Source organism: Streptomyces yangpuensis (assembly GCF_024666385.1).
In the GTDB taxonomy this organism is placed as follows: domain Bacteria; phylum Actinomycetota; class Actinomycetes; order Streptomycetales; family Streptomycetaceae; genus Streptomyces; species Streptomyces yangpuensis.
The window spans coordinates 958064-1013764 of sequence record NZ_CP102514.1 but is presented as its reverse complement, the minus strand read 5'-3'; the positions used below and the strand labels follow the sequence as shown (position 1 = coordinate 1013764).

Here is a 55701-nt window from a genome sequence, read left to right as displayed (position 1 = left end):
CGAACTGGCCCTGGATCGGACAACGGTCACCGCACTCCGGGCCGCGCTGAGGACCACCGCCGACGAGATCGTCCAGGCGATCCTCGACGAGGTCCCGCCCTACGCCAACGCCCTTTCGGGCCGCATGGGCGTCACCATCCGGCGAGCCGTCCGCACCGCCCTGGGGCACTACCTGGACCGCGCGAGCGGAAATGCCACGGGCGGCGACGCCAGTGACGCGGCCTACGAGCTGGGCCGCGGCGAGGTGCGCGACGGCCGTTCGATGGACGCCCTGCTCAGCGCCTACCGCGTCGGCGCCCGCGTGGCCTGGCGATGCCTGGCAGCGGGTGCCGTACCCGCCGGCCTGCCCGCCGCCGAGGTCGCCAAGTTCGCCGAGCTGACCTTCGCCTACATCGACGAGCTCTCCGCCGCGAGCGCCGCCGGCCACGCCGACGAACTGGCCGCCCGGGGCCGGGACCACGAGCGCCACCTGGAACACCTGGCCCGTGACCTCCTGGCCGGCGAGAGCCCGGACGTGCTGCTGGCCTCCGCGCAACGGGCCGGGTGGCAGCCTCCCGTTTCGCTGACCGCGGTCCTGCTGCCCGCCGCCCAGGCCCGGCCCGCCTATCGCGCGCTCGACCCGGGCACCCTCGTCCTCGACGATCTGCCGGACGCCCTCGGCGTGCTGCTCGTCCCCGATGCCGACCGGTCACATCTCCTGCGGCAGCTGACCGACCGCACCGCCGTGGCCGGTCCCGCCAGGCCATGGACCCGTGCGTCCGCCTCGTACGCACGAGCCGCACGCGCGCGCTCCCTCTCCTCCGACATCCGCGACACCGAGGAGCACCTGCCCGAGCTGGTGCTGAGCGCCGACGTGGACGCGTTCGCGGACCTGCGCGCCCGAGCCCTCGCACCTTTGCGGACCCTGCCCGTCGCGACCGCACGGCGGCTGGAGGAGACGTTGCGGGAGTGGCTGCTGCACCAGGGCAGGCGGGACGAGGTGGCGGCGGCGTTGTTCGTCCATCCCCAGACCGTCCGGTACCGGATGTCGCAGCTGCGGGAGCTGTTTCCGGATCTCGCATCGCCGCACCGGGTCCTCGAGCTGACGCTGGCGGTCGGTCTTCGCGCCGGCTGACGCGTACCAGCGGGTCGCACCGACCGCGCCTGACAAGAAGTCGCGTACGTCGTCGGCCGGGGTCGTCCGGGGGTGCCTCAGGCCTTCGACTTGGCGTCGATCTCGGCGATCAGGCCCTCGATGAGGCCCTTGATCTCGTCGCGGATGGGGCGGACGGCCTCGACGCCCTGGCCGGCCGGGTCCTCGAGCTGCCAGTCGAGGTAGGTCTTGCCGGGAAAGTACGGGCAGGCGTCGCCGCAGCCCATGGTGATGATGTAGTCGGAGGCCTGAGCGGCCTCGGGGGTGAGGACCTTCGGCTTCTGGTCGGAGATGTCGATGCCCAGCTCGGCCATGGCGGCGACCGCGGAGGGGTTGATCTGCTCGCCGGGCATGGAGCCGGCGGAGCGGACCTCGACGCGGTCGCCGGCGAGGTGGCGCAGGAACCCGGCCGCCATCTGGGAACGGCCCGCGTTGTGGATGCAGACGAACAGGACGGAGGCGGCAGGAGCGGAGGGCATGTTCTTCCTTGGGGTGAGGCGACTGCGGTGGGGATGTGTGGGGCTTCAGGGGGCGAGCTGGGTGCGGAGCTCGGTGATGCGGGCGTCGATGGCGTCGCGGATGTCGCGGACGACGGCGATCGGCGTTCCGTCGCCACCTCGTCGGCGGGCTCGGTGCCCGCGGAGGAGATCGTCACCCTCTCGCCTGCCCGGCGGGCCAGGAGGGCGGCGGCCGTCTGGGATCGGTGGCGAGACGGGCGGCCCCGGCGGCCAGGCGTTCGTCCGGCGGGAGGGGCGAGGAAGGCGATGGCATGGCGTTCCCGTTCAGAGGAGCCAATGGGATCAGCTCAGGCTGGTGTCAGCTCCAACTGATGTGACAGTATCAGCCCATGATGACGTCAGTCGACACTGATCTGATCCGGGTTCTGGCCGACCCGCTCAGGCTCCAGATCGTGACCCTCCTCGCCCGCGAGACGCTTTGCACCACCCACCTCGTGGAGGAGACGGGTGCCAAGCAGACGAACCTCTCCAACCACCTGAAGGTGCTGCGCGAGGCCGGGGTCGTGGATACGGAGCCATGCGGGAGGTACATCTACTACCGCCTGCGCCCGGAAGTCGTCGAAGCCCTCGCCGGTCAGTTCGCCGACCTCGCCCAGACCGCGCGAGCCACCGCCGAAGCGAACCTCAAGCGGTCCTGCCCATAGGCCCTCCCGGCCTTGTCCGCCTGCCTCACCTGCCCGAGGAGAACCTGCCGTGACCGCCACCGAGCCCGCCGCGAGCGACGCCATAGTTGCCGACATGGTGCCGCAGCCCGCGCCCGGCGCGACCCCGCCCCGTACCCCGCTGATCGCCCGCGCGGCCGCCGAGCTGGTCGGCACCGCCGCCCTGGTCGCGGTCGTGGTCGGCTCCGGCATCCAGGCCACCGAGCTCACCGACGACGTCGCCCTCCAACTGCTGGCCAACTCCACCGCCACCGTCTTCGGCCTCGGCGTCCTGATCACCCTCCTCGGCCCGGTCTCCGGCGCCCACTTCAACCCCGCCGTCACCCTGGCCGAGTGGTGGACCGCCCGCCGCGGCGGCGCCGGCGTCACCGCCCGCGAACTCGCCGTCTACGTACCCGCGCAGATCGCCGGCGCCATCGCAGGCGCGATCCTGGCGGACGCGATGTTCGGCGAGCCGCTGGTGAAGTGGTCCACCCACGACCGCTCCGCCGGCAACCTCCTGCTCGGCGAGGTCGTCGCCACCGCGGGCCTGATCCTGCTGATCTTCGGCCTGGCGAAGTCGGACCGGCTGCGCTTCGCGCCGGTGGCCGTTGCCTCGTACATCGGCGCCGCGTACTGGTTCACCTCCTCCACCTCCTTCGCCAACCCCGCCGTCACGATCGGCCGTGCCTTCACGGACACCTTCGCGGGCATCGCCCCGGCTTCGGTCGCCGGCTTCATCGCCATGCAGCTGATCGGCGCGGTCGTGGGCCTGGCCCTGGTGGCGGTCATCTTCATGCGCGGCAAGACCGAACTGGACCAGCCCGCCGCATGACGCAGCGCACGGATGTGGTGGTGATCGGCGGCGGCCAGTCCGGGCTCGCCGCCGGCTACCACCTGCGCCGCCTGGGCATCGAGCACGTCATCCTCGACGCCCGGACGGCGCCCGGCGGAGCCTGGCAGCACGCCTGGGACTCCCTGCGCCTGTTCTCCCCGGCGCAGTACTCGTCCCTGCCCGGGCGGCTCATGCCGGTCCAGCCCGGCCAGACCTACCCCGACGCGCAACATGTCGTCGACTACCTCGCCGACTACGAGAAGCGGTACGACCTGCCCGTGCAGCGCGGGGTGCGGGTGGAAGCGGTCCACCGCGACGGCGCCTTCCTGCGCGTCGCGACGGCCAGCGGCGACTGGCGGGCCCGCGCGGTCGTCAGCGCCACCGGCACCTGGACCCGCCCCTTCCTCCCGGCAGTCCCCGGCCGCCGCGAGTACACCGGCCGCCGGCTCCACACCGTCCAGTACCAGAGCCCCGCACAGTTCGTAGGACAGCGGGTAGTCGTCGTAGGAGGCGGTAACTCCGGCGCCCAGATCGCTGCCGACCTCGCCCACGCCGGAATCGGCCTGACCTGGGTCACCCGGCGGCCGCCCCGCTACCTGGCCGACGCCATCGACGGCCGCGCCCTCTTCGACCACGCCACCGCCCGGCGCCGCGCCCTCGACGAGGGCCGCACCGACACCGGCGGCGTCGCCTCCCTCGGCGACATCGTCGCCGTGCCGCCCGTCCGCGCTGCCCGCGACGCCGGACTCCTGACCGCGAAGCCGATGTTCAGCCGACTCACCACCACCGGCGTGGAGGGGTTTGACGGTACTGCCGCGGAAGTCGACGCGATCATCTGGTGCACCGGCTTCCGCCCCGCACTCGCCCACCTCGCGGCCCTGCGCCTGCGCGGCACCCGTGGGCATATCGCCACCACCGGCACCCGGGCCGTGGACGAACCGCGCCTGCACCTCCTCGGCTACGGCGACTGGACCGGCCCGGCCTCCGCCACCCTCATCGGGGTGGGCCGCCCGGCGCGCGACGCCGCCCGCGAAATCGCCGAACTCCTCCGCGCCTGAGCTGGTTTCGGCCCGGACGAGCGTGTGGCGGGGCCCCCTTAGGGTGAGCGCATGGAGACCTACACCATCGGCCAGGCGGCCGACCTGCTCGGCGTGAGCACCGACACTGCGCGCCGATGGGCGGACGCCGACCGGTTCCCCACCCGGCGCGAAGGCAGGGGACGCATGGCCGACGGGCCCGGCGTACGGGTCACCGCGCGGGTGAGGTCCACCAGCCCCATCGACCGAGGCTGACGCACGTGGACTGGGGGGCGGGGCTGGCGGGTTTTGCCGCGGGCCTGTGGATAGCCGTCGTCACCGCGCCGGTGGGCGTCTCGGGCGCGGTGTTCCTGCTGCCGGTGCAGCTGAGCGTGTTCGCCGTGCCCAGCCCGGCGGTCACCCCGACCAATCTCCTCTACAACGTCGTCGCCGGCCCCGGCGCGCTCCTGCGCTACCGCCGAAGCGGCGCGCTGCACGGCCCGCTCGTACGCCGCCTGGTGCTCGGCACTCTGCCCGGGGTCGTCATCGGCGCGGTCATCCGCGTGTTCGCCATCCCCGGCCCGGCCGTCTTCAAGGCCTTGGTGGCCGTCTTCCTGCTGCCTCTGGGCCTGTGGCTGATCACCCGCACGCTCCTGCCGCCGCGGCGGCCGAGGAGGTCCGGCGAGGCCGGGCCGCCGCCGCGCGCGGTGACCGGCCTCGCCGTGATCGTGGGCATCGTGGGCGGGATCTACGGCATCGGCGGCGGCTCGCTCCTCGGGCCGGTACTCGTCGGCCGCGGCATGCCGGTGGCGAAGGTCGCGCCCGCGGCCCTGGCCGCGACCTTCGCCACCTCCGTGGTCGGCGCCGCCACGTACGCGCTGCTCGCGCTGGGCGGATCCGGCAGCATCGCGCCCCACTGGTTCCTCGGTCTGGCCTGCGGCCTGGGCGGCCTCATCGGCGGTTACCTCGGCGCCCGCCTCCAGCCCTACCTCCCGGACAAGGCGCTGCGCCTGCTCCTGGGCATGCTGGCCGTCGGCGTCGGGGCCCTCTACGCGGCCGAGACGGTCAGCTGATCTGCGGGCTGCGGCGCTCCAGCAGCACTACATCACGCCACACCCCGAGGTGTCGGCCGATGCGCTCACGGGTGCCGATCACCCGGAATCCCGCCCGCGCGTGGACAGCGAGGCTGGCGGTGTTCTCGGGGAAGATCCCGGACTGGATCGTCCAGATCCCCGCCGCCTCGGTCGACTCCACCAGGGCCGCCAGGAGGCGCCCGGCGACACCACGGCCGCGGGCGTCGGGGTGGACGTAGACGGAGTGCTCGACCACGCCCGCGTACGCACACCGGTCGGAGACCGCGCTCGCCGCGACCCAGCCCAGCACCCGGCCGCCGTCGTCGTCGAGGGCGACGAAGCGGTGGCCGGGGAGCCTGGCCTTGTCGAACGCGGCCCACTCCGGGGCCTGCGTCTCGAAGGTCGCGTTGCCCTCGTCGATCCCCGCCTGGTAGATGGCCAGCACCTGCTCGGCGTGCTGGGGCAGCAGCGTCTTGACCCGCACGCCGGTCACGCGGCCTTCGCGGCGCCGGCCAGCAGCGCGCCCATGGCGGCGAGCACGGACGGCTCGACCCGGTAGTACACCCACGTGCCGCGCCGCTCGGAGGACAGCAGTCCGGCTTCCTTGAGCTTCTTGAGGTGGTGGGAGACGGTGGGCTGGGAGACGCCGACGTCGGAGATGTCGCACACGCAGGCCTCGCCGCCCTCGTGGGAGGCGACGGCGGAGAACAGGCGCAGGCGGACGGGGTCGCCGAGGGCCTTGAACATCTTCGCCGCGACCTCTGCCTCGTCCGCTGACATGGGGCGCTCGTTCAGCGGGGGGCAGCAGGGCGCGACGGCCTCGGGCTCCAGGAGCGGCAGTACCTTCGCATTCGACATACGTCTATGTTGACACACGTCGAACTAGAGTGGCAGGGGTCTCACGCGCGGGCCAGGTGGCCGGCCAGGCGGCGGGCCGCCCGCTCGGCGTCCCGGCCGACGCCTCGCAGGGAGTTCGAGGACAGGCTGCGCTGCCACTCCAGACCGACGAAGGCCAGGCCCGGGTGTGCGGAGGAGGCGCCGTCCCGGTGCCGGGGCCGGCCGGAGGCGTCGAGGGCGCCGCCGAGACCGGCCAGGTAGGGCAGGTCCGGGCGATAGCCGGTGGCCAGGATCAGCGCATCCACCCTCTCGGTGGCGCCGTTCGCCCAGATGACCCTGTCTCCGTCCAGGCGCTGGAACATCGGACGCCGGTCGGGGCTGCCGGCCGCCAGGGCGGCGCGGTAGCGGCCGTCGTCCAGAACCGGCTGGCCGGGCGGCATCCGCAGCAGGCGCCCCAGCGGTGCGGTGTCGAGCCCGGTGCGGGTCAGCCAGAAGTGCAGATTCCTCCCCAGCAGGCGCTGGCGGGCGAACTTCACAGGCGCCCGCGTGGCCAGCGTGGTCCGGCTTTCGCGGGCGAGTTCGGCGGCTATCTGCACCGCGGAGTTTCCCGCCCCGACCACCACGACCCGCTGACCGGCGAACGCGGCCGGGCTGCGGTAGCCGGCCGCGTGCAGGACCTGCCCGCCGAAGGTCTCCAGGCCCGGCAGGCCGGGGTGGTGGGGGCGGCCGAAGCTGCCCGAGGCCGCGACCACCGCCCGCGCCGCCAGTCGCCCGCCACCCTCCAGCTCGACGGTGAACCCGCCGCCGTCGGCCCGGACCGCGGTCACGCGCTGCCCGGTGCCGATGTCGGTCTGCAGGCGGTCGGCGTAGGTGTCAGGTAGGCGACGACTTCGTCCCGGCGCGGGTAGCGGTCGGGATCCCCACCGAACGGCACGCCGGGCAGTGCGCTGAACCGGGCCGGGGAGAAGAGGGTCAGGCTGTCGTAGTAGTGCGGCCACGAGCCTGCGGCCTGATGCGACGCCTCCAGTACCAATGGCTTCAGCCCTGCCCTGACCAGTGCATGTGCGGCTGCCAGCCCCGACTGCCCGCCCCCGATGACGGCGACTTCCACGTGCTCCACGGCGACCTCCAAGAAATAGATGAACGTCTATGTTGACGTCTATCGATACAGGTGCCATGCTGATCGCGCAAGCCATCGACAAACTTCGAAACACCAAGGAGTCGTCATGAACGAGTCGGTCAACCCCAGCCCGAACCACGCCGGGACTGCGGCTTCCTGCTGTAGCGCGGCCCCGGCCGCACCCGCTGCGGAGGTGGCTCCCGCCGCTTCCTCAACGTGCTGCGGCACCAGCGAGGGCGCGGAAGCCGCCGGAGCCTGCTGCGACCCCCAGTCCAAGCGCGAGGCCGTCGCTACCGGTGCCGGCTGCTGCTGACCACCTGAAGTCCCCGCCCACCCCGCCTGCCTGTACGAAGAACCGGAGACCTGTCATGAGCGAGAACACCACCGAGCTGCCCGTCGTCGTCATCGGGGCCGGCCCCGCCGGACTCGCGGCCGCCGCCCACCTCGTCGGCCGCGGCCTGGAACCCCTCGTCCTGGAAGCCGGACCCGTCGCCGGATCCGCCGTCCGCGAATGGGCCCACGTGCGGCTGTTCTCCCGATGGGGCGAGGTCGTCGACCCGGCCGCCGAGAAGCTCCTCGCCCCCACCGGCTGGGTCAAGCCCGCCGAGGACACCTACCCCTCCGGCGGGGACTGGGCCGACCTCTACCTCCAGCCGCTGGCCGACGTGCTCGGGGAGCAGGTCCGCTACGGAGCGCGCGTCACCGGCGTCTCCCGCACCGGCCGCGACCGCATCGTCGACGCCGACCGCGAGGCCCAGCCCTTCGTCGTCCACTACGAGAGCGCCGACGGTCGCGAGCAGCGGGTCCTGGCCCGCGCCGTCATCGACGCCTCCGGTACCTGGTCCACCCCCAGCCCCGCCGGCGGCAGCGGCCTCGCCGCGCTCGGGGAGAAGGCCGCCGCCGACCGGATCAGCTACCGCGTCCCGGACCTGAAGGACCCCGCCGTCCGAGGCCGGTACGCGGGCAAGCGCACCGCGGTCATCGGCTCGGGCGCCTCCGCCTTCACCGCCCTCGCCTACCTCGCCGACCTCGCCAAGTCCGAGGACGGCACCGGCACCCACGCCACCTGGATCCTGCGCCGGGGTATCTCGGGCTCGACCTTCGGCGGCGGCGAGGCCGACCAGCTGCCCGCCCGCGGCGCCCTGGGCCTGGCGGCGAAGGCGGCGGTCGACGGCGGGTACGCGGACGCGGTCACCGGCTTCCGTACCGACGCCTTCGAGCGTGACGGTGACGGCCGCGCGGTCCTCGTCGGGGAGGACGGCCGTCGGCTGGACGCGGTGGACGAGATCATCGTCCTGACCGGCTTCCGCCCCGACCTGTCCTTCCTGGACGAGCTGCGCCTCGGCCTCGACGAGCGCCTCCAGGCGCCGGTCGAGCTGGCGCCGCTGATCGACCCGAACCAGCACTCGTGCGGCACCGTCTACCCGCACGGCGTGAACGAGCTGTCCCACCCGGAGAGGGACGTCTACCTCGTCGGCATGAAGTCCTACGGCCGCGCCCCGACCTTCCTCGCCATGACCGGCTACGAGCAGGTCCGCTCCATCGCCGCCCACCTCGCCGGCGACCGGGACGCCGCCGAGCGCGTCGAACTCACCCTCCCCGAGACCGGCGTGTGCGGCGGCGCGGGCCTCTTCGACGAGCCCGCAGCCGCGGAGGAGACCGGTGGCGGCTGCTGCGCGGCCCCCGCCACCCTCACCGTCGGCGCCGCTCCCGCACCCTCCGGCGGCTGCTGAGGTGAGCGGCCTGCAAAGCGGCGTGGCCGCGGCCGGGACGGGGGTCCGGTCGCGGCCACGCGCCGTCCTGCCCGCCTTCTGCCTCACCCAGATCACCAGCTGGGGCATCGTCTACTACGCCTTCCCGGTCCTCAATCCCTCCATCACCGCGGACACAGGCTGGAGTGCGGGCGCGACCACCGCGGCGTTCTCCGCCGCCCTCGTCGTCTCCGCCGTCGCCGGGATCTACGTCGGCCGTGTCCTGGACCACCGCGGCCCCCGCCTGGTCATGACCGCAGGCTCCCTCCTCGGCTCCCTGAGCCTGCTGGTCATCGCAGCGGCCCCCAACCTGGCCGTCTTCCATGCCGGATGGCTGCTCGCCGGAGCGGCCATGGCGGCCATCTTCTACCAGCCCGCCTTCGCCGCCCTCACCCGCTGGTGGGCCCCCGACCACGTCCGCGCCCTCACCGTCGTCACCCTCGCAGGCGGCCTCGCCTCCACCGTCTTCGCACCCCTGACCGCGATACTCGCCGACCACATGTCCTGGCGCGCCACCTACATGGTCCTCGCCGGGATCCTCGCGGTGCTGACCGTCCCGGCGCACGCCTTCGCCCTGCGGGCCCCCTGGCCGCCGGCTCCTCCGAGCCCGCCGCACGTCAGCGGCGGACACGAGCAGGTCGTGCGCAGCAGGGCGTTCTGGATGCTGGCCGTCACCTTCACCTTGTCCGCGTTCGCGATGTACGCGGTCGTCATCAGCCTTGTCCCGCTCCTGCTCGAACGCGGCTACACCACCACCCAAGCGGCATGGGCCCTCGGCCTCGGCGGCGCGGGCCAAACGCTCGGACGGACCCTGTACGCGACGCTCGCCCGCTGCCTGGATGTCACCGCCCGCACCGTCGTCCTGATCGCGCTCGGCGCCCTCACCACCGCTGCCCTCGCCGCCGTTGCGGGCCCCTACGCCCTCCTGGTCGCCGTGTCCGTCCTGGCCGGGGTGATCCGAGGAAACCTCACCCTCCTCCAGGCCACAGCCGTCACCGACCGCTGGGGCACCACCCACTACGGCCGCCTCTCCGGACTCCTCGCCGCACCCGCCCACGCCGCGGCAGCCCTCGCTCCCTTCGCCGGCGCCCTCCTGGCCGGACCCCTCGGCGGATACCCCGCGCTCTTCGCCCTGCTCGCCGCGCTGGCGGTCACCGCTGCTGTCACGGCCCTCGGAGCCCGCGCGCATCACCCGCTGCGATCGCTCAGAACAGACCGAGCTTCTTCGGGGAGTAGCTGACCAGCAGGTTCTTGGTCTGCTGGTGGTACAGCACCTGCACCCGCCCTGACCAGTGAAAACGATGGTACGGACGACTCTTTGGAGGGCGCTGGTCCGGAAATGGTCCGGATCTTGGCGCGCGTGGAGCTCAGGAGGGCAGGCTTCGCGCGCAGAGCTGGGAGGCCCCCTCAGGGCTCGCCGCCACCGTTCAACGCCACAGCCCTGAACAACCACAACATCACGGCCTGAGGCCTGGGGCGGTGTAGACGTCGCCGCCCGGGACGCCGAGGCGTGGACAGGGCTGCACCCGACAGGCATTGTCCTGTGGTCAGTCGCTGGGGGTGGGGCACGTCGTCGTCCTGGCCGTGCGTGAGGATCGGCATCTGCGCCTCGGCGGCGTCGCACACGGTGCAGGCCGTGGCCGTCGTGCTGGGCCGCGCGAGCACGTCGAGTGCCTGCATGGTGCCCAGCGGATGCGCGCGGTCGGTGGCGCTGGGGCAGCCCTCGGCCTGGACGGTGGTCGGCTGTCCGTGGGTGCGGTCGTCGAGCAGCCACGCCCCACCGGGTCGGCGCCGCGGTACGGGCACGGGGGTGTGCCGGGACGCGGCCGAGTACGTCGTCGCGACACCGCCGATGAGCGGCCCGACCGCGATCGCCACGGCCCCCGCCGCCGCGACCAGCCCGTAGGCGGCGGGGCGGCGTTCCGCGATGAGTTGCCGGCCTTGCCGCCGGGAATCATGAACATCGCCATCACGAGGGTATAGGCGGTGATCGCACCCTGGATACCCGACACGGTCGTGCCCACGTCCTCGGCCACCGTCGCGATCGAGACGTTCATGACCGAGCTCGGCCGAGAGCGTCAGCAGGACGATCCGCGCTGTTGTAGAACTTTCGGCAGTACCTGTCCTTGACGGCATGGCGGGGGCGTCCCAGCCCACCCGGAGCGCGGATCCGCGACCCGTCACGCAGATCAACCGATTAGGACTTGTCCGGTCGATCATGTGCGGAGCCAGATGGCGAGGGCTGCGGCGGTCGCGGTTCCGAGGAAGACGTAGCCGCGCTTGTCGTAGCGGGTGGCCACGGCTCTGGCGTGTTTGAGCCGGTTGATCGCCCGTTCGACGGTGTTGCGTTTCTTGTAGCGCTCTTCGTCGAAGCCGGGTGGCCGTCCGCCGCGTGAGCCTTTGCGTAGGCGGGCGGCCTGGCTGTCGGTCTTCTCCGGGATCGTGTGCCGGATGCCCCGGCGCCGCAGATATTCGCGGCACGGGCCGTTGCTGTAGGCCTTGTCCGCCGCGAGGCTGTCCGGCTTCTTCCGGGGCCTGCCCGGACCGGTCCGCGGGACGCGGATCTTCTCCAGCACGGGCGTGAACTGTGTGCAGTCCGCCCGCTGTCCGGGTGTGACGATCAGGGACAGCGGGCGGCAGCGGCCGTCCGCGCTCAGGTGGAGCTTGGTGGTGAACCCGCCGCGCGAGCGGCCCAGGCCCTCACCTCCTGCACCACCTCCACCAGGCGGGCGACGAGGCTCTGCCACGGCGTTTCGCCCTGGTGTTCTGCCGCTGCTTCCCCCTTTGAGGCGGGCGCCGGCGGTGGTTCGGTGCGGGCCCCGGCGGCGTGCTGATGTGCCCGCACGATGGTGGAGTCGACCGAGATGTCCCAGTCGATCTCCCCGGCCGCGTCGGCCTCGGCCTGGACCTGCTGGAGCAGGCGTTCCCAGGTTCCGTCGGCCGACCACAGGCGGTGGCGTTCGTAGACCGTCTTCCACGGGCCGAACCGTTCGGGCAGGTCACGCCACTGAACCCCGGTCCGCACCCGGTGCAGGATCCCGTCGATCACCTGCCGGTGATCCCGCCACCTGCCGCAACGCCTGTTACTGACCGGCAGGAACGGCCGCAGCCGTTCCCACTCGGCATCACTCAGATCTCCCCGCCCCATGTCCACATCAACGACACGACGGCGAAGTAGTCACATGATCGACCGGACACCCCCTAGCGGACTGCGCTACTCCATGCGGAACGAGTCCGATGCCCAGGCTTCCCGGAAGGCCGGGCCACAACGTGCCGGCAGGCGGTAATCAGCGGCCATTCGCGCAGGTCAGAAACCACACACGGGCCCAGGTGCCGAGTAGTTCCCAGGCTTGTAGCGTGGGTTAGATTTTCGTCATCCGTTTCCATGACAAAGCCCCAGGCCACAGGCCTGGGCCCTTCGTTGTCCAGAACTTTCTGGGCTCTCATGCCATGCGCGTGCCACAAGTTTTCTCGCGGGGAGTCGGGTTGAGCCCCGGGGCTACTCGATGTCGGGTGACTGCCGTCAGTCGCCCTTCCTGGTGGGGCCGACGGGCGGGCTGGGGCGTCATCCGTGTGCGTCGCTGCGCGGTCGACATGATGCAGGCCGTCGCGGTGCGTGTCAGCGTGATCGGAGAGCAATCCGTACCCCACGCATCGAGAGGAGTCGCCGTCATGGACGGTAGGCAGGAGAAGCGTCAGGAGCCGGGCAAGGGGAGCGAGGCGCAGGAACACCGTCGCCCCGGAGATCCCGCGCAGCCCCAGCCCGGCCGGTCGTCCCGCGAGAAGGGCGAGAAGGGACACAAGCCCGTTCAGAAGGAGGCCTCGCGCCGCCGCGAGGACGATCTTCTGCGCGAGGAGGACCTGCACGACGAGGGGCTCTGATCGGCGCACCACTAGACCACTCGGCCGCTGAGGGTTCGGGGTCAGCCCGCCGCGTCGGCGGCGCCGTTCTCAGGTACGGGTGTGGTGGCGATGAGGATCTGAGTGGCCTGCGTGATGTTGTCGGCGCGGACGGCGCGGGCCATCGCCTCGTGGGCGGCGTCGGCGGTGGTGTCCGGGGGGACCACCAGCAGGGCGAAGTGGTCGTTGTGGCCGCGAGTGACGAGGACGGTGTCGTCGCCGACGGGGTCGGCGTCGAGGTGCACGACCTGGCCGTCGATGACCAGACGGGTCGGGATGTCCCGCCAGGCGGAGGTGTCCAGGCCGACCCGCGTGATGGGCCCGAGGTGCGCGGTCAGTGCCGTGATCAGTGCGGGCAGCTCGATCGTGACGTCCCTGGAGCGCGGCCACCAGGCGCCGTCCAAGAGCCCTTGGCGGGACCGCGTGGTCTCCAGCCGCAGCAGGGCGGCGCCCGGCTCGACCGCTTGGTGGATCGCGTCCGGGAGGAGCTTCAAAGGGGCGGGCTTGTCGGATTCGGCCATGGTGATTCCGCCTGTCTCGCGGTGCGACGGCACCCCGTTCGACGGCCCGCAGTGGCGTCGAAAAGGCTGTTGAGCTGGGAACGCTCCTTCGTTTCACGGTACTCCGGCCACCCTCGCGGTGCGGTGAGGGCAACCGACTGCGCCGCTCTCGCCGTCTGCGCCGGAAAATACCTGGTCAGAAGCGGCTTTCTGGATCGCGAACCGGAGTACGGTGAAGAGACCGGGAGTATTACGCACACCCGCTCCCACGCGGACGTCGTTTCCGGCGATCACTGCACCGGGCCGTTCACGAACGGCCCGGGGACGGGTCCGCGACATGACCACGACCCTCGACCGCGCTACACAACCGACTGTTGTCCTGCGCCCGGCCCGCCTGTCCCTTACGCCGAAGACCGCTCTGGCAGGCCGGCTGGACGGTGCCTGGTGGCCCCACTCACGTGACCTCGAAGCCGAGCTCCCCGCTCTCGCCGCCGCTCTGGACGAGACCTGGGGGCGCATCACGCGCGTCAGCGTGACCCCCAGCCGCTGGCCGGTCGTCCCGCGCACGGTTGCCGTGGCCGGGCATCTGTTGCACGTGGGCTGGTTCACCGAACAGGACCCCGACAAGCTGATCCTGCTCTCCTACACCGTCGGCCGCTGGGACCTCCTGGTGATCCCGCCCGAGACGGAGCCCGCGGCCGCGGCCCGCCTGATGGCCGCCGCCGCGATCCCGGGCAGCGTCCTGGCCGCAGGCGTCCTGATGGCCAACGAAGCCGCCATCGGGCGCGGCATCCGCGACGCCAGCCGCCGGGAAGCCACCTGGGAGGGCGAAGGCGGGGCCTGCATCTCCCCCTTCGGGAACCCGATGGGACGAACTGCCCTGCCGCTGTCCGGAAACGGGTGGAGGTGAGCTCCGTGGAGACCGTCGTCCTCATCGCGGTGATCATCATCGTGATCGGCATCGGAATGCGCTGGATCTACGTGATGAACGCCCAGCACGATGCGCGGATCGAGGCCTGCCGCTTCAGTGACCCCCTGCCGAGGCCTCCCGGCCTGCCGGACGACACCGGTCGTCGAGCCCACCACACGGGTGCCGACCGGTGAGGAACAGACCTTCTTCCGACCGGGGGCAGCGGGCGGGACGCCTCGGCGCCCCGCATCCGCCGGCCTCCTCACCCACTCAGAAAGGGAACACGCCTACGTGAAGTACATCGAGACCCAGACACTGCCCTCACTCGGGCACCCCGAGGTCCGGATCATCGCGCACACGCCCGAAGCCGCCCGAGCGGTCGCGGAGGCGCTCCGCCGATGTTTCGCAGGCGCGGAACAGCGCAGCTACCCCGCCCTCGACGGCAACACCCGCCTCCACCTCACCGTGGACACGGCGACACCCGCGGGCCTCGACCGCTCCCGGCCTGCCGCCATCAGGCCCTCCGCCGGCACCGGCGCACACTCCGACGAGATCTGAGAAGCCCCGACCGGCCCCGGATCCCACCCCACCCACACACGAAAGGACGCGGTCATGGCCACACTGCGCGAACGCAAGACCTACCGCGACCAGGTGCTCCGGGTCCTGTACGAAGCCGTCGAAGGCAACCGCCTCCTCGGCATCACCGGAGCACAGCTGCGGCGCGACCTCCACGTACCGGAACAGGACCTGGCCGCCGCCTGCACCTACCTGGCGGGCGAAGGTCTGATCACCGTCGACTGGGAACCCGGCAATACCCCGGCGATGGTCACCCTCACCCACGAGGGAATCCGGCACATGGAGGCCGAGGAGGAAGGGACGGCCACGGGGCCGGCCTGATCCGGGCAGCACACCTAGATGCGGGCGAACTTCTCGGTCTGCTGGGCGAACTCCTGGGCCATGGCCGCGCTGACCGTGGGCCTGGTTTCGCCGATCGTGCGCAGGTAGTCCTCGGTGGTGGGGCGGGCCCGGGTCCCGGTGTCGAAGGTGTGCTCGAACTGGACTTGGGAGACGGTGCGCGCCACATGGGCGATGTCGGCGGGGGTGAACCCCTCGCTGGCGTCCGCCAGCGCCGCGCTGTCGGCCTCCGCGCCCGCCCGGGCCAGGTAGCTCTCCCACAGCGCGGTCCTCGCGCGGTGGTCCGGGGGGCCGATCGGCAGCACGTAGTCGAACCGGCCGTGCCGCAGGAACGCGGAGTCGAGGGTGGTCACGTCGTTCGTGGCGCAGACGAGCAGCCGCCCGTCCTGGCCCCGGAACCGGACGATCGCCTTGAGTAGTTCGTTGACGACGCCGACCGCGGTCGCGTCCGCGCCGCTCCGGGTCCCGGCGATCTCCTCGACCTCGTCGATGAAGACCAGGACGTGGTCGAGCCCGGCGATCTCGTCGAAGCGCCGGTTCAGCCCGCTCGCCAGCCCGTACTCGGCGGCCAGCCGGGCGGGGAACAGTTCGAGGAACGGCCACTGCAGGCGGCCGGCGATCGCGTGCGCGAACGTGCTCTTCCCCGTCCCGGGCGGACCGAACAGCATCACCGCCCGTGGCAGCTCCACGCCGTGCTGGGCGGCCATTTCGGGATGGGCCAGTGGCAGGACCAGGCGCCGCTCGATGAGCTCCTTCTCCTTCTGCATGCCGGCGACCTTCTGCCACAGATTCCCGGGCGGCAGCTCCGCTCCCAGCGACGCGAGCATGCTGACCGCCTGAGGGGTCACTCGCCCGCGCTTCTCGAAGAAGACCAGGCCCTGACGGGCTCCGAAGCCGCAGTTGTACAGGGCGGCGGCACCGGTCTCGCCGTCGGGCAAGGCCGCGTGCACCGTTCGGACGCCACCGGCGAAAAGCCGGTGCTCCAGGGCCGTGATCAGGTCGCTGCCCAGACCCTGGTGCCGCCAGGCGGGCGCCATGCTGATGCGCAGGATCCACGCCCGGTCACCGTCCACCCTGCTCACCGCGGCACCGACCACCACGTCGTCCGCGGTGGCCACCACCGCCGGGTGGAGGGCCTGGAGGGCCGCCACGGCGTCCGAGAGCGGAAAGAGCGGTGGCTCTTCGGCCGTGCCGCTCTCGGCGTCGACTCGGAGCACCGATTCGAGATCGTCCTGGGCGTAGTCCCTGACACGCCAACCCGTCATGATCAGCTCCGCGTGTTCGGCCGTACTCCCATCATCAGCCGATGTGCGCGGGACGCGCCCATCGGCCTTCAGGCCGGCGGCACTGGACGGCACAGCGGCACCTCACGGGGGGCGGAGCCCCGCCTCGGCTGCCGTCCTCCGCTCCCTGAGGAAGCCCCAGGTCAGCGACGGGGTGGTTTGTCGCCAGGCGGCTCGCTTCTCACCACCGCGGGCCGGAAATGCCTGGTTGCAATCGGTCAGGCTCCGCCGACGTGCGACGAAACCCGGCCGTGCAAGCCCTGCGTGAACCGGCCCGCCGGGGAATCCAGGTCGTGAAGGCCGCCGGGCACGGAAGCCGTGTGGCGTGCCCGGTCGCCGGGGAGCATCCTGGAAGCCACGCCGCCCGTGCAGCCCGGACGCCGGCCCGCCGCCCGGTTGGAGGCAACAGGATGACCGTCGGAGGCCGCGCGGACCCGGATCGCTCGGAGAGCTTCGGGGAGGAACTGCTCGGGCTGCTCCTGGACGGGGCGCACGAGCTGCCGCCCCATCTGGTCGGCCCGCTCGTCGCCGAGACGGTGGCCCGGATGGGGGGCCGCGGAACGCAGATCCTGCTCCAGGACTATGGACAGCAACAGCTGGTCTCCCTGCCCGCCGGCGGCGTGGCCGCCGGTGAACCGCAGCCCATCGACGGGTCCGAAGCCGGCCGGTGTTTCCTGGAGTCACGCCCCGTCGAAGTCCTGACGCCCGACGGCATACGGGTCCACCTGCCCCTGCTGGACGGCGGCGACCAGGTGGGGGTCCTCGCGGTCACCCTGGACGGGATCGACGACGACACCCGCCGCCTCCTGCGCAGGATCGCGGGCCTGGTTGCCGACCTGCTGCAGACCAAGAACGGTTACACGGACCTCTTCTTCCGGACCCGCCGCAGAGAACCGATGAGCGTGGCCGCGGAGATCCAGTGGTCCCTGCTGCCCCCGCTGTCGATGGTGATGCCGCACGTCGCGGTCGCCGGAGTCCTGGAGCCCGCCTACGCCGTGGCGGGAGACAGCTTCGACTACGCCCTGAACGGTGACGTCCTCCATCTCGCCATGGTCGACGCCATGGGGCACGGCCTGGACGCGGCCACGATGGCCACGGTAGCCATCGGCGCCTACCGCCACGCCCGCCGGATCAGCATCGAGCTGTCCGAGATCTACCTCTTCATGGACCGGGCGGTCGCGGAGCAGTTCGACCCGGACCACTTCGTGACCGCCCAGATGATGCGGCTGGACACGGACACGGGGCGCCTCCAGTGGGTCAACGCGGGGCATCCCGCGCCCATGCTGATCCGCGCGCACCGCGTCGTACGCCGTTTGGACAGCCCCACGACCCTCCCTGTCGGCTTCGGAGGGGCTCAGCCACAGGTCAGCGCGGTGGCGCTGGAGCCCGGCGACCGCGTCCTCTGCTTCACCGACGGCCTGATCGAAGAACATAAAAGCGGGCAGGAGCAGTTCGGCGAAGAGCAGCTGATCGACTGGGTGAACCAACTGGAGCAGGCCGACCACGGGATCCGCACGGTGGCACGGGACCTGTCTCACACGCTCAAGCGGGCACGAGGCGAAGTCACCTCGGACGACGCCACCCTCGTCCTGGTCGAGTGGCGCGGATGACGGAGCGCGTGGGCACTTCGTCCCCAGGCGTCGCCGTCCAAGCCGACTCTCGAAACCTCCCGTCCGACCCCGCCGCGGAGTAGGCTGGGGTTACCGGGAGTAACTCGTGCACCCGCGCCCACGCGGACGTCGTTTCCGGCGATCAAGACAATGCGCCGCCCGGCAGGGCGGTCCGGGAACGAGTCCGCGATCATGACCACTACCGCTTCCCTGTTCTCTGCACGTTTGACCCTGACACCGAAGACCGCCCTCGCCGGCCTGTTGGACGGCGCGTGGTGGCCCAGGTCCCGCGATCTCGCAGCTGAGCTTCCGTCGCTGGTCGAGGCGCTGGAGGGCCGCTTCGGACGCATCACACGCGTCGTGGTGAACCCCACCTGCTGGCCCGTCGTCCCGCACAAGGTTTTCGTCGCGGGGCACATCGTGCACGTGGGCTGGTTCACGGAACAGGATTCCGACAAGCTGATCCTGCTCTCCTACGCCGTCGGCCGCTGCGACCTGCTGGTGATCCCGCCCGAGACCGAGCCGACCGCAGCAGACCGGCTCATGACCGCCGCCGCCCTCCCCGGCAACGTCCGGGCCGTCGGCACCCTGATGACCGACGAAGCCGCGAACGGCCTCCGCATCCGAAATGCGCGAAGGGGCGAGGATGCCCGGGAGACCGATGGCGGAACCCCCGCGACGCCCCGTCGGCACCCCGTCGTCGGAGCACGGATGATCCCGCTGCCGTGGAACATGCGGAGGTGACCGCGCAGACCGTGGACCCTTCCAGCACGGGCCGCGGGGTCTTGTGCGACGTTCAGACACGCATCAGGTGCTCCTGCCGATCAGGGATGCGGTCAGAGCGCCGGCGAGGGGCAGGGGCCAAGCGTCGTCCCACGCCCGCGGCACGTCGTGAGCGAGCCCGGGCGTGGCGCCCGTGGTCAGGATGTGATCGGGTGCTGCTCCAGGAACCGGGCCAGGGCCTCGGCGATGGGCCGGGGCCGTTCGATGTGGAGCAGGTGGCCGACGTCGTCGATGACGCACTCCTCGATGTCGGGCAGTGTCGAGCGGAGGAACTCGGCGACCTCGACCCACAGTTGTAGGGTGCCGCTTCCCAGCAGGGACAGCACCGGTTGGTGGATCGCCGCAGCGTTTTCCGGGCTGAACCGCCACTCGGCCAGGGCGGGGAGCTCGATCCCGAAGAACGTGTCGGCATCCTTGACCGCCTGCTCGACGCTGCCCGGCATACGGTCCTCCAGCAGGGCCCGGCAGCGTTCCCCGTCCATGCCGCTGACGTGGGACAGGAACAGCTCGATGGCGCGTTCGGCGTCTCCGTCCGCGTACGCCCCGAATGCCGGCGCCGCCTGTGTGAAGAACGCCTCGCCCGCCGGCACGGACAGCAGGGAGAGCTCCAGCAGGGCGACCGTCACGATCCGGTCGGGGCGGTCCTGGGCCATCTGGGCGGCGACCGCCGCGCCGCTCGAGTGCCCGGCCACGTGGGTGCGGTCGATGCCGAGATGGTCGAGCAGCGCGAAGGCATCGGCGGCGTGGTCGGCGACGGCGACCGGCCCGGGGCTGTGGGTGCTGCCGCCCCAGCCGCGCTTGTGGTAGCGGACGAGCCGGTAGCGGTCGGTGAGTGCCGGTTCGGCGAGGAGCGGGGCGAACCCGTCGGCGAGGACCGGGCTGATCAGCAGGACCGGCTCCCCGGTCCCGCGGATCTCGTGTTCCAGCCGGATGCCGTTCACTGTGGCGGTGTCCATGATGTCCTCCGATGCGGTTGTGGCTCACCATGGAGGCGTAAGCAGGACGCTTACCGCGGTAACCGACCGGACCCGGGATCGAGGGGAATGCCCGTGACCCACGCCGCTGGGGAGGGAACCGGCCTGGAGCGGGCGCGGAACGCAGCGGCCCGCGGAGCGTGGTCGGACGCCTACGCCGGGTTCCTGGCGGCCAGGGAAGCGGGCGACCTCGACCCGAACGCGCTCGCCGAATTCGCCGACGTCGCGTATGCCGCCGGACACCTCGACGTCACGATCGAGACCTGGGAGCGGCTCCACGGCGAACTGTCCCGGCTCGGCGAGGACAACGCCGCGGCCGGAGCCGCCGTAAGGGTGGCCATGCACCTGCTGTTCGACACAGCGCTCATGGCACCCGTACGAGGATGGCTACGCCGAGCGGACCATCTGCTCGACGGCCCACCACCTCTGACCGGCGCGCACGCGTGGTTCGCGGCGGTGTGCACCTTCGAGCGCCTCCTAAGCGGCGACTTGGAAGCCGCGCGGGGCTGGGCCGAGCGGGCGATCGAGACGGGCTCGCACACCGATCCGGCGGCGGCGGCGATCGGGCGAGTGGCCCAGGCGAGACTGGTGATCCTCGACGGTGACGTCGCACGGGGCCTGGAACTCCTCGACGACGCCGGTACGGCGGCGATGGCCGGGGACCTCGATGCGCTGTCGACCGGGGTCGTCTACTGCGAGCTGGTGTGCGCACTGCAGGGCCTGGCCCAGTACGACCTGGCCGAACAGTGGACCGAGGCGATGGAGCGGTGGGCGCGCACGAACGCGATCGGCAGCCTGCACGGCCGGTGCCGGGTGCACCGGGCCGAGATCCTGCGTCTGCGGGGCCAGTGCGCGAGCGCAGAGCAGCAGGTGTTGCTCGCGTGCGAGGAACTGCGCCCCTATGTGCGGCGCGAACTGGGCTGGCCGCTGACGGAGCTGGGCCGGATCCGGCTGCGCCGCGGCAACCGCACCGGCGCGGAAGAGGCGTTGCTCGCCGCCCATCGCCTCGGGTGGGATCCCGAACCGGGGCTCTCGCTCGTCCGGCTCGCCGACGGCGACGTCGACACCGCAGCCGCCGCAATCCGGGAGGCACTGGCGCGGCCGCTGCCGGTGCCGTCGAAGGAGCTGCCCCCCACCTCCGAGCTGCGGCGGGCACCGTTGCTGGACGCACAGGTCAGGATCGCCATCGCCGGCGCCGACCTGGAGACGGCGCGGGTCGCGGCCCGCGAGCTCGAAGAGGTGGCCGTCGCCTTCGAAAGCAACGCGCTCGCCGCATCGGCACTGCGAGCCCGGGGGGAAGTCCTGCTCGCCGAGGGCGATGCGGCCGGCGCGTCCGCGTCCTTCACCGATGCCGTCCGGGCCTGGAACGAGGTCGGCGCCCCCTACGAGACGGCCGAGTGCCGGCTCCGGCTCGCGGACGCCCAGCGGGCCCTGGGCAACTTCCGGGCCGAGACCTTGGAGCGGGAGGCGGCGCGCAGCGAGCTCGATCGAATCGCCCACGCTCCCACGGCCGAGGAGCCGCGGACGGACACGGCCGAGCTGGACTCCTTCGTCCGGGAGGGCGACTACTGGAGGGTCGTCTTCGACGGTCGGCGGGTGACCGCACGCGACAGCAAGGGCATGCACCACCTCGCCCGCTTGCTCGCCGCGCCGGGCCGGGAGTTCCACGTCCTCGACCTCGCCGCCGCCGACGCGGCCGACCCTGACGCCGCAGCCAGGCTCGCCCGCGCCGGCGACGCCGGTCCCCTCCTGGACGCCCGCGCCAAGCAGATGTACCGCCGGAGGCTGGAGGAGATCGACGAGGACATGGAGGAGGCCCGCGCCGACCACGACATCGCCAGGCAGGAACAGACCGAACTCGAACGTGGATTCCTGATCAACGAACTCACCCGGGCCGTCGGGCTCGGCGGGCGCGACCGGCACGCCGGCGCAGCCTCCGAACGGGCCCGGGCCGCCGTCACCCAGGCCGTACGCAAGGCCATCGGCCGTCTCCGCGACGTGTTGCCGGCCCTCGGTGACCACCTCGACCGGACGATCCGCACGGGAACCTACTGCGTCTACGTCCCCGATCCGCGTGTTCCTCCCTCATGGTCCACGTGATGGGCGAACGGCTGAGGCCGCGTCCTCCATGGCCGCACCGCCTACACGGACCATCCCCACCCCGACCGGCGGCGCTGCCTCATCCGCCCCATGCTCCAGGGCTGATCGGCCGTCTGCCCAGGGCACGGGCGCGGCCGGACGTTCCGTCCCGGGACCAAGAGGGATGCGAATGGCGTGCCGGCGACCGGATGCCTGCCGGGGTCGGGCCCGTCACCTACCAGCAGGGATCCTCGGCCGACACCCTCCAGCACGGCTGGGTGCGGGAATCACGGCGCCTTACGGACCGCCGCCGCTGATCAGCCGCAGCGGGAGAGGGCCGGCTCTCGGTCCGCGACTGGTCCGGAAGCGACGCGTGAAACACGATGGCGATCGCTCAATGCTGCCGTCCGTTCGCCTTGAGTGATGGAGTGAGTGTTGCCCGGAGGTTGGCAACACCCCCTCCAGGCAACTGACTTCCTGCTCTAGAAGAGGCCCAGCTTCTTGGGGGAATAGCTGACCAAAACGTTCTTCGTCTGCTGGTAGTGCTCCAGCATCATCTTGTGGGTCTCTCGGCCGATGCCCGACTGCTTATAGCCTCCGAAAGCACTGTGGGCGGGGTAGGCGTGGTAGCAGTTCGTCCAGACGCGGCCCGCCTGGATGGCCCGGCCCGCGCGGTAGGCCGTGTTGACGTCCCGGGTCCAGACGCCCGCGCCCAGACCGTACGACGTGTCGTTGGCGATGCGCACGGCGTCCTCGAAGTCCTCGAAGGAGGTCACCGACACCACCGGTCCGAAGATCTCCTCCTGGAAGATCCGCATGTGGTTGTCGCCCTCGAAGACGGTCGGCTCGACGTAGAAGCCGCCGGCGAGCTCGCCCTCCAGTTCCTGACGCCGTCCGCCCGTGAGGAGCTTCGCGCCCTCACGCCGGCCGATCTCCACGTACGACAGGACCTTCTTCAGCTGCTCCTCCGAGGCCTGGGCCCCGATCATCGTGTCCGTGTCCAGCGGGTGCCCCGGCACGATCAGTTCGGTGCGCGCCACGGCCGCGTCGAGGAAGTCCCCGTACCGGCCGCGCTCGATCAGGGCCCGCGAGGGGTTCGTGCACACCTCGCCCTGGTTGAGCGCGAACATGGTGAAGCCCTCCAGGGCCTTGTCGCGCAGGTCGTCGTCCTGCGACCAGATGTCGTCGAAGAAGAGGTTCGGGCTCTTGCCGCCGAGTTCCAGCGTGACCGGCTTCAGGTGCTCGGCCGCGTACTGCATGATCAGCCGGCCCGTCGCCGTCTCCCCGGTGAAGGCGATCTTCGCCACGCGCGGGCTCGACGCGAGCGGCTTGCCCGCCTCCTCGCCGAAGCCGTTGACGATGTTCACCACGCCCGGCGGCAGCAGGTCCGCCACCAGACCGAGCCAGTAGTGGACGGAGGCCGGGGTCTGCTCGGCCGGTTTGAGGACCACGGTGTTGCCCGCCGCCAGCGCCGGGGCCAGCTTCCACACCGCCATCAGGATCGGGAAGTTCCACGGGATGATCTGACCGACCACCCCCAGCGGTTCGTGGAAGTGGTAGGCCACCGTGTCGTCGTCGATCTGGCTGAGCGCGCCCTCCTGCGCCCGCAGCGCGCCCGCGAAGTAGCGGAACTGGTCGATGGCCAGGGGCAGGTCGGCCGCCAGGGTCTCGCGCACCGGCTTGCCGTTCTCCCAGGTCTCCGCGACCGCGAGGGCCTCCAGGTTCTGCTCCATCCGGTCCGCGATGCGCAGCAGGACCGATGCCCGGTCGGCGACCGATGTCCGGCCCCAGGCGGGCGCCGCCGCGTGCGCCGCGTCCAGCGCCCGCTCCACGTCCTCGGAGGTGCCCCGGGCGACCTCGGTGAAGGTCTGGCCGTTGACGGGGGAGGGGTTCGCGAAGTACCGGCCGCGGACGGGCGCGACGTACTCGCCGCCGATGAAGTGGTCGTAGCGGGACGCGTACGACATGAGTGCCCCCTCGGTGCCGGGCGCAGCGTAACGGGCCATGGTGTCCTCCCCTTGCCGGGCGCCGGCCGCCGTCGGACAGCGCTCGGGTGGAGGCTAGGAGCGGGCAGGTTGCGGATACGTTGCGGGCCGCCCGCGTCCGCCGTCCGGCCGTGCGCTCAGCTCGCGGTCCAGGGCGCGTACCCGGGCCAGCGCGGCCGGCCTGCCCTCGGGCGGCAGCGCCGCCGCCAGCGCCCGCCACACCTCCGGGTCGTCCGCGCCCCACGCACTGCACACCCAGTCGGCCAGCAGCCCCGCGTCCGCCCGGGCGATCAGGGCCGCCCGCGCCTGGTCATCGATCCGCCGGCGCAGCCGGACCACGCCGGGCGCCGTGGAGGCCGGCAGCAACGGGCCCGGATAGGGGTGGAGGGCCGCGGAGACGGCGCCGACGGCCAGCCGCCTCGTCAGGGCGGTGAAGTCCGCGTCCAGCGGCCGGGCCGGGCGATAGGGGCGCGACTGCGGCGCCGCCGGCCCCAGCAGCGCGCGCAGCCGCGCCATTTCGGCGCGCAGTGTCACCGGTGACACCGACTCGTCCTCGTACAGGGCGATCGCCAGTTCCTCGCCCGAGAGGCCCTCCGGGTGCGCCGCCAGCAGGGCCATGATCTCGCTGTGCCGACGGCCCAGCCGCACCCGCCGCCCCCCGGTCACCAGCAGCGCCTCGTCCCGGCCGAGAGCCGTGAGGGCGTCCCGCGCGGCGGGCGGCCCCTCGTCGAGCAGGGCCAGCCGGTCCTCCGCCGCCCGGGCCACCGCCCGTACGAACGCCAGGGAGTGCGGGTGCGCGAGGCCGTCGCCGCCGGTGATGTCCACCGCGCCCAGCAGCCCGCCCGTCCGCGGATCCCGCACCGGCGCGGCCGCGCAGGTCCACGGGTGCACCCGACGGCTGAAGTGCTCGGCGCCGAAGACCTGTACGGGCTCGCCCACCGCGACCGCCGTACCGGGGGCGTTCGTCCCCATCGCGCTCTCCGCCCAGCGCGTCCCCGGGACGAAGCCGAGGCCCTCGGCCCGCCGCAGGGTGGCCGGTGCGCCCTCCACCCACAGCAGGCTGCCCCGTGCGTCGCACACCGCGAGCAGGTGCGCCCCGTGCGCGGCGAACGCGCCGACGAGATCCCGGAACAGCGGCATCACCCGGGCCAGCGGGTGCTCCTCCCGGTACGCACGCAGATCCGCCCCCGTCAGCTCCACCCGCGGCGCGCACTCGGGGCTCAGCCGGGCCCGCGCGCACCGCCGCCAGGACCGCGCGATGACCGCCCGGACCGGTGTGGCCACCCGCCCGTCCCGGGTGAACGCCGCGTGCGCCCGCCGCAGTTCGCGCGTGCGGGCCGCAGGATCGGCCCCGTCCGGCAGTGCCACCGACGGATCCCGGTCGCCCATGTCACCCTCCCGTGCTGCCGCGGTACCTGCCCGGAGCGCCCCATCGTCGTCGCGGCACCGCACCCCGGCAAGCGGTACGTCGGCCACGGAGCCCGGCCCCGTCTCCCATTCCGCCCGGCTGACCGGGAACGCGTGGTCGTGACGGTGCGTTGAGGGGGGTAGTGGTCGACGTCACATGGAGGTGTCCGTAGATGTCCAGTCGCGGAAAGGTCGCGGTTGCCGGAGTCGCGGCAGCCATCGTGTTGTTCTGGGCCGTGGGTTTCTGGGCGGGCCTGCTGGTCCTGATCGGGGTGCCCGCCGCGGCCTACCTTCTGCTCGATTCGTCCCAGCGGCGTCGGGTGCGCGGTCTGTCCCGGAAGCAGCTCGGTGGCTGACGGCGGCGCGTGGCGCAGGGCGCGCTGCGCGCGGCCGATGTGGTGCCGGCGTGGGCCGGTCCGAGGAGTGGCCGGGCTCCGGCTGGTGTGCGGAGCCCGGCGGGCATGGCCGTAGGGAGTGGGGAGTGGGGTGCGCGGCGGGTGCGGAGTGCCCGTGCGCCCACCGTACGCACGGCCGGCCGGCTCAGGCCGCGCCGCTCACGACGACCGGAGGAAGCTCCGCTTCGAGCAGCATCTGGGAGGCGTGGTCGACGAGGTTGCGGAGGACCGGCTGGTAGGCCTCGTCGCCGCCCAGTTCGTCCAGGATCCGGTAGGCCTCCGCGCGGAAGCCGTCGATCTCGGCACGGTAGCGGTCGAGGGCGAGTGGCGTACGCAGCAGGCTCGCGAGTTCCCTCCTGGCTTGGTGCGACCGGCTCGCGGCGGCGCACAGCCCCAGAATGTGCTCCCGGGAGAGGGGTGACGCGTCCTCCAGAACGGAGGCGAGCAGGTAGGTCACCGTGCCGTTGGCCAGGTCCTCGTCGCGCCCGGACAGGATGTCTTCCTGGTCGTTGAAGATCTGCCAGAGGATCCCGAAGACGTAGCCGAATTCACGCCAGAGTTCGACTCTCTCGTCCGTGGTTCCCGAGAACAGGGCGGCCATCGCGGTGATCATTCCGAAGGGGGCGCCGGATTTGCCGCGGTACGTCTCCACCACCGATTTTCGGGAAGCATTGCATATGTCCCCGCGCATGTCGTCTATCTGGCCGTCGACGCCTATGATCCAGCCGTTCAGCACCTCGTTTATCAGGGCGCCGTGCGTCGCTTCCGGGAGATCTTGCGCCAGGACGATCTGAAGGGGGAGCGCATTGCCCGTGATGACGGAGGCGAGCAGTGCTTCGTCCTCGGTGAGGGCCCCGGAGATGGACGCGCCGTCGGCGTCGGCCAGGTCGTCGAGATAGCAGGCCGAGGTCCACCACAGCAGGTGGACCGCCGACAGCGGGACGGCCGGCCCGGGATTCCCCGTCTCTATCGCGTGCGTGAGCAACGGGAGCACCGACAGGGGATGTCTCAGTTTCCGCTGCTCCAAGAGCTTGGCCACGCAGTTCCTCGTGGTCGCGGCGACCGGGCCGAGTCGGTCCAGAGCGGTTTCGATCTCCGCATCGATATCCTGCGCAACTCTCCGGTGCAGGTCGAGGTACGACATGGAATTCAAGAGTGGCCTCCATCGTGGAATGAGCGTGGGGGTGAGGTGCGCACCCTTTGAGCCGTGTGACTGGCCGATTCGATCATTCCGGAGGAGGGGGATCCAGAGCAATTTTCAGCCGATGTGGCCGGATCCCATTAGTTGACTCGTTAAACTACCGCCGGTAACAAATATTTCACGCCATTGAATAGATCAGTAATAGCCATCCATCAAGGTGGTCGCCCACTCCGGCTGCCGCAGTTCGCCGCGTGGCCCGAATTCGACCATGTAGGGCTTCAGGTCGAGTACGGGTGTGCCGTCCACGGCGTCGAGGCCCTCCACATGGACGTCCAGCCCCTCGACCTTCACCACCCGGCACCTCGACACGCCCAGCCGGTTGGGGCGGTTCTTGCCGCGCTGCGCGAAGATGCCGACCAGCGGCCAGTCCGGGTTGTTGCGCGGGTGCCGCGCCCCCGTCTCGATCCGCTCGGCCGGCACCCGGTCGAAGTGGTAGACGACCTCGACGTGCGAGAAGTCCTCCAGCCCGTAGAGGGCTTCCGGACCGAACCGGTCGCCGTCCAGGCGGATCACCGCCGTTTCCCGCCCCCAGTCGTCGTCCACGACGTCGGCGCGACCGCCCACGACCACAGCCACCGGCTCCGACTCCACCAACGTGTCCCCCTCGGTCGTTCGTCCCTGCGCGCCGCCGTTCACCGGTGTCCGCGCTCCGCCGTTCGCTCGTGTCAGCGCTCAGCCGCTCGTCCGTGTCCCCGGCCCGGTCCGGCCGCGGGTCACACCGGCCGCACCGCGACGCCGTCGAGCGCCGCCAGCAGCTCCGGCAGGTCGGGATCCCCCTCCCGGGGGACCGTGAGCACCTCGCCCGGCTCCTCGTCCAGGAGGACGAAGGCCGCCTCGCCGGTACGGGCCACCAGCGACCAGCCGGGCCCGTCCACGCGCAGGGTCCGGACCCCCTCGCCGGCGAAGGAGGACCGTACGCGGCCGGCCGGAGGCGGGGTCCGCGTGTACTCCGCTGCCTCCTCCAGCGCACGCGCCAGTCCGGGGTGCGCCGCGGCCGCGGCCCCGCCGTCCGTCGCCACGCGCCCGCGCCAGTCGGCCCATTCCCGGGCGATCTGGTCCGCGCCCAGCCGTCGCTGCACCGGGCCCCAGGCCTCGGCCGACGGCGGCGCCAGCGGCACCCGCCCCGTACCGTCCGCGCCCTGCTCCGGATCGTGCGGTTCCGGGACCCCGGGTGCGGCCACGGACAATTCCACCGGCCAGCCCGCCAGCGAGACCACGATCGTCCGCTCGTCGGGCGACAGGTCGTACTCCATGCCGCAGTCCCACGAGGCGATGGCCGCGGCCACGAGCGAGACGTCGTCGACGACGACCGTCCAGCGCGCCCCCTCCTCGTCCTGGCCCAGCACCAGCCCGTACCCCTCCCGGTTGGGCGCCACGCCCAGCAGGGAGCAGGCCTCGGGGAAGTCGTCCCCCAGGAAGCCGGGGAACTGCGCGGGGGTCAGGAGCACGGCGGTCAGCACGTACAGCGAGCCGCCACCCTCGTCGTCGGACACCTGGCCTCCAGCTTGCTCTCTCGTCGGCGCACCTTAACTACTCGGTAACCCGTGCGTCGAGAGCTGCGGGCCACGATTTCCAAGGCTGCTACCTGCACGTAGAGTTGGGGACCCGCCACAGAAAGGGACACCCGGTGCAGCGTTACGACCGGCTGAAGGAGATCCTCCGGCTCGACCCCGACAAGGACTTCCTCGCCATCTACCGGCTCACCGCCACCTACGAGTTCCCCTGGGACTTCACCCGCGCCCTGGAGCTCGCGCTGTTCCGGACCTATGCCGTCCCCGGCATCGGCGGCCTGCTGGCCGAGACCGCCGAGTTCACCGAACGCACCCAGAAGCGCTACGACGACACCGCACTGCTCCTCGACGCGGTCGTCGAGCACGGCTTCGACAGCGACACCGCCCGCACGGCGATCCGTCGCGTCAACCAGATGCACCGCAGCTACGACATCTCCAACGACGACATGCGCTACGTCCTGTGCACGTTCGTGGTGATTCCGGCACGCTGGCTCGACGCCTACGGCTGGCGTCCGATGACCCACCACGAGCGCCGGGCAAGCGCCAACTACTACGCCACGCTCGGCCGGCACATGGGCATCACGGACATCCCGGGCTCCTACGAGGAGTTCGAAGCCACCCTCGACGCCTACGAAGCGGCCCACTTCGGCTGGGACGAGGGCGCCCGTGCGGTCGCCGACGCCACCCTCGACCTGATGGCCTCCTGGTACCCGGCGCCGCTCGCACCCGCCGTGCGCCGCGGGGGCATCGCCCTGCTCGACGACTCGCTGATCGACGCCTTCCGCTACGAGGCCCCGCGCTCCGGAGTCCGGAAGCTGGTGCGGGGTGCGCTCAGGCTGCGGGGCCGCGCGGTCCGGCTGCTGCCCCCGCGCCGGACCCCGCACTACGCCCGCCAGAACCCGGAGATCAAGGGCTACCCCGGTGGCTACGACGTGGGTGAACTCGGCACGTTCCCCGGGCCCGGCTCGGGCGGCTGCCCCGTGCCCCACCCGCGCCGGCCCGCCGGAGCCGAGGCCCAGCCCCCGGCCTGATCCCGGGTACCTCCGCCGGCGCCGGGTGCGGTGCGGACGTACAAGCGCCGGTGCCGGCGTACGGGTGTGCCGGTGCCGACGTACAAGCGCGCCGGTGCCGGCCTACGGGCGTGCCGGGCAGGCGTCCTGCCCGGCACCCGCGTCTCGGGGCGCGCGGATCAGGACCGGCGCGCCGCCAGGGCCAGGAAGCGGTGGTCCTCGTCCGCGTACGAGGTCAGATCCCAGCCCGCGGCGGCCAGCAGCGGGCCGAGGTTGTGCTCGGCCCGCAGGTCCTGCCCGGTCAGCTCGCGGCCCTGGCGCGCGGCGAGCGCCGCCCGCCCGATCGGATGGAAGAGCGCGAGCCGGCCGCCGGGGCGGACCACACGCGACAGCTCGCTCAGGTTCGCCGCGGGATCGGGCAGATGGGCGATGAGACCGGAGGCGAACACCGCGTCCAGCGCCTCGTCGCGCAGCGGCAGCCGGGCCACGTCGGCGAGCACCAGCGCGCCCTCGGCGGCCCGCCCGGCCCGCTGCGCGGCGGCCAGCATCTGCGGGGTGAGGTCCACGCCGAGCACGGTCCCCGCGGGGCCGACGGCCGCCCGCAGTGCGCCCAGGGCGCGCCCGGTGCCGCAGCCCGCGTCGAGCACGCGGTCCCCGGGCCGCAGCCCGCACTCCGCCACGGCGGTGGCGAAGGCGGGCCCGTCCTCCGGGAACTTGCGGTCCCAGTCGGCTGCCCGCGCCCCGAAGAACTCCTGCACGTGCGTGTGGTCTTCGCTCATGGGCCCATGATCCCCCACCACCGCACGCCCGGATGTCCGTGGACCGTGCGCAAGGTGGCGCGTGGGGTGATCGAAGGTGAACGTAGCTCTGTCATATTCCAGCACTTCCAGCTGCTTTCGAAATGCGCCCCCTGTTCGCGCCCTCACCCGGACTAGCGTCCGGTGGCCATGGGACACCTGGGACATCTGGACCACGCCGCTTACGGCTGGCTGACACCCGTGCTGTCATATGTGATGGCATCGATCGGCGCCGCTCTCGGGCTGCGCTGCACGGTCCGCGCGCTCGCCGCGACCGGAGCCGTCCGCCGCAACTGGCTCCTCACCGCGGCCTCCGCCATCGGCACCGGCATCTGGACCATGCACTTCGTCGCGATGCTCGGCTTCGAGGTCACCGGTACCGAGATCCACTACAACGTGCCGCTCACCATCCTGAGCCTGCTCGTGGCCGTGCTGGTCGTCGGCGCCGGAGTCTTCGCCGTCGGCTACGGCAGGGCGCGGGGCCGTTCCCTCGTACTGGGCGGCCTGACCACCGGACTCGGCGTCGCCAGCATGCACTACCTGGGCATGGCCGCCCTGCGCCTGCACGGCGAGGTCTCCTACGACCCGCTGGTCGTCGGCCTCTCCGTCGTCATCGCCGTGGTTGCGGCCACCGCCGCCCTCTGGGCCGCGCTCAACATCAAGTCGCCCGTGGCCGTGGCGGCGGCCTCGCTCGTGATGGGCGCGGCCGTCAGCAGCATGCACTACACGGGGATGATGGCCGTCGCCGTCAGCGTCAGCCCCTCGGACGCGGCCCTGCCCGGGGCCACCGCGATGCAGTTCATCTTCCCGCTGGCCGTCGGACTGGGCTCCTACCTGTTCATCACCGCCGCCTTCGTCGCACTCTCCCCGACGGCCGACGAGCGCGCCGCCTCCGCCTCCGCCCGGCACCTGGGGGAGCACGCCGCGGCCGCGCACTGACCCGCCCCCACGCCCTGTAGACCGCAGACCGGCGCCACGACCCGCCGGCCGACCGCACCCGTAGGCACCGCCCGGAACGAGGAGCCCATGCGCACACCCCGCAGAAGACCGGAAGCAGCGGTGCCGGGGCTGCCCGCGCCCCCGGCACGCGGCCGCCGGGCCCATGCCGGGCCACCGGCCGAGGAACCGGCGCGGGACCGGGCGCGGCAGCAGCCGGGCCACTCCGACGACGGACGCACGCCCCGGCCGGCCGTCCCGCCCCGGCGAAGCCCCCGGATACCACTGCGCCCCGCCACCGTCCGAGCGAAGATCGTCTCCCTGCTGATGGTGCCGGTCGTCTCGCTCCTCGCGCTCTGGGCCTTCGCCACCGTCGACACCGCACAGGACATAGCCCGGTTGGGCCGGATCCAGCAGGTCGACTCCGAGATAGGCGGCCCCGTCGCAGCCGCCGTCACCGAGATCCAGGCCGAACGACGGGCGGCCGTCCGCCTCCTGGCCGACCCCGCCGCCGACCCGGGCACCCTGGGCCAGCAGGCCCGCCGTACCGACACCGCCGTCCGGGCCCTGCGCCTCGGCGACCGCCACACCGTCGCCGAATCCGGCGGCTACCGCTCGGAGATCGTGGTCAGCCTGGACGCGTTCGTCGTCGCCGCCGAGGCGCTGGGCTCGGCCCGCAAGGACATCACCGACCGCCGGGCCACCCCCGAGGCCGCCTTCGCCATCTACAGCCGGGTGGTCGACGCCGCTTTCGCCGTGGGCGGCTCCCTGACCGGGGGTGAGAACGCCGAACTCGGCCCCGACGCACGGGTCCTGCTCGAATTCGCCCGCGCCGCGGAACTGCTGTCACGTGAGGACGCCCTGCTCGCACTGCCGGGGCAGCGTAGCGCCGAAACGCTTCGGCAGCTGACCGGCACCATCGAGTCCCGCCGCACGCTCACCGAGAGCGCGGCGCGGGACCTGCCCGCCGCCCAGCAGGACGTCTGGCAGTCCGTCGCCAAGAGCTCCGCCTACGCCGACCTCACCGGTGCCGAGGACCGGGCGCTGGCCGCCGGAACCTCCCGGGACGGCCGCGGGGCACCCACCGGGTGGGAGACCGCGCACAGCGGCATCAGCACCTCGATGCGGGAGATCGGGGAGGCCGCCCGCGCCGCGGCCGCGGACCGGGCCGACCCCGTCGCCGAGGGGGCGTTCAGCCCTGCGGGCGCCGCCGTGCTGCTCGGCCTGGCGGCCGTCGCCGCGTCCCTCGTCATCTCCGTCCGGATCGGCCGCGCTCTCGTCGTCGAGCTGGTCTCGCTGCGCAACACCGCCCTGGAGATCGCCCACCGCAAGCTCCCGGACGCGATGGAGCGGCTGCGCGCCGGCGAGGAGATCGACGTCGTCGGCGAGACCCCGCCCGGCCCGCGCGCGGACGACGAGATCACCCAGGTCGGCGAGGCCCTGGGCACGGTCCACCGGGCCGCGCTCAGCGCCGCCGTCGAGCGGGCGGAACTTGCCAGCGGGGTCTCCGGCGTCTTCGTCAACCTCGCCCGCCGCAGCCAGGTCCTCGTGCACAAGCAGCTCACGCTGCTCGACTCGATGGAGCGGCGCGCCGACGACCCGAACGAGCTGGGCGACCTCTTCCGCCTCGACCACCTGACGACCCGGATGCGCCGGCACGCGGAGAGCCTCATCATCCTCTCGGGTGCGGCCCCCGGCCGGGCCTGGCGGATGCCGGTTCCGCTCACGAACGTCGTCCGGGCCGCCGTCTCGGAGATCGAGGACTACCCGCGGGTCGAGGTCCGCCGGCTCGCCGAGGCCGCGGTGGTCGGCGGAGCCGTCGCCGACCTCACCCACCTGCTCGCCGAACTCATCGAGAACGCGGCCCAGTTCTCGCCCCCGCACACCAAGGTCCGGGTCAGCGGTGAACCGGTCGGCACCGGTTACGTCCTGGAGGTCGAGGACCGCGGCCTGGGCATGGGCCGCGAAGCCCTGAGCGATGCCAACCGGCGCATCGAGCAGTCCGAGGACCTCGACCTCTTCGACAGCGACCGGCTCGGCCTCTTCGTGGTCAGCCGCCTCTCCGCCCGGCACGGAGTCAAGGTGCACCTGCGCACCTCGCCCTACGGCGGCACCACCGCCGTGGTGCTCCTGCCCCACTCCATGCTCCAGGACGCCGTCGGAGCCGGGCACCCCGGCGCCGGCCCCGCCGACACGAACACCGATGCCGAGGCCGAGGCCGAGGCCGGTGCCGGTTCCGGTTCCGGTGTCGGCACCGCCCCGGGCCGGGGGCACCGGGAGGAGCAGCCGGCCACCGCCGACCGGGCTCCGTCCGGGTCCTCGTCGCCCGGCCCGTCGCGGGAACCGGCAGCGGCGGCGCACCAGCCCCCCACCGTGACCGTCGTACGGGACGACGCGCGCGGCCCGGCCGCCCTCGTGCGGGACGGCGCGCCCGATGCCCCGGCCCGTAGCGGCGCGGCCTCCACGACCGCCGGGGAACAGCGCCCGGCACCGGTGGCGCCGCTGCGGCCGCGCCCCGCGGGCGGTGCGGGCACCCGTACGGAGTCCTCCGCGACGCCGGCAGTGCCGTCCGCGCCGTCCGCCGCCTCCCCGGGCTTCCCGGCCTCCTCGGCCTCCCCGGGCCCCGTGACGGAACTGCCCCGCCGGGTGCGCCAGGCCAGCCTCGTCCCGCAGCTCCGGGAGGTCCCCACACCCCAGGAGCCCGTCGGTGTCCGGCTGCCCGAGGACCCGCCGGGGCGCAGCCCGGAGCAGGCCCGGGACCGGATGGCGGCCTACCGGGCCGGATGGGTCCGCGGAGCCGAGGAGAACTCCCCCCACGCAGGCAGCGAAGGAGACGTGTGATGATCGAACACCAGAGGATCGGCCACGACGGCATCCGCCGGGCGGGTGAACTCGACTGGCTCCTGGACGACCTGGTGCACCGGGTCATCGAGGTCCGGCACGCCGTGGTCCTCTCCAACGACGGCCTGGCGGTCGGCGCCTCCAGCGCGCTCAGCCGGGAGGACGCCGAGCACCTGGCCGCGGTGGCCTCCGGCTTCCACAGCCTGGCCAAGGGCGCGGGCCGGCACTTCCACGCCGGGGGCGTGCGCCAGACGATGGTCGAGATGGACGAGGGTTTCCTCATCGTCGCTGCGGCCGGGGACGGCTCCTGCCTGGCCGTGCTCAGCGCCGCCGCAGCCGACATCGGACTGATCGCCTACGAGATGGCCCGGCTGGTGAAGCGGGTCGGCGAACACCTCTACACCCCGGCCCGGTTCGCGGCACGGCCGCCGGCCGCCGGCTGAGGGCGGCGGTCCGGCCCATGAACGGCCAGTGGTACGACGCCGAAGCGGGTCCGCTCGTCCGCCCGTACGCCATGACCGGAGGGCGTACCAAGCCGGGGCCGCACGGGGTCCGCTTCGACCTGATCGCCCTGGTCGCGGTGGATCCGGAGGGCGGCGCGGACGAGACCGCAGAGTCGCTGCTCGGCCCCGAACACCAGGCACTGCTGGGGCTCTGCCGGTCCGAGACCCAGTCGGTGGCGGAACTCGCCGCCGACGCCGACCTGCCCGTGGGAGTCGTACGGGTGCTCCTCGGGGACCTGCTGGAGGGCGGGCACGTCAAGGTCAGCCGCCCGGTACCGCCCGCCCGACTGCCGGACGAGCGGATTCTGCGTGAAGTCATCGAGGGATTGAGAGCGCTTTGATGGAACACCACGACAACCGGACCTCCGGACAGCCCGGAGAAGCCCTGGACACGGATCCGGAAACGGTGGAGGAGGACGGCGAACTGGCCGCCCTGGCACTGAAGATCCTCGTCGCGGGCGGCTTCGGGGTGGGCAAGACCACGCTGGTCGGTGCGGTCAGCGAGATCCGGCCGCTGCGCACGGAGGAGCAGCTGAGCGAGGCGGGCGAACTGATCGACGACACGGGGGGCGTGGACCAGAAGACGACCACGACCGTGGCCATGGACTTCGGTCGGATCACCATCCGCTCCGGGCTGTCCCTGTACCTGTTCGGCACCCCGGGGCAGGACCGGTTCTGGTTCCTGTGGGACGAGCTGTCGCAGGGGGCGCTCGGCGCGGTGGTGCTCGCCGACACGCGGCGACTGGAGGACTGCTTCCCGGCGGTCGACTACTTCGAGCACCGGCGCATCCCGTTCGTCGTCGCCGTCAACTGCTTCACGCAGGCACGGCGCTACGGCGCGCACGACGTGTCGCGCGCGCTGGACCTGGAGCAGGGCACTCCGGTGGTGCTGTGCGACGCACGTGACAAGGACTCGGGCAAGGAAGTGCTGATCAGGCTGGTCGAGTATGCCGGGCGGGTGCACACCGCCCGGCTGCTGGAATCGGTGGGGCCGCAGGCCGGTTCCGTGTGAGCCGTGGGCTCGGCGGGGTCCGGGTGGACCGGCCGGGTCGCGGGGGTGGATCAGTCGGCCACCCCGGCGACGGCGATCACCTTGTCGATCGGGACGCGGACCAGGAGTTCGCCCGGGACGGCGTTGCGGCGGCCGTACGCCTCGGCCTCCTCCTCGCCCATGTAGCGGGCGGCGATCCGGGTCGCCCAGGACAGCATCCCGTCCGCGTCGTCGGTGTATCCGCTGATCTCCGCGCGGCCCTGGAGGACCACGTAGGAGAACGGCGGCCGGTCGTCGTCCACGCACAGCGCGACGCGCCCGTCCCTGGCCAGATTGCGTCCCTTGACCGTGTCCTTCCCGGTGTTGAAGACGAAGGAGTCCCCGTCGAGCAGGAACCAGATGGGCGCGACGTGCGGACTTCCGTCCTCGCGGACGGTGCAGAGCTTTCCGGTACGGGTGGAACGGGAGACGAATGCCCGCCATTCCTCTTGAGTCATCTTCTTCGCCATGGGCACATCCTCCTTGCCGGAAAGGCGCTGGTGGGGAAGGCTTGCGGCACGAGTACACGGGGTGGGGCGCGGCCGAACGGGGCGCGTCGACGGGGAGGGGCCTGGAATGGCACTGGACAAGCAACTGGACTGGCTGCTGGACGACCTGACGCGCAGGGTCCCGCAGGTGCGGCACGCGGTGGTCCTGTCCAACGACGGCCTGGTGACCGGGGCGAGCGCGGGGCTGCCGCGGGAGGACGCGGAGCACCTGGCGGCCGTCGCGGCCGGGCTGCAGAGTCTGGCGAAGGGTTCGGGACGGCACTTCAGGGCCGGTGAGGTCCGCCAGACGATGGTCGAGTACGACGACGGGGCGCTCTTCGTCATGGCGGCCGGCGCGGGCAGCTCCTTGTGCGTGCTCAGCGCGGCCGAGGCGGACATCGGTCAGGTCGCCTACGAGATGACGCTGCTGGTCAACAGGGTGGGCGAGCACCTGGGAGTCGCGGAGCGCCGCATCACCGGCGGCTGAGCCGACGGCGGCTCCGAGCGGGCGCGTGGAGTTGTCCACAGGCCTCGCGGGATGTCGTCGCAGCGAGTTACGGTCTTCACACAGAGTAATCACTGCTCGTGGGGGAGGATCGTGATGACGTACATGGTGACCGCGCCGCCGCAGGACCAGGCCGTGCGCGAGGGGGACCCGGCAGCCGTCCGTGCTGTCCGTGCTGTCCGTGCTGTCCGTGCTGACCGTGCCGGTGGTGCCGCGCACCCGCTGGTGGGCAGTGCGCAGGCCGCGGGGGAACTGGGGCTGACGCGCGGGGAGTTGGCCAGAGCCGTCCAGCTGGGCATCGTGAGGGCCGGGCCGCCGACGACCGGCGGGGCCGCACGCTTCGCCCGGGCGGAGCTGGCGCGGGTGCGGGCCGCGGCCGACGGCCCGCCGGAGGCGCTGCGCCGCCGGGTCGAGACCGTGGCCGGGGCCCAGGCGGCGGCCGAGGTGCTGGGGGTCGGCCCGAGCCGGTTCACCCGGCTCGCGCGCTGCGGGCACTTCACCCCCGTCGGCTACCGGATCAACCGCTACCGTGCCGTCGTATGGCTCTATCTGACCGCCGAGCTGAGGGAGTTCGCCGAGCGGGAGCCGGACATGCTGCGCGGGAGGGCACCCGCCGAGGACCGCGACCTGCTGGCGGCCAAGGGGGACCTGCGCCCCCGCGCATGGCGCGGGCGGCATGTGGGACTCCTGCTGAGACGGACCGCCGACCCATGGGCCCGGGCGGCCGTACTGGCCGGTGTGCTCCCCGAGGACGAGCTGCGCGCGGCCGTGCCCGATCCGGCGGAGCGGACCGTCCTGGCCGCGCTGGCCCCGCCCCCGCCGTACGGGCATCCGCAGGTCCCGGCCGCCGCCGCGGTGGCGGAGGGGCTGCTGCGGGCCGGGCCGCCGGACGAGGTCCACTGGTACCGCACCAGCCTGGAGTTCGCCCTGACCGGAGCACGTGGTCAGTCGAAGTCGACGGGGGAGAGGGGGCCGACGTAGACCCAGGCCCCGGTCTCGCGGGCGAACGCGCTGTGCTCGTGCAGCGAGCCGGTGTGCCGACCCTCCCGGTAGTGCGCGCGGAACTCCACCGAGCCCTCCGTCTCGAACATCCCGCCGCGCTCCGTGGCGAGGATCTCCAGCCGCTCCCAGCGCTGCCCCGGATCCAGGTCCAGGGCGGCCGGGCGGGTCGAGGAATGCCAGGAACGCAGCAGGTAGGCGGTGTCACCGACCGCGAAGGCGCTGAAGCGGGAGCGCATCAGCAGCTCGGCGGTGGGTGCCTGCCGGTCACCGGAGTGGAAGCGGCCGCAGCACTCCGGATAGGCGGCGGGCAGCCCGCAGGGGCACGGCAGGGCGGGGGTGGGCATCGGTCTGCTCAGTTCTTCGGTGCGGGATCGGACGGCCGGCCCGGCTGCTCCGGGCGCGGCTGCTGGGCGGGGTACGGGCGGAAGAGGCCCTCCTGGACCACGGAGACCAGCAGTCTGCCCTCCAGGTCGTAGATGCGGCCCCTGGCCAGGCCACGGCCGCCGTGCGCGATGGGCGACTCCTGGTCGTACAGGAACCACTCGTCGGCCCGGAACGGCCGGTGGAACCACATGGCGTGGTCGAGCGAGGCCATGTCGAAACCGCGCATGCCCCACAGGGGCTCCACGGGGATGCGCACGGCGTCGAGGAGGGTCATGTCACTGGCGTAGGTGAGGGCGCAGGTGTGCACGAGCGGGTCGTCGCCCAGCGGGCCGACCGCCCGCATCCACACCGCACTGCGCGGATCGGCACCCTTGAGCTCCTCGGGAGTCCAGCGGAGCCGGTTCACATAGCGGATGTCGAAGGGCTGGCGGCGGGCCATCCGCTCCAGTGCCTCCGGCAGCGCCCCGAGGTGCTCGCGGATCTCGTCCGCGACCTTGGGGAGCGTGTCGGGATGGGGGACGTGGTGAGGAGGCAGCTGGTGCTCGATGCTGCCCTCCTCCGGATGATGGAAGGAGGCGGTGAGATTGAAGATCGTCTTGCCCTGCTGGACCGCGGTGACCCGGCGCGTGGTGAAGGACCGCCCGTCGCGCACCCGCTCCACCTGGTACACGATCGGCACCCCGGGGCTGCCGGGGCGCAGGAAGTACGAGTGCAGCGAGTGGACCGGACGGTCGCTCTCGACGGTGCGGCCCGCGGCCACCAGCGCCTGGCCGGCGACCTGGCCGCCGAAGACGCGCTGGAGGGACTCCTGCGGGCTGGCACCGCGGAAGATGTTGACCTCGATCTGCTCCAGATCGAGCAGATCGACCAGCCTCTCGGCGGGGTTCGTCATCAGAGGATCTCCACTGTCGGGTCCGGGCGGTCCGGCGGCCTGCCGGATCAGGTCACAGGGCGCCGAGCTCGCCGACCGAGGTGACGCGGACGACCGCGCGGCCCTCCTCGTCGGACGCGGCCAGGTCGACCTCGGCGCTGATGCCCCAGCCATGGTCGCCGTTCGGGTCGGCGAAGGTCTGGCGGACGCGCCACAGACCGTGCGCCGGGTCCTCCTCGATCTGCAGGAGCTTCGGGCCGCGGGCGTCGGGGCCGGTGCCCAGGTCGTCGTACTCGTCCCAGTACGCGTCCATGGCCTCGCCCCAGGCGTCGGCGTCCCAGCCCGACTCGGCGTCCAGCTCGCCCAGCGCGTCGACGTTGTCGAGGGCGGCCAGCTCCACCCGGCGGAACATGGCGTTGCGGACCAGGACGCGGAAGGCGCGCGCGTTCGCGGTGACCGGCTTGACCTGGTCGGCCTTCTCCTGCGCCTGCTCCGCCGTCTCCACCTCCGGGTTCGCCAGCTGCTCCCACTCGTCGAGCAGGCTGGAGTCGACCTGGCGGACCAGCTCGCCCAGCCAGGCGATCAGGTCCTCGAGGTCCTCGGACTTGAGGTCGTCGGGGATGGTGTGGTCCAGCGCCTTGAACGCGCCGGCCAGGTAGCGCAGCACGATGCCCTCGGTGCGGGCCAGCTCGTAGAAGGAGGTGAACTCGGTGAAGGTCATCGCGCGTTCGTACATGTCGCGGATGATCGACTTCGGGGAGACGGGGTGGTCGCGCACCCAGGGGTGGCTCTTGGCGTAGACGTCGTAGGCGTGGGAGAGGAGCTCTTCCAGCGGCTTGGGATAGGTGACGTCCTGGAGCCGCTCCATCCGCTCCTCGTACTCGATCCCGTCGGCCTTCATCCGGCCGACCGCCATGCCGCGCTCCTTGTTCTGCTGGGCGGCCAGGATCTGGCGAGGGTCGTCCAGGGTGGACTCCACGACGGACACCATGTCCAGCGCGTAGGAGGGGGACTCCGGGTCCAGCAGGTCGAAGGAGGCCAGCGCGAAGGTGGACAGCGGCTGGTTGAGCGCGAAGTCCTGCTGGAGATCGACCGTGAGCCGGATGGTGCGGCCCTCCGCGTCCGGGGTGTCGAGCTTCTCCACCACGCCGCCGTCCAGCAGCGAGCGGTAGATCGCGATGGCCCGCCGGATGTGGCGCAGCTGGGCCTTGCGCGGCTCGTGGTTGTCCTCCAGGAGGTGGCGCATCGCCTGGAAGGCGTCGCCGGGCCGGGCGATCACGGACAGCAGCATGATGTTGGTGACCTTGAAGCGCGAGGTCAGCGGCTCCGGGTCGGCGGCGATGAGCTTCTCGAAGGTGGTGTCCGACCAGGCGACGAAACCCTCGGGCGCCTTCTTGCGGACCACCTTGCGGCGCTTCTTCGGATCGTCGCCCGCCTTGGCGAGGGCCTTCTCGTTCTCGATGACGTGCTCGGGCGCCTGGGCGACCACGAAGCCCGCCGTGTCGAAGCCGGCCCGTCCGGCCCGTCCGGCGATCTGGTGGAACTCCCGGGCGCGCAGCGTACGGACCCGGTTCCCGTCGTACTTGGTGAGCGCGGTGAACAGCACCGTGCGGATCGGGACGTTGACGCCGACCCCGAGCGTGTCCGTACCGCAGATGACCTTCAGCAGACCGGCCTGTGCGAGCTTCTCCACCAGGCGCCGGTACTTGGGCAGCATGCCGGCGTGGTGCACACCGATGCCGTGCCGCACGTAACGCGAGAGGTTCTGGCCGAACTTGGTGGTGAAGCGGAAGTTGCCGATCAGCTCCTGGATCTTGTCCTTCTCCTCGCGCGTACACATGTTGATGCTCATGAGCGACTGCGCCCGCTCGACCGCCTGGGCCTGCGTGAAGTGCACGATGTAGACGGGTGCCTGCCGGGTCTCCAGCAGCTCGGTGATCGTGTCGGTGATCGGCGTGGTGACGTACTCGTACGACAGCGGGACGGGACGGGTCGCGGAGCGGACCACCGACGTGGGCCGGCCGGTGCGCCGGGTCAGGTCCTCCTCGAACCGCTTCACGTCGCCGAGGGTGGCCGACATCAGGACGAACTGCGCCTGCGGCAGCTCCAGCAGCGGGATCTGCCAGGCCCAGCCGCGGTCCGGCTCGGCATAGAAATGGAACTCGTCCATCACGACCTGGCCGATGTCGGCGTGCTTGCCGTCGCGCAGCGCGATGGAGGCCAGCACCTCGGCGGTGCAGCAGATCACCGGGGCGTCCGCGTTCACCGAGGCGTCGCCGGTCAGCATGCCGACGTTCTCGGTGCCGAAGAGCTTGCACAGGTCGAAGAACTTCTCCGACACCAGCGCCTTGATCGGGGCGGTGTAGAAGGTCACCTTGTCCTGCGCCAGGGCGGTGAAGTGCGCACCGGCCGCGACCAGGCTTTTGCCGGAGCCGGTCGGGGTGGACAGGATCACGTTCGCCCCGGAGACGACCTCGATCAGTGCCTCCTCCTGAGCCGGGTACAGGGTGATGCCCTGCTCCTCGGCCCACGAGGAGAAAGCCTCGAAGAGGGCGTCGGGGTCGGCGGTCGGCGGGAGCTGATCAATGAGGGTCACGCCCCCATCTTGCCTGGCTTCCCCCCGTATCAGGGAACCGGAGGACAGGAGGAAGATCACCGACTGTACGCTGTGCCGTCGATGCGGCCCGAACGAACTGGTCAACGGGGCCCGACACACACCAGCGGGGCGGGGAACGACCATGATGGGTCCGGCGCACTCACTGTCCGGGGCGGCGGCCTGGCTGGGGGTGGGCGCGGCCACTGCGGCCGCCGGCCACCCCATGCCCTGGCCGGTCCTCGTCGTCGGCGCGCTGATCTGCGCCGGCGCCGCCCTCGCCCCGGACCTCGACCACAAGTCGGCGACGATCTCCCGCGCCTTCGGTCCGCTGTCCAAAGGGCTGTGCGAGGTCGTCGACAAGATCTCCTACGCCGTCTACAAGGCCACCCGCTCCCCGAAGGACGCCCGCCGCTCCGGCGGCCACCGCACCCTGACGCACACCTGGCTCTGGGCCGTGCTGATCGGCGGCGGAGCCTCCGTGCTCGCCGTCACCGCCGACCGCTGGGGCGTGCTCGCGCTGCTCTTCGTGCACCTGGTGCTCGCGGTCGAGGGCCTCCTGTGGCGGGCCGCCCGGGTGTCCAGCGACGTCCTGGTCTGGCTGCTCGGCGCGACCAGCGCGTGGATCATGGCGGGGGTCCTCGACCAGCCCGGCAACGGCGCGAACTGGCTGTTCACCGAGCCGGGGCAGGAATACCTCTGGCTGGGCCTGCCCATCGTGCTCGGAGCCCTGGTCCACGACATCGGCGACGCGCTGACCGTCTCCGGCTGCCCGGTTCTGTGGCCCCTGCCGATCGCCGGGAAGCGCTGGTATCCGATCGGCCCGCCGAAGGCGATGCGCTTCCGCGCCGGCAGCTGGGTGGAGCTGAAGGTCCTCATGCCGGTCTTCATCCTGTTGGGCGGCTTCGGAGGCGCCTCCGCCCTCGGCTTCGTCTAAGGGCTGTCCGGCGGATCAGGGCCGGGCACCGGGCCGCCGCAGACCTCTCCTGGCAGCGGCTCACCGTCATGCGGAAGCCCCGGCCAGCCGGGTGGAGCGATGCTCCTACCCGGTGGCCGGGGCCGGCAGCCGGTCCCGGAGCGGTCGGGCCGCAGGCTCAGCCGTGCCAGGACCGCCACAGCGCCGCGTACGCCCCGTCCGCCGCGACCAGCTCGTCGTGCGAGCCGAGTTCGCTGATCCGGCCGCCCTCGACCACCGCGATCACGTCCGCGTCGTGAGCCGTGTGCAGCCGGTGAGCGATGGCGATGACCGTACGGCCGTCCAGCACCCGGGCCAGGGAGCGCTCCAGGTGCCGCGCCGCCCGCGGGTCCAGCAGCGACGTCGCCTCGTCCAGCACCAGGGTGTGCGGATCCGCCAGCACCAGCCGGGCCAGTGCCACCTGCTGGGCCTGCGCCGGGGTGAGCGCCGTGCCGCCGGAGCCGACCTCGGTGTCCAGGCCGTCCTCCAGGGCCCGCGCCCAGCCGTCCGCGTCGACCGCGCCCAGCGCGGCCCACAGCTCGGCGTCCTCGGCACCCGTCCGCGCCAGACGCAGGTTGTCGCGCAGCGATCCCACGAAGACGTGGTGCTCCTGGTTGACCAGGGCCACGTGCTCGCGGACCCGCTCCGCGGGCATCCGCGAAAGCCGGGCCCCGCCGAGGGTGACCGCGCCCGTGCGGGGCTCGTAGATGCCCGCGAGCAGCCGTCCCAGGGTGGACTTGCCCGCGCCCGAGGGGCCGACGAGCGCCATCCGGGTGCCCGGCGGCACCGCCATCGACACCTGGTGCAGCACGTCCACGCCCTCCCGGTAGCCGAAGCGGACGTCCTGGGCCCGCACGTCCCGGCCGTCGGGCGCCACCTTCGCGTCCCCCGCGGCCGGTTCGATCTCCCGCACACCCACCAGACGGCCCAGCGACACCTGGGCGATCTGCAGCTCGTCGTACCAGCGCAGGATCAGGCCGATCGGATCGACCAGCATCTGCGCCAGCAACGCGCCCGTGGTCAGCTGACCCACCGACATCCAGCCCTGCATCACGCAGTAACCGCCGATCAGCAACACCGAGCCGAGGATCGTCACGAAGGTGACGTTGACGACGGGGAACAGGACGGTCCGCAGGAACAGCGTGTACCGCTCCCACGCCGTCCACTCCTTGATCCTGCGCTCCGACCGGGCGATCCGCTCCGGCCCCAGCCGGTGCGCCTCGACCGTGCGGCCCGCGTCGACCGTCTCGGTGAGCACGGCCGCGACCGCGGCGTAGCCCGCCGCCTCCGAGCGGTACGCCGACGGCGCCCGCCGGAAGTACCAGCGGCAGCCGATCACCAGCACCGGCAGCGCGACGAGCGCGGCCAGCGCCAGCGGCGGCGCGGTCACCGCGAGGGCGCCGAACAGCAGCCCCGCCCACACCACGCCGATGGCCAGCTGCGGCACGGCCTCCCGCATCGCGTTCGCCAGCCGGTCGATGTCGGTGGTGATCCGCGACAGCAGATCGCCGGTACCGGCCCGCTCCAGCACGCCCGGCGGCAGCCCCACGGACCGCACCAGGAAGTCCTCGCGCAGGTCGGCGAGCATCTCCTCGCCCAGCATCGCCCCGCGCAGCCGCACCAGCCGCACGAAGCAGGTCTGTACGGCGAGCGCCAGCGCGAACAGCACCGCCATCCGCTCCAGATGCAGCTCGCGCGCCCCGGCCGCGAGATCGTCCACGACCCGGCCCAGCAGGTACGGCCCCACCATGGAGGCGATCACCGCGACCGCGTTGACGCCGACCAGCAGCAGGAAGGCCCGCCGGTGACGCCGCAACAGGCCGTGCACATAACCCCGTACGGTCGCCGGCGTGCCCACGGGCAGGGTCGCGGCCGTCTCGGGGGCCGCCGGATCGTACTCCGGCGGCGCCACGCCGATCATGCGGATTCCTCGATCTCTGTGAGTACTTCTTCCAGCTCTGTCATTCCGAGCCCGGCGAGCCGCTGCTCCTCGTCCGTCTCACGGGTGACGACCGCCCGGTAACGCGGCTCGCGGTGCAGCAGTTCGCGGTGCGTGCCGACCGCCGCCACCGTGCCGCCGTCGACGAGCACGACCCGGTCCGCGCGATCCAGCAGCAGCGGCGAGGACGCCAGCACGACCGTGGTCCGCCCGGCCCGCAGGGCCGCGATCCCGTCCGCGATCCGTGCCTCGGTGTGCGAGTCGACCGCGGAGGTCGGCTCGTCGAGCACGAGCACCTCCGGGTCGGTGACCAGCGACCGGGCCAGCGCGAGGCGCTGGCGCTGACCGCCGGACAGCGACCGGCCGCGCTCGGTGATCCGGGCGTCCATCGGGTCGTCCACCCCGTCCGGCGCGGACTGCAGCAGCGCGTCCAGTACGTCCGCGCACTGGGCGGCGGCCAGTGCCGCGGCCGAGTCGACCGCCCCGGACGCCGGTACGTCGAACAGCTCGCGCAGCGTTCCCGACAGCAGCACCGGATCCTTGTCCTGTACGAGGACCAGCCTGCGCGCGGTGTCCAGTTCGAGGTCGTCCAGCGCGACCCCGCCGAGGAGCACCGACGGAGCGTCCGTCGCCTCCCCGCCCGCTGCGTCGTCCCCGTCCCGGTCCCCGCCCTGCTCGTCCATGGGGTGGCCGCCGAGGCGTTCCGCCAGCCGGCCCGCCAGGTCCGGGTCGCCGCAGACGACGGCGGTGAACCGGCCGGCGGGCGCCAGCAGTCCGGTCCGCGGGTCGTACAGGTCCCCGCCCGCGGCGGGCTCCACGGCCGGCTCGGCCCGCACGGAACGCTCCGCCGGATCCGTCCGGGTCAACGACAGCACCCGCGCCGCCCGCTGCGCGGAGGGCCGCGAGAAGGAGTACGCCATCGCGATCTCCTCGAAGTGCCGCAGCGGGTAGAGCAGGGTGGCCACCGCACTGAAGGCCGCGACGAGTTCGCCCACCGCGATACGCCCGTCCAGAGCCAGCGAAGCGCCGTACCAGACGACCGTGATCAGCAGCAGGCCCGGGAGCACCACCTGGATCGCGGAGATCAGCGCCCACATCCGGGCACTGCGCACAGCCGCCTTGCGGACCTCCTGCGAAGCCTCGCGGTACCGGCCGAGGAACAGCTCCTCCCCGCCGATGCCGCGCAGCACGCGCAGGCCGGCGACGGTGTCCGAGGCCAGCTCGGTCGCCCGGCCCGCCTTCTCCCGCTGGACGTCGGCGCGTCGGGTGGCACGCGGCAGCAGCGGCAGCGCGGCCACGGCGATCACCGGCACTCCGACGGCCACGACCACGCCGAGCTCGGGGGCGTAGAAAACCAGGCCGACGCAGACCAGGACGATGGCGAAGACGGCGGCGAGGAAGCGGGAGACCGCCTCGACGAACCATCCGATCTTCTCCACGTCACCGGTGGACACCGCGACCACCTCGCCGGCGGCGACCCGGCGGGTCAGGGCGGAGCCCAGCTCGGCGGTCTTGCGGGCGAGGAGCTGCTGCACGCGGGCGGCGGCGGTGATCCAGTTGGTGACGGCGGTGCGGTGGAGCATCGCGTCGCCGACCGAGATGGCGACGCCGATCAGGACGAGCAGGCCGCCGACCAGCAGCAGCCGGTTCGGCTCGCGGTCGACGACCGCGTCGACCCCCAGGCCCACGGCGTACGGCAGTCCGGCGACGCCGCCGAAGTGCAGCATGCCCCAGCACAGGCTCTTGAGCTGTCCGCCGAGCTGACCCCGCCCCAGCCACAGGAGGAAACGGGGGCCCGAACGAGCGTCTGGTACTCCCGGATCCGGATACGGAAGATCGCTGATCTGCATGACGCCCCATGACTGGTCGAGTGTTCCAAACCGTGCCAGGTTCGCCTTCCGGACCGGGCGCGGGCAATTGATTTTCCGTCCGCCGGGGACCGCGGGGAAAGAGGTTTGCGCACGCGGCGGCCCGCACGATGCCTGGTCACGGGGGGAGCGCGCACCGGCGCTCACGGGCGGGTGGCGCGCTCCAGTTCGATCAGGGCCGAGTGGTAGCTCCGGCCGGTGGCCCGCTCCATGCCCACCTCGCACATCCGGTTCGACGACAGGTGTGCGTCGAAGGTCCGCGCGGTCACCTCCGCGGCCTCCCTGGCCGTCGCGGCGGCCGTCAGTTGCGGGTGCAGCAGGCCCCGGTCGCCGGCGAACGCGCAGCAGCCCGCGTCGTCCGGGACCACCACCTCGTCGGCGCAGGCCTCGGCCACCGCCCGCAGCTGTGGTTCGTGGCCCAGGTGACGCGTGGAGCAGGTGGGGTGGAGGACGGCCGAGCCCACCGTGCGCCGGACCTGCAGGTACGGCAGCAGCTCCTCCGCGGCCCACACGACCGAGTCGACGATCCGCAGCTCCTCGTGCAGCGACCGGTTGTCCGGCGTCAGGTACGGGACCACCTCACGGGCGATGCCCAGGGTGCAGGACGAGGCGTCGACGACCAGCGGCAGGCGCCCGCCGGCCGTCCAGCCCCAGGCCGCCTCGACGATCCGGTTGGCCATCACCCGGTTGCCCTCCTCGTAGCCCTTGGAGTGCCAGATCGTCGCGCAGCAGGTGCCCCTCACGTCGCGGGGGATCCAGACCGGTTTCCCGGCCCGTTCCGACACGGCCACCAGGGCCTGCGGCAGTGGCGGACCGGGCCTGTCGGCCGGCCCGCCGAAGATCCGGTTGACGCAGGCCGGGTAGTAGACGGCCTCGGCGCCAGGCCGCCGGGTCGCGGGCGGTTTCCCGGCGGCGCCGGGGATCTGCGGCAGCCACCGCGGTACCAGGTCCGGTCGTACGGCCCTGCGCGCGGCCCCGGTGGCCGCTTCCAGCACGCGGTTCCGGACCCGGTCGGGGACCCGGCCGGCGGCGGCGAGGGCCGCCCGGGCGGCGGTCTCGACGGCGCCGAAGTGCCGTGCGGCCAGCGCGGCGGCAGCCTCCTCGCGCCCGCTGTGCCGCCGGTGGCGGAAGTCCCGCATCAGCGCCCCGGTGTCGATCCCCACCGGGCAGGCGAGCCGGCAGGTCGAATCGCCCGCGCAGGTGTCCACCGCGTCGTAGCCGTAGGCGCCGAGCAGCCCGTCCAGCAGCGGCGAGCCGGGCTGCTGGCGGACCGTTTCGCGGCGCAGCACGATGCGCTGGCGCGGAGTGGTCGTCAGGTCCGCGCTCGGGCAGGCCGGTTCGCAGAACCCGCACTCGATGCAGGGATCGGCCTCCGCCTCCACCCGGGGAATGGTCTTCAGGCCGCGCAGGTGTGCTCGCGGGTCGCGGTCGAGGAGGATCCGCGGGGCGAGCACCCCGTCCGGGTCGACGAGCCGCTTGGTGCGCCACATCAGGCCAGCGGCCCCGGGGCCCCACTCCAGTTCCAGGAAGGGGGCCATGTTGCGGCCGGTCGAGTGCTCGGCCTTCAGGGAGCCGTCGAAGCGTTCCACGGTGAGCCGGCAGAAGGCCTCCATGAAGGCGCCGTACCGCTCGACGTCGGCGGGGTCGGCGGCGTCGAAGGCGAGCAGGAAGTGCAGGTTGCCGTGGGCGGCGTGACCGGCGACGGCGGCGTCGAAGCCGTGCTCCGCCTGGAGTTCGAGGAGGGCCGCGCAGGCCTCGGCCAGCCGGGACGGCGGCACCGCGAAGTCCTCGGTGATCAGGGTGGTGCCGCGGGCGCGGGCGCCGCCGACGGCGGTGACGAAGGCCTTGCGGGCCTTCCAGTAGCCGCTGATGGTCCCCGGGTCGCCGGTGAACCGGTTGGTGACCGACGGCACCGGGGCGACCAGGTCGAGGCCTTCGAGGGCCGCCGCCGCGCGGCGTGCGCACGCGTCCCGGCCGGCCGCGTCCGGAGCCCGGAACTCCACGAGCAGGGCCGTGGTCGTCCGGGGCAGCCCGGCCCAGTCGGCGGGCACCCCCTCGACGCCGACCGAGGCCCGCAGGGTGTTCCCGTCCATCAGCTCGACGGCGAGGGCGCCCGCCTCGTTGAAGCGGGGCACGGCCGCGGCCGCGGCGGGCAGTGTGGGGAAGAAGAGCAGTGCGGTGCACAGCTCGCGGTCGAGGGGGAGGGTGTCGAGGACGACCTCGGAGATGAAGCCGAGGGTGCCCTCCGAACCGACCATGAGCCCCCGCAGGATCTCGACGGGGGTGTTGCCGTCCAGGTAGGCGTCGAGCCGGTAGCCGGTGGTGTTCTTGATCTCGTACTTGGCGCGGATCCGCGCGGTCAGCGCGGGATCCGCCTCGATCTCCCGCTTGATCGCCATCAGCCCGCGGCAGAGGGCCGGTTCGGCGCGCGCCAGTTCCTCGTCGGCCAGCGGGTCCGCGGTGTCCACGACGGTGCCGCCGGGCAGGACGAAGGTGAGGGAGGACAGGGTGCGGTAGGAGTTCCTCGTGGTGCCCGCCGTCATGCCGGACGCGTTGTTGGCGACGACACCCCCGACGGTGCAGGCGATCGCGCTGGCCGGGTCGGGGCCGAGGACCCGGCCGTGGCGGGCCAGTGCGGCGTTCGCCCGCAGCACGGTGGTGCCGGGCCGGATGCGGGCCCGCCGGCCCTCCTCCAGCACCTCGACGCCCGCCCAGTGCCGGCGTACGTCGACCAGGATGTCCTCTCCCTGGGCCTGCCCGTTGAGCGAGGTCCCGGCGGCGCGGAAGACGACCTCCCGCTGCCGGCCGCGGGCGTAGGAGAGCACCGCGGAGATGTCGTCGATGTCCTCGGCGATCACCACGACCTGCGGCACGAAGCGGTAGGGGGAGGCGTCGGAGGCGTAGCGGACCAGGTCGGACACCTTCCACAGCACCTTCTCGGCGCCCAGCAGCTCCGTCAGCTCGCCACGGAGCGGCTCCGGCGTGCCCGCCGCCCGGTGCGGGGGGACCCGGTCGGGGGAGGGGCCGCCGAGGTCGCGCGGGTGCAGGGCCCCCGGCTCCGGTTCCAGCAGCGGCATGTGCGGCGGCATGTGCGACCCCTCGCCTCGGCGCGGCCCTCGAGTGGCCCATTCAGCAGGTGCGCTCCGCCGGGGCGTCCGACAGGGCGTTCAGCAGACCGCCGAGCACCTCGCGCTGGTCGGCGGTCAACGGAGCCAGGATCTCCTCTGCGGCGTCGGTCCGCGCGTTGCGCAGACGGCGCAGCGTGGCGCGGCCGGTGTCGGTGAGCTCGATCCTGATGACGCGGCGGTTCGCCGGGTCGGGCACGCGCCGTACGCACCCGGCCGCCTCCAGACCGTCGACCAGGGTGGTCACCGCGCGGGGGACGACCTCCAGCCGGGCGGCGAGGTCCGCCATCCGGGGCGGCTGCTCGCCCTCGTAATGCGAGACGAGGCGCAGCAGCCGACTCTGGGCGGGAGTGATCCCGAGCGGCTCCATGTGGCGCTTCTGGATCCGGTGGAGCCTGCGCGTCAGACGCAGGAGCTGTTCGGCGAGGAGGCGATCGGTGTCGGAGGCGGAGCTCATGCGGGAACGATATCAGGACCCCGTTCATTGTGAGCATAGGTAACAATGACCTATGCTCCTATGGTGCCGGCTCCGTCGGAGCCTCCTGTCCCCCGACCCCCGAGAGGGCGCCCATGCCACACGACGAACCGAAGTGGACCCCATCGAAAGACCCCCTCGATCCGACCCGGCCCGCCCCGGCGGAGCAGCCCCGGGAGCTGCGCCGGATCGTCGCGCTGTTCCGGCCCTACCGCGGCCGGCTGGCTGTCGTCGGCCTGCTCGTCTGCGCCTCCTCGCTGGTCGGCGTCGCTTCGCCGTTCCTGCTCAAGGAGATCCTCGACGTCGCGATCCCGCAGGGCCGCACCGGACTGCTGAGCCTGCTCGCGCTCGGCATGATCCTCACCGCCGTCGTCACCAGCGTCTTCGGCGTACTGCAGACCCTGATATCCACCACCGTGGGCCAGCGCGTCATGCACGACCTGCGCACCGCCGTCTACGCGCAGCTCCAGCGGATGCCGCTGGCCTTCTTCACCCGGACCCGCACCGGAGAGGTGCAGTCCCGCATCGCCAACGACATCGGCGGCATGCAGGCCACCGTCACCTCGACCGCGACCTCGCTCGTCTCCAACCTGACGGCCGTCATCGCCACCGTGGTCGCCATGCTCGCGCTCGACTGGCGGCTCACCCTGGTCTCGCTGCTCCTGCTGCCCGTCTTCGTGTGGATCAGCCGGCGGGTCGGGCACGAGCGCAAGAAGATCACGACGAAGCGCCAGAAGCAGATGGCCGCCATGGCCGCGACGGTCACCGAGTCGCTCTCGGTCAGCGGCATCCTGCTCGGCCGCACCATGGGCCGTTCCGAGTCCCTCACCGCCGCCTTCTCCGCCGAGTCCGAGAAGCTCGTCGACCTCGAGGTGCGCTCCAGCATGGCCGGGCGCTGGCGCATGTCCACCATCGGCATCGTCATGGCCGCCATGCCCGCGCTGATCTACTGGGCCGCCGGCGTCGCCCTCCAGACCGGCGCCCCCTCCCTCTCCGTCGGTACCCTCGTCGCCTTCGTCACCCTCCAGCAGGGACTCTTCCGGCCCGCCGTGAGCCTGCTGTCGACCGGTGTGCAGATCCAGACCTCGCTCGCGCTGTTCGCCCGCATCTTCGAGTACCTCGACCTGCCGGTGGACATCACGGAGCGCGCCGACCCGGTCCGCCTGGACCGCGCCAAGGGCGAGGTCGCCCTGGAGGACGTGCACTTCACCTACGACTCGGAGAACGGCCCGACCCTCACGGGGATCGACATCACCGTCCCGGCCGGCGGCTCGCTCGCCGTGGTCGGCCCGACGGGCTCCGGGAAGAGCACCCTCAGCTACCTCGTGCCCCGGCTCTACGACGTCACCGGCGGACGGGTCGCCATCGACGGCGTGGACGTGCGCGACCTCGACTTCGACTCGCTGGCCCGCTCCATCGGAGTGGTCTCCCAGGAGACCTACCTCTTCCACGCCTCCGTCGCGGACAACCTGCGCTTCGCCAAGCCGGACGCCACCGACGAGGAGATCACCGAGGCGGCCCGCGCCGCCCAGATCCACGACCACATCGCGTCCCTGCCCGACGGCTACGACACCCTGGTCGGCGAGCGCGGCTACCGCTTCTCCGGGGGCGAGAAGCAGCGGCTCGCCATCGCCCGCACCATCCTGAGGGACCCTCCGGTGCTCATCCTCGACGAGGCCACCAGTGCCCTCGACACCCGTACGGAGCATGCCGTCCAGCAGGCCATCGACCGCCTGTCCGCGGGGCGCACCACCATCACCATCGCGCACCGGCTGTCGACCGTGCGCGACGCCGACCAGATCGTGGTCCTCGACGGGGGGCGCATAGCCGAGCGCGGCACCCATGAGGAGCTCCTGAAGGCGGACGGCCGGTACGCGGCCCTGGTCCGCCGGGACCGGGACGCCGCGCTCGCCCCCGAGCCGCCGGAGGACGCACAGCTGGCTCCGGTGAATGTGTGACCGTATGACCGGCGCACGGGTCGGATGACGGAAAAAGGATGGTATGCGGGTTAGCGTTCCGGCATGAGTCATGCGTACCGGCCGCCCCTGCGCCGATCCCGGCTCACCCGCCGGGGCCGACTGGCCCTCTTCCTCGGCATACTGATCGCGACCGGCGCGGTGGTCCTGGTCCCGGTCCTGCGGGGTGGGTACGGGCCGGAGCAGCCGCGCCGCCTGACGATCCCCGAGGGCTGGCGCGCCTCGCAGGTGTACGCCGCGGTGGACCGCGAACTGAAGCTCCCTCCGGGATCCGCGAAGGCGGCGGCGCTCGCCGTGGCCCCGGCACTGCCCGCAGAGGCCAAGGGGAACCCTGAGGGGTACCTCTTCCCGGCGACCTACCCGGTGACTTCGAAGACGACCCCGGCCACGCTGCTCGCCCACATGGTGCGCACGGCCCACGAGAAGCTCGCCACCAAGGCGGTGGCCGACGGCGGCAGGTCCCACGGGATGACCCCGTACCAGACGGCGACGATGGCCAGCGTGATCGAAGCGGAGGCCGAGAACCGCGCCGACATGGGCAAGGTCGCCCGGGTGGTGCACAACCGGCTGGCGAAGTCGATGCCGCTCCAGATGGACTCCACCATCAACTACGCGCTCAACCGCAGCACCGTCGACACCACGCTGAGCGACACCCGGATCGACAGCCCCTTCAACACGTACGAACGCCAGGGCCTCCCGCCCACCCCGATCGACAATCCGGGCCTGGAGGCGATGGCGGCTGCCGTCGCACCGACACCGGGCAACTGGCTGTACTTCGTCACCGTCAAGCCGGGGGACACCCGCTTCTCGGCGACGTACGAGGAGCACAAGAAGCACGTGGCGGAGTTCAACAAGCACCGCGCCGCCCACGCGGGCCCGCGCGCGGGCTGACGTCGCCCGGCCACAGGTCCGCCCGCAAGCAGGGCCGCCCGCCGGTCAGAGCACCGGCGTGGCGGTCCGGTCGCGGGACAGCAGCCGGCGGATCTCGCGGACCGCCGCCCCTCCCGCGCGGTTGGCGCCGATGGTCGATGCCGACGGGCCGTAGCCGACCAGGTGGATCCGCTCGTCCCGTACCGCCCGGGTCCCCTCGACGCGGATGCCGCCGCCCGGCTCGCGCAGGCGCAGCGGCGCCAGGTGGTCGACGGCCGCGCGGAATCCGGTGGCCCACAGGATGACGTCCGCGTCCACCCGGCTGCCGTCGGCCCAGGCGGCGCCGGCGGGGGTGATCCGGTCGAACACGGGCAGGCGGTTCAGGACGCCCGAGGCCAGACCGGCCCGGACGGCCTCGTTCAGCGGGAGGCCCGTCACGCTGACCACGCTCTGCGGCGGGAGCCCCCGGCGTACCCGCTCGTCCACCAGGGCCACCGCCGCCCGCCCCTCGGCCTCGCCGAAGCCCCCGTCGCGGAAGACCGGGGGCCGCCGCGTCACCCATGTGGTGCGCGCCGCCACCTCGGAGATCTCCAGCAGGTGCTGGACCGCCGACGTGCCGCCGCCCACGACGATCACCCGCAGGCCGGCGAACTCCTGCGGTCCCGGGTAGTTCGCGGTGTGCAGCTGCCGGCCGCGGAACGTCTCCTGCCCCGGGTAGCGCGGCCAGAAGGGGCGGTCCCAGGTCCCGGTGGCATTGATCAGGGCCCGTGCCGACCAGACACCGGCCGTGGTCTCCACACGCAGCCGACCGCCGTCCCCCTCGCGTACGGCCGCCACGTCCACCGGGCGCCGTACCCGCAGGCCGAAGCGGTCCTCGTAGGCGGCGAAGTACTCCCCGATCACCTCCGACGAGGGCCGCAGCGGGTCGGCGCCGGTCAGCTCCATGCCGGGCAGGGCGTGCATGCCGTGGACCCTGCCGTAGGTGAGCGAGGGCCAGCGGAACTGCCAGGCGCCGCCCGGGCGCGGCGCGTGGTCGAGGACCACGTGGTCGAGCCCCGCCCGCGCCAGGTGGTACGCGCTGGACAGGCCCGCCTGCCCGGCCCCGACGACCACCACGTCCACGGCTCCGTCGCTGTCCCGGTCCGTGCCCGCGTACCCGCCGCCCGTGCTCCGCATCAGATCGTTCACGGTTCTACCAACTCGCGGAGGCCGCGGGATCTTCCCGCCGTTACGCCCCCCGGGCTCCGGCGGGCGCGCGCAGTGTGGCCAGGACCGGCCGGTCGGGCTGAAGGGTGAGCCCGGGGAAGACCCCGGCCCGCTCGCTCCCACTGTCCAGATGGAACCGCTGCCCCAGGACGGCCAGTACGAGCGCGGCCTCCACCAGCGCGAACCGCGCGCCCAGGCAGGCCCGCGGGCCGCCGCCGAAGGGGAACCAGGCGTGCTCGGGCACCCGGTGCGGGGCGTCGTCGTCCCACCGCTCGGGGCGGAAGGCCTCCGGCTCCGGGAACCACCGCCGGTCGCGGTGCACCGACCAGGGGCTGGTCCACACCGACGTCCCCGCCGGCACGGGGCGCCCGCCGAGGGTCGCGCCCTCGGTGGCCACCGCCGAGATCAGCCAGATCGGCGGATAGATCCGCAGCGTCTCCTTGACCACCTGCCGGGTCCACGGCAGCCGTGCGTAGTCGTCGTACGTCGGCAGGCGTCCGCCGAGCACCCGGTCCAGCTCCTCCGTCAGCCGGGCCCGCGCCTCCGGCGCCCCCGACAGCAGCTGCCAGGCCCAGGTCAGGGTGGTCGAGGTGGTCTCGTGCCCGCCGATGTACAGGGTGATCGATTCGTCCCGCAGCTCCTTGCGGGACAGCGGGCCGCCGTGTTCGTCGCGCGCCGCGAGCAGCCGGCTCAGCAGGTCGTCCCGCTCCGCGCCGGCCGCCGACGCCGCCTCGTGCTCCCGTATGACGTGCTCGATCTCCCGGTCGAGGACCGCCACCGCCTCCCGCATGCGGCGCCGGCCGGGGGTGCGCACCCACGGCGGCAGGAACAGCGTCAGCCCGCGGAACTCCGCGCCGAGTTCGCGCTGCGCCGTGGCCATCGCCGCGCTGATGGGCGCCTCCCGGCCCGCGGCGTCGCTGCCGAACAGCGTGCGCACGGCGATCCGCTGGGTCAGGCCGGCCATCTCCCGGTGCACGTCGATCCGCGCGCCCTCGTGCCAGCCGCGGGCCAGCGCGTCCGCGCACTCCACCATGGTCGCGGCGTACGAGCGGACCTGGCGCGGCCGCACGGCGGGCTGGACCAGGGCCCGTTTGCGCCGCCAGTCGTCCCCGGTGGCCACGACCACCCCGTCGCCGAGCAACTGGTGGAAGGCCCAGCCCAGTTCCGTCGGCCTGAAGGTGGATTCGACGGCACCGAGCAGTTCACCGGCGTGCTCGGGCAGGGAGACGAGGATGTTGCGCTTCGGGCCGAGGGACCAGGGCACCCAGTCCCCGTGGCCGTCGCGCAGGGATTCGAAGAAGGCCAGCGGATCACGGGCGAAGGCGGGCAGGTTGCCGAGCAGGGGCCACGGGCGCGGGCCGCCGCCGCGGGTGCCCGGGTGCAGGGTCGCGGTCACGCAGGCATGGTGACAGCCGGGCCCGCAGGGCACCAGAGCCCGTCCCGGACCCGCCCGCCCGTCCCGGGGCCACCGGAGCCCGGACCCGCCCGTCCCGGGCCCACGGGAGCCCGGACCCGCCCGCCTGGGACCCGCCTCTCCCGGGACAGGACCGTTCCGGTGGTCCGTCAGACGGTCCCGCGCGCGGCCCGCGACGCCGCGCGTGCGCTCAGCCACGCGTACGCGGCGTCCGCGCTGAACTCCGGCTGCCCGCCCCGGAAGAGGAGCCCGGCGGACGCGAAGGCCGGGTCGTCCGCGATGTCCGCCGCGTACGGCACCACCACGCAGCCCATGCCCGCGGCGTGCGCGGCCCGCGCCCCCGGCGCCGCGTCCTCCACGACCACGCAGTCGGCCGGCTCGGCGCCCAGCCGGCGGGCCGCCTCCAGGAACACGTCCGGGGCGGGCTTGCCCCGCGCGACCTCCTCGGCGGACACCACCGTGGTCAGCGACGCGTCCAGCCCGGTGCCCGCCAGCACGGCGTCGATCGCCTCGCGGGAGGAACCGGAGGCCACGGCC

The 55701-nt window shown here is 72.6% G+C and carries 53 protein-coding genes and 3 pseudogenes (2 of these 56 only partly in view); 28 read left to right on the top strand and 28 right to left on the bottom strand.

Features of this window, described 5'->3' with window-relative positions; genetic code table 11:
- Nucleotides 1-1114, top strand: partial view of a PucR-like N-terminal domain-containing protein gene (locus NRK68_RS04710; RefSeq protein ID WP_257855075.1) — the 3' portion only. 26 nt of this gene lie to the left of the window's left edge; the window shows 1114 of its 1140 coding nt (coding positions 27-1140); the start codon falls outside the window, past its left edge; it ends in the stop codon at nt 1112-1114.
- Between the two features lie 77 nt (nt 1115-1191).
- Here NRK68_RS04710 and NRK68_RS04705 read toward each other — a convergent pair whose 3' ends face one another.
- Nucleotides 1192-1611: an arsenate reductase ArsC gene (locus tag NRK68_RS04705; RefSeq protein WP_183068094.1), complete on the bottom strand. Its 420-nt coding sequence runs from the start codon at nt 1609-1611 to the stop codon at nt 1192-1194.
- Between the two features lie 368 nt (nt 1612-1979).
- Between NRK68_RS04705 and NRK68_RS04700 the strand changes: the two genes are divergently transcribed.
- The 5 genes and pseudogenes from NRK68_RS04700 to NRK68_RS04680 all read left to right on the top strand — a co-directional run bounded on the left by NRK68_RS04700 (nt 1980) and on the right by NRK68_RS04680 (nt 5215).
- A complete protein-coding gene (locus tag NRK68_RS04700; protein ID WP_183068093.1) occupies nt 1980-2294 on the top strand; it encodes an ArsR/SmtB family transcription factor in 315 nt (104 codons plus the stop codon).
- A gap of 49 nt (nt 2295-2343) precedes the next feature.
- The gene (locus NRK68_RS04695; RefSeq protein WP_257855072.1) at nt 2344-3126 is read left to right on the top strand and encodes an aquaporin; all 783 of its coding nucleotides are present in this window, start codon (nt 2344-2346) and stop codon (nt 3124-3126) included.
- Nucleotides 3123-4184, top strand: coding sequence for an ArsO family NAD(P)H-dependent flavin-containing monooxygenase (locus tag NRK68_RS04690; protein WP_257855071.1), 1062 nt, complete (start codon nt 3123-3125; stop codon nt 4182-4184). The genes NRK68_RS04695 and NRK68_RS04690 overlap by 4 nt, the downstream gene beginning before the upstream one ends.
- A 51-nt stretch (nt 4185-4235) precedes the next feature.
- Nucleotides 4236-4361, top strand: a pseudogene (locus NRK68_RS04685) (helix-turn-helix domain-containing protein); the annotation flags it as partial.
- Between the two features lie 62 nt (nt 4362-4423).
- A complete protein-coding gene (locus NRK68_RS04680; RefSeq protein ID WP_257855069.1) occupies nt 4424-5215 on the top strand; it encodes a sulfite exporter TauE/SafE family protein in 792 nt (263 codons plus the stop codon).
- Here NRK68_RS04680 and NRK68_RS04675 read toward each other — a convergent pair.
- Genes NRK68_RS04675 through NRK68_RS36720 form a run of 4 tightly spaced genes read right to left on the bottom strand, consistent with a single transcriptional unit; the run spans nt 5208 to nt 7172 of the window.
- Entirely contained in the window at nt 5208-5708 is a 501-nt protein-coding gene (locus NRK68_RS04675) for a GNAT family N-acetyltransferase (protein WP_183068088.1), read from the bottom strand. The genes NRK68_RS04680 and NRK68_RS04675 overlap by 8 nt on opposite strands.
- Entirely contained in the window at nt 5705-6073 is a 369-nt protein-coding gene (locus tag NRK68_RS04670) for an ArsR/SmtB family transcription factor (RefSeq protein WP_042802299.1), read from the bottom strand. Before NRK68_RS04670 ends, NRK68_RS04675 begins: the two co-directional genes overlap by 4 nt.
- Nucleotides 6074-6114: 41 nt before the next feature.
- On the bottom strand, nt 6115-6909 hold the full coding sequence (locus NRK68_RS04665) for a flavin-containing monooxygenase (RefSeq protein ID WP_373024392.1): 795 nt from the start codon (nt 6907-6909) through the stop codon (nt 6115-6117).
- Nucleotides 6876-7172, bottom strand: a complete 297-nt coding sequence (locus tag NRK68_RS36720; protein ID WP_308296056.1) for an FAD-dependent oxidoreductase — start codon at nt 7170-7172, stop codon at nt 6876-6878. The genes NRK68_RS04665 and NRK68_RS36720 overlap by 34 nt, the downstream gene beginning before the upstream one ends.
- Before the next feature lie 368 nt (nt 7173-7540).
- Between NRK68_RS36720 and NRK68_RS04660 the strand changes: the two genes are divergently transcribed.
- Nucleotides 7541-8905, top strand: a complete 1365-nt coding sequence (locus tag NRK68_RS04660; protein ID WP_257855067.1) for an NAD(P)-binding domain-containing protein — start codon at nt 7541-7543, stop codon at nt 8903-8905.
- 1 nt (nt 8906) lies between these two features.
- A complete protein-coding gene (locus NRK68_RS04655; RefSeq protein ID WP_183068085.1) occupies nt 8907-10163 on the top strand; it encodes an MFS transporter in 1257 nt (418 codons plus the stop codon).
- A 167-nt stretch (nt 10164-10330) separates the two neighbouring features.
- On the opposite strand, the gene NRK68_RS04650 is transcribed toward NRK68_RS04655, so the two are convergent.
- From NRK68_RS04650 to NRK68_RS04640, 3 genes and pseudogenes are all read right to left on the bottom strand, one after another.
- On the bottom strand, nt 10331-10729 hold the full coding sequence (locus NRK68_RS04650) for a DUF6233 domain-containing protein (protein ID WP_257857767.1): 399 nt from the start codon (nt 10727-10729) through the stop codon (nt 10331-10333).
- A gap of 24 nt (nt 10730-10753) precedes the next feature.
- Nucleotides 10754-11059 (bottom strand): annotated as a pseudogene (locus NRK68_RS04645) (MFS transporter); the annotation flags it as partial.
- Nucleotides 11060-11139: 80 nt separating this feature from the next.
- Nucleotides 11140-12071: pseudogene (locus NRK68_RS04640) on the bottom strand (IS5 family transposase).
- A 524-nt stretch (nt 12072-12595) separates the two neighbouring features.
- Here NRK68_RS04640 and NRK68_RS04635 point away from each other — a divergent pair.
- Nucleotides 12596-12805, top strand: a complete 210-nt coding sequence (locus NRK68_RS04635; RefSeq protein ID WP_257855066.1) for a hypothetical protein — start codon at nt 12596-12598, stop codon at nt 12803-12805.
- 41 nt (nt 12806-12846) lie between these two features.
- Here NRK68_RS04635 and NRK68_RS04630 read toward each other — a convergent pair whose 3' ends face one another.
- On the bottom strand, nt 12847-13344 hold the full coding sequence (locus tag NRK68_RS04630) for a DUF5994 family protein (protein WP_257855065.1): 498 nt from the start codon (nt 13342-13344) through the stop codon (nt 12847-12849).
- A 316-nt stretch (nt 13345-13660) separates the two neighbouring features.
- On the opposite strand from NRK68_RS04630, the gene NRK68_RS04625 reads away from it, so the two are divergent.
- From NRK68_RS04625 to NRK68_RS04610, 4 genes are all read left to right on the top strand, one after another.
- Complete coding sequence (locus NRK68_RS04625) at nt 13661-14233, top strand: DUF5994 family protein (RefSeq protein ID WP_257855063.1); 573 nt, start codon at nt 13661-13663, stop codon at nt 14231-14233.
- 5 nt (nt 14234-14238) lie between these two features.
- Nucleotides 14239-14427, top strand: a complete 189-nt coding sequence (locus tag NRK68_RS04620; RefSeq protein ID WP_257855061.1) for a hypothetical protein — start codon at nt 14239-14241, stop codon at nt 14425-14427.
- A gap of 97 nt (nt 14428-14524) precedes the next feature.
- Nucleotides 14525-14791, top strand: coding sequence for a hypothetical protein (locus NRK68_RS04615; RefSeq protein ID WP_257855059.1), 267 nt, complete (start codon nt 14525-14527; stop codon nt 14789-14791).
- Between the two features lie 54 nt (nt 14792-14845).
- Nucleotides 14846-15130, top strand: coding sequence for a hypothetical protein (locus tag NRK68_RS04610; protein WP_257855058.1), 285 nt, complete (start codon nt 14846-14848; stop codon nt 15128-15130).
- 14 nt (nt 15131-15144) lie between these two features.
- Here NRK68_RS04610 and NRK68_RS04605 read toward each other — a convergent pair whose 3' ends face one another.
- Entirely contained in the window at nt 15145-16413 is a 1269-nt protein-coding gene (locus NRK68_RS04605) for an ATP-binding protein (RefSeq protein ID WP_257855056.1), read from the bottom strand.
- 428 nt (nt 16414-16841) lie between these two features.
- Between NRK68_RS04605 and NRK68_RS04600 the strand changes: the two genes are divergently transcribed.
- Nucleotides 16842-18041, top strand: coding sequence for a PP2C family protein-serine/threonine phosphatase (locus NRK68_RS04600; protein WP_257855055.1), 1200 nt, complete (start codon nt 16842-16844; stop codon nt 18039-18041).
- Nucleotides 18042-18233: 192 nt separating this feature from the next.
- On the top strand, nt 18234-18785 hold the full coding sequence (locus tag NRK68_RS04595; protein ID WP_257855054.1) for a DUF5994 family protein: 552 nt from the start codon (nt 18234-18236) through the stop codon (nt 18783-18785).
- A gap of 176 nt (nt 18786-18961) precedes the next feature.
- Here NRK68_RS04595 and NRK68_RS04590 read toward each other — a convergent pair whose 3' ends face one another.
- Nucleotides 18962-19780, bottom strand: coding sequence for an alpha/beta fold hydrolase (locus NRK68_RS04590; RefSeq protein WP_257855052.1), 819 nt, complete (start codon nt 19778-19780; stop codon nt 18962-18964).
- Between the two features lie 93 nt (nt 19781-19873).
- Here NRK68_RS04590 and NRK68_RS04585 point away from each other — a divergent pair, with 93 nt between their 5' ends.
- Complete coding sequence (locus NRK68_RS04585) at nt 19874-21898, top strand: transcriptional regulator (RefSeq protein WP_257855050.1); 2025 nt, start codon at nt 19874-19876, stop codon at nt 21896-21898.
- A 461-nt stretch (nt 21899-22359) separates the two neighbouring features.
- On the opposite strand, the gene exaC is transcribed toward NRK68_RS04585, so the two are convergent.
- Nucleotides 22360-23883, bottom strand: a complete 1524-nt coding sequence (gene exaC, locus NRK68_RS04580) for an acetaldehyde dehydrogenase ExaC (protein WP_257855049.1) — start codon at nt 23881-23883, stop codon at nt 22360-22362.
- A 54-nt stretch (nt 23884-23937) separates the two neighbouring features.
- On the bottom strand, nt 23938-25251 hold the full coding sequence (locus NRK68_RS04575) for a GAF domain-containing protein (protein WP_183068065.1): 1314 nt from the start codon (nt 25249-25251) through the stop codon (nt 23938-23940).
- A 191-nt stretch (nt 25252-25442) separates the two neighbouring features.
- Between NRK68_RS04575 and NRK68_RS04570 the strand changes: the two genes are divergently transcribed.
- Entirely contained in the window at nt 25443-25625 is a 183-nt protein-coding gene (locus NRK68_RS04570) for a tail-anchor membrane protein (protein WP_257855048.1), read from the top strand.
- Between the two features lie 184 nt (nt 25626-25809).
- Here NRK68_RS04570 and NRK68_RS04565 read toward each other — a convergent pair whose 3' ends face one another.
- From NRK68_RS04565 to NRK68_RS04555, 3 genes are all read right to left on the bottom strand, one after another.
- The gene (locus NRK68_RS04565) at nt 25810-26703 is read right to left on the bottom strand and encodes a polyprenyl synthetase family protein (protein WP_257855047.1); all 894 of its coding nucleotides are present in this window, start codon (nt 26701-26703) and stop codon (nt 25810-25812) included.
- Between the two features lie 297 nt (nt 26704-27000).
- Nucleotides 27001-27456: an SAM-dependent methyltransferase gene (locus tag NRK68_RS04560; RefSeq protein ID WP_257857766.1), complete on the bottom strand. Its 456-nt coding sequence runs from the start codon at nt 27454-27456 to the stop codon at nt 27001-27003.
- Between the two features lie 122 nt (nt 27457-27578).
- Nucleotides 27579-28358, bottom strand: a complete 780-nt coding sequence (locus NRK68_RS04555; RefSeq protein WP_183068063.1) for a hypothetical protein — start codon at nt 28356-28358, stop codon at nt 27579-27581.
- Nucleotides 28359-28492: 134 nt separating this feature from the next.
- Between NRK68_RS04555 and NRK68_RS04550 the strand changes: the two genes are divergently transcribed.
- Nucleotides 28493-29407 (top strand): oxygenase MpaB family protein, encoded by a 915-nt coding sequence (locus tag NRK68_RS04550; protein ID WP_257855044.1) that lies wholly within the window; start codon nt 28493-28495, stop codon nt 29405-29407.
- Nucleotides 29408-29565: 158 nt separating this feature from the next.
- Here the strand turns inward: NRK68_RS04550 and NRK68_RS04545 are convergent, their stop codons facing one another.
- The gene (locus NRK68_RS04545) at nt 29566-30165 is read right to left on the bottom strand and encodes a class I SAM-dependent methyltransferase (protein ID WP_183068061.1); all 600 of its coding nucleotides are present in this window, start codon (nt 30163-30165) and stop codon (nt 29566-29568) included.
- Nucleotides 30166-30342: 177 nt separating this feature from the next.
- Between NRK68_RS04545 and NRK68_RS04540 the strand changes: the two genes are divergently transcribed.
- From NRK68_RS04540 to NRK68_RS04520, 5 genes are all read left to right on the top strand, one after another.
- Nucleotides 30343-31122, top strand: a complete 780-nt coding sequence (locus NRK68_RS04540; protein WP_183068173.1) for an MHYT domain-containing protein — start codon at nt 30343-30345, stop codon at nt 31120-31122.
- 120 nt (nt 31123-31242) lie between these two features.
- Nucleotides 31243-33960, top strand: coding sequence for a sensor histidine kinase (locus NRK68_RS04535; RefSeq protein WP_308296054.1), 2718 nt, complete (start codon nt 31243-31245; stop codon nt 33958-33960).
- Nucleotides 33960-34403 (top strand): roadblock/LC7 domain-containing protein, encoded by a 444-nt coding sequence (locus NRK68_RS04530; protein WP_183068059.1) that lies wholly within the window; start codon nt 33960-33962, stop codon nt 34401-34403. Before NRK68_RS04535 ends, NRK68_RS04530 begins: the two co-directional genes overlap by 1 nt.
- Nucleotides 34404-34420: 17 nt before the next feature.
- Nucleotides 34421-34804 carry a DUF742 domain-containing protein gene (locus tag NRK68_RS04525; RefSeq protein ID WP_257855039.1) on the top strand — a complete coding sequence of 128 codons (384 nt, stop codon included), beginning with the start codon at nt 34421-34423 and terminating at the stop codon, nt 34802-34804.
- Complete coding sequence (locus NRK68_RS04520; protein WP_257855037.1) at nt 34804-35475, top strand: GTP-binding protein; 672 nt, start codon at nt 34804-34806, stop codon at nt 35473-35475. Before NRK68_RS04525 ends, NRK68_RS04520 begins: the two co-directional genes overlap by 1 nt.
- Before the next feature lie 50 nt (nt 35476-35525).
- Here NRK68_RS04520 and NRK68_RS04515 read toward each other — a convergent pair whose 3' ends face one another.
- Complete coding sequence (locus NRK68_RS04515) at nt 35526-35963, bottom strand: PPOX class F420-dependent oxidoreductase (RefSeq protein WP_183068057.1); 438 nt, start codon at nt 35961-35963, stop codon at nt 35526-35528.
- A 106-nt stretch (nt 35964-36069) separates the two neighbouring features.
- Between NRK68_RS04515 and NRK68_RS04510 the strand changes: the two genes are divergently transcribed.
- Together NRK68_RS04510 and NRK68_RS04505 are read left to right on the top strand one after the other, a co-directional pair.
- Entirely contained in the window at nt 36070-36468 is a 399-nt protein-coding gene (locus NRK68_RS04510) for a roadblock/LC7 domain-containing protein (protein WP_030657457.1), read from the top strand.
- Between the two features lie 114 nt (nt 36469-36582).
- On the top strand, nt 36583-37467 hold the full coding sequence (locus NRK68_RS04505) for a DUF6397 family protein (protein ID WP_257855030.1): 885 nt from the start codon (nt 36583-36585) through the stop codon (nt 37465-37467).
- Here the strand turns inward: NRK68_RS04505 and NRK68_RS04500 are convergent.
- From NRK68_RS04500 to NRK68_RS04490, 3 genes are read right to left on the bottom strand one after another with little or no spacing between them, the layout of a single operon-like run.
- Nucleotides 37431-37832, bottom strand: coding sequence for a YchJ family protein (locus NRK68_RS04500; protein ID WP_183068055.1), 402 nt, complete (start codon nt 37830-37832; stop codon nt 37431-37433). The two genes, NRK68_RS04505 and NRK68_RS04500, sit on opposite strands and share 37 nt — an antisense overlap.
- A gap of 8 nt (nt 37833-37840) precedes the next feature.
- On the bottom strand, nt 37841-38764 hold the full coding sequence (locus tag NRK68_RS04495) for an acyl-CoA thioesterase (RefSeq protein ID WP_046777984.1): 924 nt from the start codon (nt 38762-38764) through the stop codon (nt 37841-37843).
- A 52-nt stretch (nt 38765-38816) separates the two neighbouring features.
- Nucleotides 38817-41339: a DEAD/DEAH box helicase gene (locus NRK68_RS04490; RefSeq protein WP_257855029.1), complete on the bottom strand. Its 2523-nt coding sequence runs from the start codon at nt 41337-41339 to the stop codon at nt 38817-38819.
- A gap of 142 nt (nt 41340-41481) precedes the next feature.
- Between NRK68_RS04490 and NRK68_RS04485 the strand changes: the two genes are divergently transcribed.
- Nucleotides 41482-42273, top strand: a complete 792-nt coding sequence (locus tag NRK68_RS04485) for a metal-dependent hydrolase (RefSeq protein WP_257855028.1) — start codon at nt 41482-41484, stop codon at nt 42271-42273.
- A 157-nt stretch (nt 42274-42430) separates the two neighbouring features.
- Here NRK68_RS04485 and NRK68_RS04480 read toward each other — a convergent pair whose 3' ends face one another.
- The 4 genes from NRK68_RS04480 to NRK68_RS04465 form a co-directional block, all read right to left on the bottom strand.
- Nucleotides 42431-44212, bottom strand: a complete 1782-nt coding sequence (locus tag NRK68_RS04480) for an ABC transporter ATP-binding protein (RefSeq protein WP_257855027.1) — start codon at nt 44210-44212, stop codon at nt 42431-42433.
- Nucleotides 44209-46080 carry an ABC transporter transmembrane domain-containing protein gene (locus NRK68_RS04475; RefSeq protein ID WP_183068051.1) on the bottom strand — a complete coding sequence of 624 codons (1872 nt, stop codon included), beginning with the start codon at nt 46078-46080 and terminating at the stop codon, nt 44209-44211. The genes NRK68_RS04480 and NRK68_RS04475 overlap by 4 nt, the downstream gene beginning before the upstream one ends.
- 161 nt (nt 46081-46241) lie before the next feature.
- On the bottom strand, nt 46242-49175 hold the full coding sequence (locus tag NRK68_RS04470) for an FAD-binding and (Fe-S)-binding domain-containing protein (RefSeq protein ID WP_257857765.1): 2934 nt from the start codon (nt 49173-49175) through the stop codon (nt 46242-46244).
- A 52-nt stretch (nt 49176-49227) separates the two neighbouring features.
- Entirely contained in the window at nt 49228-49680 is a 453-nt protein-coding gene (locus NRK68_RS04465) for a MarR family winged helix-turn-helix transcriptional regulator (RefSeq protein WP_183068050.1), read from the bottom strand.
- 113 nt (nt 49681-49793) lie between these two features.
- On the opposite strand from NRK68_RS04465, the gene NRK68_RS04460 reads away from it, so the two are divergent.
- Nucleotides 49794-51656, top strand: a complete 1863-nt coding sequence (locus NRK68_RS04460; RefSeq protein WP_183068049.1) for an ABC transporter ATP-binding protein — start codon at nt 49794-49796, stop codon at nt 51654-51656.
- A gap of 63 nt (nt 51657-51719) precedes the next feature.
- On the top strand, nt 51720-52565 hold the full coding sequence (gene mltG, locus NRK68_RS04455; protein WP_183068048.1) for an endolytic transglycosylase MltG: 846 nt from the start codon (nt 51720-51722) through the stop codon (nt 52563-52565).
- A 45-nt stretch (nt 52566-52610) separates the two neighbouring features.
- Here mltG and NRK68_RS04450 read toward each other — a convergent pair whose 3' ends face one another.
- The 3 genes from NRK68_RS04450 to NRK68_RS04440 all read right to left on the bottom strand — a co-directional run.
- Nucleotides 52611-53720: an FAD-dependent oxidoreductase gene (locus tag NRK68_RS04450; protein WP_257857764.1), complete on the bottom strand. Its 1110-nt coding sequence runs from the start codon at nt 53718-53720 to the stop codon at nt 52611-52613.
- Between the two features lie 52 nt (nt 53721-53772).
- The gene (locus NRK68_RS04445; protein ID WP_183068047.1) at nt 53773-55146 is read right to left on the bottom strand and encodes a cytochrome P450; all 1374 of its coding nucleotides are present in this window, start codon (nt 55144-55146) and stop codon (nt 53773-53775) included.
- Between the two features lie 167 nt (nt 55147-55313).
- Nucleotides 55314-55701, bottom strand: partial view of an HAD family hydrolase gene (locus tag NRK68_RS04440; RefSeq protein ID WP_257855025.1) — the 3' portion only. Its footprint extends 311 nt past the window's final position; 388 of the gene's 699 nt are visible here — the last part of the coding sequence; its start codon lies off the right edge, out of view; it ends in the stop codon at nt 55314-55316.

Excerpts from the sequence above, each read along its gene's own strand:
- exaC (WP_257855049.1), bottom strand. The coding sequence starts at position 23,883 with ATGGCCCGTTACGCTGCGCCCGGCACCGAGGGGGCACTCATGTCGTAC.
- NRK68_RS04605 (WP_257855056.1), bottom strand. The coding sequence starts at position 16,413 with ATGACGGGTTGGCGTGTCAGGGACTACGCCCAGGACGATCTCGAATCG.
- NRK68_RS04480 (WP_257855027.1), bottom strand. The coding sequence starts at position 44,212 with ATGATCGGCGTGGCGCCGCCGGAGTACGATCCGGCGGCCCCCGAGACG.
- NRK68_RS04500 (WP_183068055.1), bottom strand. The coding sequence starts at position 37,832 with ATGCCCACCCCCGCCCTGCCGTGCCCCTGCGGGCTGCCCGCCGCCTAT.
- NRK68_RS04660 (WP_257855067.1), top strand. The coding sequence starts at position 7,541 with ATGAGCGAGAACACCACCGAGCTGCCCGTCGTCGTCATCGGGGCCGGC.
- NRK68_RS04530 (WP_183068059.1), top strand. The coding sequence starts at position 33,960 with ATGATCGAACACCAGAGGATCGGCCACGACGGCATCCGCCGGGCGGGT.
- NRK68_RS04460 (WP_183068049.1), top strand. The coding sequence starts at position 49,794 with ATGCCACACGACGAACCGAAGTGGACCCCATCGAAAGACCCCCTCGAT.
- NRK68_RS04690 (WP_257855071.1), top strand. The coding sequence starts at position 3,123 with ATGACGCAGCGCACGGATGTGGTGGTGATCGGCGGCGGCCAGTCCGGG.
- NRK68_RS04495 (WP_046777984.1), bottom strand. The coding sequence starts at position 38,764 with ATGACGAACCCCGCCGAGAGGCTGGTCGATCTGCTCGATCTGGAGCAG.
- NRK68_RS04520 (WP_257855037.1), top strand. The coding sequence starts at position 34,804 with ATGGAACACCACGACAACCGGACCTCCGGACAGCCCGGAGAAGCCCTG.
- NRK68_RS04485 (WP_257855028.1), top strand. The coding sequence starts at position 41,482 with ATGATGGGTCCGGCGCACTCACTGTCCGGGGCGGCGGCCTGGCTGGGG.
- NRK68_RS04630 (WP_257855065.1), bottom strand. The coding sequence starts at position 13,344 with ATGGCCGAATCCGACAAGCCCGCCCCTTTGAAGCTCCTCCCGGACGCG.
- NRK68_RS04465 (WP_183068050.1), bottom strand. The coding sequence starts at position 49,680 with ATGAGCTCCGCCTCCGACACCGATCGCCTCCTCGCCGAACAGCTCCTG.
- NRK68_RS04670 (WP_042802299.1), bottom strand. The coding sequence starts at position 6,073 with ATGTCGAATGCGAAGGTACTGCCGCTCCTGGAGCCCGAGGCCGTCGCG.
- NRK68_RS04595 (WP_257855054.1), top strand. The coding sequence starts at position 18,234 with ATGACCACTACCGCTTCCCTGTTCTCTGCACGTTTGACCCTGACACCG.
- NRK68_RS04625 (WP_257855063.1), top strand. The coding sequence starts at position 13,661 with ATGACCACGACCCTCGACCGCGCTACACAACCGACTGTTGTCCTGCGC.
- NRK68_RS04545 (WP_183068061.1), bottom strand. The coding sequence starts at position 30,165 with ATGAGCGAAGACCACACGCACGTGCAGGAGTTCTTCGGGGCGCGGGCA.
- NRK68_RS04600 (WP_257855055.1), top strand. The coding sequence starts at position 16,842 with ATGACCGTCGGAGGCCGCGCGGACCCGGATCGCTCGGAGAGCTTCGGG.
- NRK68_RS04705 (WP_183068094.1), bottom strand. The coding sequence starts at position 1,611 with ATGCCCTCCGCTCCTGCCGCCTCCGTCCTGTTCGTCTGCATCCACAAC.
- NRK68_RS04570 (WP_257855048.1), top strand. The coding sequence starts at position 25,443 with ATGTCCAGTCGCGGAAAGGTCGCGGTTGCCGGAGTCGCGGCAGCCATC.
- NRK68_RS04700 (WP_183068093.1), top strand. The coding sequence starts at position 1,980 with ATGATGACGTCAGTCGACACTGATCTGATCCGGGTTCTGGCCGACCCG.
- NRK68_RS04505 (WP_257855030.1), top strand. The coding sequence starts at position 36,583 with ATGACGTACATGGTGACCGCGCCGCCGCAGGACCAGGCCGTGCGCGAG.
- NRK68_RS04475 (WP_183068051.1), bottom strand. The coding sequence starts at position 46,080 with ATGCAGATCAGCGATCTTCCGTATCCGGATCCGGGAGTACCAGACGCT.
- NRK68_RS04510 (WP_030657457.1), top strand. The coding sequence starts at position 36,070 with ATGGCACTGGACAAGCAACTGGACTGGCTGCTGGACGACCTGACGCGC.
- NRK68_RS04525 (WP_257855039.1), top strand. The coding sequence starts at position 34,421 with ATGAACGGCCAGTGGTACGACGCCGAAGCGGGTCCGCTCGTCCGCCCG.
- NRK68_RS04450 (WP_257857764.1), bottom strand. The coding sequence starts at position 53,720 with ATGCGGAGCACGGGCGGCGGGTACGCGGGCACGGACCGGGACAGCGAC.
- NRK68_RS04575 (WP_183068065.1), bottom strand. The coding sequence starts at position 25,251 with ATGGGCGACCGGGATCCGTCGGTGGCACTGCCGGACGGGGCCGATCCT.
- NRK68_RS04590 (WP_257855052.1), bottom strand. The coding sequence starts at position 19,780 with ATGGACACCGCCACAGTGAACGGCATCCGGCTGGAACACGAGATCCGC.
- NRK68_RS04635 (WP_257855066.1), top strand. The coding sequence starts at position 12,596 with ATGGACGGTAGGCAGGAGAAGCGTCAGGAGCCGGGCAAGGGGAGCGAG.
- mltG (WP_183068048.1), top strand. The coding sequence starts at position 51,720 with ATGAGTCATGCGTACCGGCCGCCCCTGCGCCGATCCCGGCTCACCCGC.
- NRK68_RS04610 (WP_257855058.1), top strand. The coding sequence starts at position 14,846 with ATGGCCACACTGCGCGAACGCAAGACCTACCGCGACCAGGTGCTCCGG.
- NRK68_RS04470 (WP_257857765.1), bottom strand. The coding sequence starts at position 49,175 with ATGCCGCTGCTGGAACCGGAGCCGGGGGCCCTGCACCCGCGCGACCTC.
- NRK68_RS04515 (WP_183068057.1), bottom strand. The coding sequence starts at position 35,963 with ATGGCGAAGAAGATGACTCAAGAGGAATGGCGGGCATTCGTCTCCCGT.